At 69.1% G+C, this 56235-nt stretch carries 50 protein-coding genes and 1 tRNA gene (1 of these 51 cut by a window edge); 21 read left to right on the forward strand and 30 right to left on the reverse strand.

Going from position 1 to position 56235, the window contains the following annotated elements; translation table 11 throughout:
- Positions 1 to 253: 253 nt before the first annotated feature.
- From ACFXJL_RS08825 to ACFXJL_RS08840, 4 genes are read left to right on the forward strand one after another with little or no spacing between them, the layout of a single operon-like run.
- Positions 254 to 1144 carry a phosphatase PAP2 family protein gene (locus ACFXJL_RS08825; RefSeq protein WP_384690547.1) on the forward strand — a complete coding sequence of 297 codons (891 nt, stop codon included), beginning with the start codon at positions 254 to 256 and terminating at the stop codon, positions 1142 to 1144.
- Positions 1074 to 2195 carry a hypothetical protein gene (locus tag ACFXJL_RS08830; RefSeq protein WP_358877456.1) on the forward strand — a complete coding sequence of 374 codons (1122 nt, stop codon included), beginning with the start codon at positions 1074 to 1076 and terminating at the stop codon, positions 2193 to 2195. The genes ACFXJL_RS08825 and ACFXJL_RS08830 overlap by 71 nt, the downstream gene beginning before the upstream one ends.
- Positions 2186 to 3772 (forward strand): hypothetical protein, encoded by a 1587-nt coding sequence (locus ACFXJL_RS08835; protein ID WP_384690550.1) that lies wholly within the window; start codon positions 2186 to 2188, stop codon positions 3770 to 3772. Before ACFXJL_RS08830 ends, ACFXJL_RS08835 begins: the two co-directional genes overlap by 10 nt.
- The gene (locus ACFXJL_RS08840; RefSeq protein ID WP_384690553.1) at positions 3769 to 5094 is read left to right on the forward strand and encodes an AAA domain-containing protein; all 1326 of its coding nucleotides are present in this window, start codon (positions 3769 to 3771) and stop codon (positions 5092 to 5094) included. Before ACFXJL_RS08835 ends, ACFXJL_RS08840 begins: the two co-directional genes overlap by 4 nt.
- A 2244-nt stretch (positions 5095 to 7338) precedes the next feature.
- On the opposite strand, the gene ACFXJL_RS08845 is transcribed toward ACFXJL_RS08840, so the two are convergent.
- Positions 7339 to 8745 carry a tetratricopeptide repeat protein gene (locus ACFXJL_RS08845; RefSeq protein ID WP_384690556.1) on the reverse strand — a complete coding sequence of 469 codons (1407 nt, stop codon included), beginning with the start codon at positions 8743 to 8745 and terminating at the stop codon, positions 7339 to 7341.
- 228 nt (positions 8746 to 8973) lie between these two features.
- Here ACFXJL_RS08845 and ACFXJL_RS08850 point away from each other — a divergent pair, with 228 nt between their 5' ends.
- The gene (locus ACFXJL_RS08850) at positions 8974 to 9498 is read left to right on the forward strand and encodes a hypothetical protein (RefSeq protein WP_384632042.1); all 525 of its coding nucleotides are present in this window, start codon (positions 8974 to 8976) and stop codon (positions 9496 to 9498) included.
- A gap of 215 nt (positions 9499 to 9713) precedes the next feature.
- Positions 9714 to 10577 (forward strand): spermidine synthase, encoded by an 864-nt coding sequence (locus ACFXJL_RS08855; protein WP_384690559.1) that lies wholly within the window; start codon positions 9714 to 9716, stop codon positions 10575 to 10577.
- Between the two features lie 43 nt (positions 10578 to 10620).
- On the opposite strand, the gene ACFXJL_RS08860 is transcribed toward ACFXJL_RS08855, so the two are convergent.
- Entirely contained in the window at positions 10621 to 11211 is a 591-nt protein-coding gene (locus tag ACFXJL_RS08860) for a hypothetical protein (protein ID WP_384690562.1), read from the reverse strand.
- Positions 11212 to 11418: 207 nt separating this feature from the next.
- Between ACFXJL_RS08860 and ACFXJL_RS08865 the strand changes: the two genes are divergently transcribed.
- The 3 genes from ACFXJL_RS08865 to ACFXJL_RS08875 all read left to right on the forward strand — a co-directional run bounded on the left by ACFXJL_RS08865 (position 11419) and on the right by ACFXJL_RS08875 (position 15504).
- Positions 11419 to 12120, forward strand: a complete 702-nt coding sequence (locus ACFXJL_RS08865; protein WP_329019375.1) for a response regulator transcription factor — start codon at positions 11419 to 11421, stop codon at positions 12118 to 12120.
- A gap of 51 nt (positions 12121 to 12171) precedes the next feature.
- On the forward strand, positions 12172 to 13602 hold the full coding sequence (locus ACFXJL_RS08870; RefSeq protein ID WP_358877462.1) for a HAMP domain-containing sensor histidine kinase: 1431 nt from the start codon (positions 12172 to 12174) through the stop codon (positions 13600 to 13602).
- A 1089-nt stretch (positions 13603 to 14691) separates the two neighbouring features.
- Positions 14692 to 15504 carry an alpha/beta fold hydrolase gene (locus tag ACFXJL_RS08875; protein WP_358877463.1) on the forward strand — a complete coding sequence of 271 codons (813 nt, stop codon included), beginning with the start codon at positions 14692 to 14694 and terminating at the stop codon, positions 15502 to 15504.
- A gap of 162 nt (positions 15505 to 15666) precedes the next feature.
- Here the strand turns inward: ACFXJL_RS08875 and ACFXJL_RS08880 are convergent.
- From ACFXJL_RS08880 to ACFXJL_RS08895, 4 genes are all read right to left on the reverse strand, one after another.
- Positions 15667 to 15739: transfer RNA gene (locus ACFXJL_RS08880), tRNA-His, on the reverse strand.
- Between the two features lie 165 nt (positions 15740 to 15904).
- Entirely contained in the window at positions 15905 to 16507 is a 603-nt protein-coding gene (gene orn, locus ACFXJL_RS08885) for an oligoribonuclease (protein ID WP_358877464.1), read from the reverse strand.
- Between the two features lie 9 nt (positions 16508 to 16516).
- Positions 16517 to 17710, reverse strand: a complete 1194-nt coding sequence (locus tag ACFXJL_RS08890) for a helix-turn-helix domain-containing protein (RefSeq protein WP_329019363.1) — start codon at positions 17708 to 17710, stop codon at positions 16517 to 16519.
- Between the two features lie 444 nt (positions 17711 to 18154).
- Positions 18155 to 18505 carry a hypothetical protein gene (locus ACFXJL_RS08895; RefSeq protein ID WP_384690567.1) on the reverse strand — a complete coding sequence of 117 codons (351 nt, stop codon included), beginning with the start codon at positions 18503 to 18505 and terminating at the stop codon, positions 18155 to 18157.
- Between the two features lie 730 nt (positions 18506 to 19235).
- Between ACFXJL_RS08895 and ACFXJL_RS08900 the strand changes: the two genes are divergently transcribed.
- Positions 19236 to 19757, forward strand: coding sequence for a universal stress protein (locus ACFXJL_RS08900; protein ID WP_329019360.1), 522 nt, complete (start codon positions 19236 to 19238; stop codon positions 19755 to 19757).
- Between the two features lie 233 nt (positions 19758 to 19990).
- Positions 19991 to 20560 carry an acetate uptake transporter gene (locus ACFXJL_RS08905; protein ID WP_358877465.1) on the forward strand — a complete coding sequence of 190 codons (570 nt, stop codon included), beginning with the start codon at positions 19991 to 19993 and terminating at the stop codon, positions 20558 to 20560.
- A 224-nt stretch (positions 20561 to 20784) separates the two neighbouring features.
- Here ACFXJL_RS08905 and glmS read toward each other — a convergent pair whose 3' ends face one another.
- The 3 genes from glmS to ACFXJL_RS08920 form a co-directional block, all read right to left on the reverse strand.
- On the reverse strand, positions 20785 to 22602 hold the full coding sequence (gene glmS, locus ACFXJL_RS08910; protein WP_358877466.1) for a glutamine--fructose-6-phosphate transaminase (isomerizing): 1818 nt from the start codon (positions 22600 to 22602) through the stop codon (positions 20785 to 20787).
- 87 nt (positions 22603 to 22689) lie between these two features.
- Positions 22690 to 22980 (reverse strand): hypothetical protein, encoded by a 291-nt coding sequence (locus tag ACFXJL_RS08915; RefSeq protein WP_329019349.1) that lies wholly within the window; start codon positions 22978 to 22980, stop codon positions 22690 to 22692.
- 68 nt (positions 22981 to 23048) lie between these two features.
- Positions 23049 to 23936 (reverse strand): DUF4429 domain-containing protein, encoded by an 888-nt coding sequence (locus ACFXJL_RS08920; protein WP_358877467.1) that lies wholly within the window; start codon positions 23934 to 23936, stop codon positions 23049 to 23051.
- Between the two features lie 304 nt (positions 23937 to 24240).
- Here ACFXJL_RS08920 and ACFXJL_RS08925 point away from each other — a divergent pair, with 304 nt between their 5' ends.
- Positions 24241 to 25848 (forward strand): beta-N-acetylhexosaminidase, encoded by a 1608-nt coding sequence (locus tag ACFXJL_RS08925; protein ID WP_384632056.1) that lies wholly within the window; start codon positions 24241 to 24243, stop codon positions 25846 to 25848.
- 154 nt (positions 25849 to 26002) lie between these two features.
- Here the strand turns inward: ACFXJL_RS08925 and ACFXJL_RS08930 are convergent, their stop codons facing one another.
- The 4 genes from ACFXJL_RS08930 to ACFXJL_RS08945 form a co-directional block, all read right to left on the reverse strand.
- On the reverse strand, positions 26003 to 27169 hold the full coding sequence (locus tag ACFXJL_RS08930; RefSeq protein WP_329019341.1) for an acyl-CoA dehydrogenase family protein: 1167 nt from the start codon (positions 27167 to 27169) through the stop codon (positions 26003 to 26005).
- A 2-nt stretch (positions 27170 to 27171) separates the two neighbouring features.
- The gene (locus ACFXJL_RS08935) at positions 27172 to 28119 is read right to left on the reverse strand and encodes a hydroxymethylglutaryl-CoA lyase (protein WP_384690574.1); all 948 of its coding nucleotides are present in this window, start codon (positions 28117 to 28119) and stop codon (positions 27172 to 27174) included.
- Positions 28112 to 30082, reverse strand: coding sequence for an acetyl/propionyl/methylcrotonyl-CoA carboxylase subunit alpha (locus ACFXJL_RS08940; RefSeq protein ID WP_384691348.1), 1971 nt, complete (start codon positions 30080 to 30082; stop codon positions 28112 to 28114). Before ACFXJL_RS08940 ends, ACFXJL_RS08935 begins: the two co-directional genes overlap by 8 nt.
- A 63-nt stretch (positions 30083 to 30145) precedes the next feature.
- Positions 30146 to 31762: a carboxyl transferase domain-containing protein gene (locus ACFXJL_RS08945; RefSeq protein ID WP_384690577.1), complete on the reverse strand. Its 1617-nt coding sequence runs from the start codon at positions 31760 to 31762 to the stop codon at positions 30146 to 30148.
- 176 nt (positions 31763 to 31938) lie between these two features.
- Here ACFXJL_RS08945 and ACFXJL_RS08950 point away from each other — a divergent pair, with 176 nt between their 5' ends.
- The 3 genes from ACFXJL_RS08950 to ACFXJL_RS08960 all read left to right on the forward strand — a co-directional run bounded on the left by ACFXJL_RS08950 (position 31939) and on the right by ACFXJL_RS08960 (position 33785).
- On the forward strand, positions 31939 to 32532 hold the full coding sequence (locus ACFXJL_RS08950; RefSeq protein ID WP_358877471.1) for a TetR/AcrR family transcriptional regulator: 594 nt from the start codon (positions 31939 to 31941) through the stop codon (positions 32530 to 32532).
- A 122-nt stretch (positions 32533 to 32654) separates the two neighbouring features.
- Positions 32655 to 33434, forward strand: a complete 780-nt coding sequence (locus tag ACFXJL_RS08955; RefSeq protein WP_384632074.1) for a phosphatase — start codon at positions 32655 to 32657, stop codon at positions 33432 to 33434.
- 120 nt (positions 33435 to 33554) lie between these two features.
- Positions 33555 to 33785 (forward strand): hypothetical protein, encoded by a 231-nt coding sequence (locus ACFXJL_RS08960; RefSeq protein ID WP_358877473.1) that lies wholly within the window; start codon positions 33555 to 33557, stop codon positions 33783 to 33785.
- 40 nt (positions 33786 to 33825) lie between these two features.
- Here ACFXJL_RS08960 and ACFXJL_RS08965 read toward each other — a convergent pair whose 3' ends face one another.
- From ACFXJL_RS08965 to ACFXJL_RS08975, 3 genes are all read right to left on the reverse strand, one after another.
- Positions 33826 to 34284, reverse strand: a complete 459-nt coding sequence (locus ACFXJL_RS08965; RefSeq protein WP_384690582.1) for a hypothetical protein — start codon at positions 34282 to 34284, stop codon at positions 33826 to 33828.
- Positions 34285 to 34405: 121 nt separating this feature from the next.
- Positions 34406 to 34798, reverse strand: a complete 393-nt coding sequence (locus ACFXJL_RS08970) for a hypothetical protein (RefSeq protein WP_384690585.1) — start codon at positions 34796 to 34798, stop codon at positions 34406 to 34408.
- 72 nt (positions 34799 to 34870) lie between these two features.
- Positions 34871 to 35284, reverse strand: a complete 414-nt coding sequence (locus ACFXJL_RS08975; protein WP_358877476.1) for a helix-turn-helix domain-containing protein — start codon at positions 35282 to 35284, stop codon at positions 34871 to 34873.
- Between the two features lie 83 nt (positions 35285 to 35367).
- On the opposite strand from ACFXJL_RS08975, the gene ACFXJL_RS08980 reads away from it, so the two are divergent.
- Positions 35368 to 36183: an NAD(P)H-binding protein gene (locus tag ACFXJL_RS08980; RefSeq protein WP_384690588.1), complete on the forward strand. Its 816-nt coding sequence runs from the start codon at positions 35368 to 35370 to the stop codon at positions 36181 to 36183.
- A 7-nt stretch (positions 36184 to 36190) separates the two neighbouring features.
- On the opposite strand, the gene ACFXJL_RS08985 is transcribed toward ACFXJL_RS08980, so the two are convergent.
- The 4 genes from ACFXJL_RS08985 to ACFXJL_RS09000 form a co-directional block, all read right to left on the reverse strand.
- Positions 36191 to 36832, reverse strand: a complete 642-nt coding sequence (locus tag ACFXJL_RS08985; RefSeq protein WP_384690591.1) for an MFS transporter — start codon at positions 36830 to 36832, stop codon at positions 36191 to 36193.
- Between the two features lie 52 nt (positions 36833 to 36884).
- A complete protein-coding gene (locus ACFXJL_RS08990) occupies positions 36885 to 37733 on the reverse strand; it encodes a MerR family transcriptional regulator (RefSeq protein WP_384690594.1) in 849 nt (282 codons plus the stop codon).
- A 270-nt stretch (positions 37734 to 38003) separates the two neighbouring features.
- Positions 38004 to 40088, reverse strand: a complete 2085-nt coding sequence (locus ACFXJL_RS08995) for a restriction endonuclease (protein WP_384690597.1) — start codon at positions 40086 to 40088, stop codon at positions 38004 to 38006.
- 241 nt (positions 40089 to 40329) lie between these two features.
- The gene (locus ACFXJL_RS09000) at positions 40330 to 40836 is read right to left on the reverse strand and encodes a hypothetical protein (protein ID WP_384690600.1); all 507 of its coding nucleotides are present in this window, start codon (positions 40834 to 40836) and stop codon (positions 40330 to 40332) included.
- 317 nt (positions 40837 to 41153) lie between these two features.
- Here ACFXJL_RS09000 and ACFXJL_RS09005 point away from each other — a divergent pair, with 317 nt between their 5' ends.
- Positions 41154 to 42290, forward strand: a complete 1137-nt coding sequence (locus ACFXJL_RS09005) for a hypothetical protein (protein ID WP_384690603.1) — start codon at positions 41154 to 41156, stop codon at positions 42288 to 42290.
- Between the two features lie 23 nt (positions 42291 to 42313).
- Here the strand turns inward: ACFXJL_RS09005 and ACFXJL_RS09010 are convergent, their stop codons facing one another.
- Positions 42314 to 43843: an alpha/beta hydrolase gene (locus tag ACFXJL_RS09010; protein WP_384690606.1), complete on the reverse strand. Its 1530-nt coding sequence runs from the start codon at positions 43841 to 43843 to the stop codon at positions 42314 to 42316.
- Positions 43844 to 44191: 348 nt separating this feature from the next.
- On the opposite strand from ACFXJL_RS09010, the gene ACFXJL_RS09015 reads away from it, so the two are divergent.
- Positions 44192 to 44470 (forward strand): hypothetical protein, encoded by a 279-nt coding sequence (locus ACFXJL_RS09015; protein WP_358877484.1) that lies wholly within the window; start codon positions 44192 to 44194, stop codon positions 44468 to 44470.
- Positions 44471 to 44596: 126 nt separating this feature from the next.
- Here the strand turns inward: ACFXJL_RS09015 and ACFXJL_RS09020 are convergent, their stop codons facing one another.
- The 3 genes from ACFXJL_RS09020 to ACFXJL_RS09030 form a co-directional block, all read right to left on the reverse strand.
- Complete coding sequence (locus ACFXJL_RS09020) at positions 44597 to 46924, reverse strand: ATP-binding protein (protein ID WP_384690609.1); 2328 nt, start codon at positions 46922 to 46924, stop codon at positions 44597 to 44599.
- A gap of 373 nt (positions 46925 to 47297) precedes the next feature.
- Positions 47298 to 49757, reverse strand: coding sequence for a phosphatidylinositol-specific phospholipase C domain-containing protein (locus tag ACFXJL_RS09025; protein WP_384690612.1), 2460 nt, complete (start codon positions 49755 to 49757; stop codon positions 47298 to 47300).
- Between the two features lie 371 nt (positions 49758 to 50128).
- Positions 50129 to 50407, reverse strand: coding sequence for a DUF397 domain-containing protein (locus ACFXJL_RS09030; RefSeq protein ID WP_384632107.1), 279 nt, complete (start codon positions 50405 to 50407; stop codon positions 50129 to 50131).
- 98 nt (positions 50408 to 50505) lie between these two features.
- Between ACFXJL_RS09030 and ACFXJL_RS09035 the strand changes: the two genes are divergently transcribed.
- Positions 50506 to 50835, forward strand: a complete 330-nt coding sequence (locus tag ACFXJL_RS09035) for a hypothetical protein (protein WP_384690615.1) — start codon at positions 50506 to 50508, stop codon at positions 50833 to 50835.
- Between the two features lie 96 nt (positions 50836 to 50931).
- Here the strand turns inward: ACFXJL_RS09035 and ACFXJL_RS09040 are convergent, their stop codons facing one another.
- From ACFXJL_RS09040 to ACFXJL_RS09050, 3 genes are all read right to left on the reverse strand, one after another.
- A complete protein-coding gene (locus tag ACFXJL_RS09040) occupies positions 50932 to 51138 on the reverse strand; it encodes a DUF397 domain-containing protein (protein ID WP_384690618.1) in 207 nt (68 codons plus the stop codon).
- A gap of 93 nt (positions 51139 to 51231) precedes the next feature.
- Positions 51232 to 51438 carry a DUF397 domain-containing protein gene (locus tag ACFXJL_RS09045; protein ID WP_358877490.1) on the reverse strand — a complete coding sequence of 69 codons (207 nt, stop codon included), beginning with the start codon at positions 51436 to 51438 and terminating at the stop codon, positions 51232 to 51234.
- Positions 51439 to 51443: 5 nt separating this feature from the next.
- Complete coding sequence (locus ACFXJL_RS09050; protein WP_358877491.1) at positions 51444 to 52337, reverse strand: DUF5753 domain-containing protein; 894 nt, start codon at positions 52335 to 52337, stop codon at positions 51444 to 51446.
- Positions 52338 to 52617: 280 nt separating this feature from the next.
- Here ACFXJL_RS09050 and ACFXJL_RS09055 point away from each other — a divergent pair, with 280 nt between their 5' ends.
- Together ACFXJL_RS09055 and ACFXJL_RS09060 are read left to right on the forward strand one after the other, a co-directional pair.
- A complete protein-coding gene (locus ACFXJL_RS09055; protein WP_358877492.1) occupies positions 52618 to 53109 on the forward strand; it encodes an ATP-binding protein in 492 nt (163 codons plus the stop codon).
- Entirely contained in the window at positions 53109 to 54107 is a 999-nt protein-coding gene (locus ACFXJL_RS09060; protein WP_384690623.1) for an endonuclease/exonuclease/phosphatase family protein, read from the forward strand. The genes ACFXJL_RS09055 and ACFXJL_RS09060 overlap by 1 nt, the downstream gene beginning before the upstream one ends.
- On the opposite strand, the gene ACFXJL_RS09065 is transcribed toward ACFXJL_RS09060, so the two are convergent.
- The 3 genes from ACFXJL_RS09065 to ACFXJL_RS09075 form a co-directional block, all read right to left on the reverse strand.
- On the reverse strand, positions 54028 to 55008 hold the full coding sequence (locus tag ACFXJL_RS09065; RefSeq protein ID WP_358877494.1) for a cation diffusion facilitator family transporter: 981 nt from the start codon (positions 55006 to 55008) through the stop codon (positions 54028 to 54030). The genes ACFXJL_RS09060 and ACFXJL_RS09065 overlap by 80 nt on opposite strands.
- A 133-nt stretch (positions 55009 to 55141) precedes the next feature.
- Complete coding sequence (locus ACFXJL_RS09070; protein ID WP_384690626.1) at positions 55142 to 56020, reverse strand: acyl-CoA thioesterase; 879 nt, start codon at positions 56018 to 56020, stop codon at positions 55142 to 55144.
- 5 nt (positions 56021 to 56025) lie between these two features.
- Positions 56026 to 56235 carry the 3' end of an acyl-CoA dehydrogenase family protein gene (locus tag ACFXJL_RS09075; RefSeq protein WP_358877496.1) on the reverse strand. It continues 948 nt past the right edge of the window, so 210 of the gene's 1158 nt are visible here — the last part of the coding sequence; its start codon lies off the right edge, out of view — the gene reads right to left on this strand; its stop codon occupies positions 56026 to 56028.

A 56235-nucleotide genomic window follows, 5' to 3' on the forward strand; every position in this document is an offset into this window, starting at 1 on the left:
CGAGGCTCTCCCTGAGGTTCACGGAGGATGGCCCTCCATCATCACTCAGCCCGGTCCGGTCACTGCGCAGGGCACCCTCCACAGCGACTTCAAGCCAGCTCCGGCCTTCCCCCAAGGCGCAACCCCAAGGCGCGCCCGCGCGTCCTCCTAGGGTCGGGACCCAGGCGGGGCCCACTGACGGAACCCCACCCCTTACGCCGTACGGTTGACTGGTGGCCGTCGACCACTGCACACCATGGGGGGAAACGCTCGGATGCCGTACGCCGTGTCTCGACACCGGCCACGCTGGTGGACTGAATTGTTCCTGCTCGCCGTCATCTACGCGGCCTACTCTGCCGGACGGCTCCTGGCCCGCGGGGACGTGAACACCGCCGTCGACCACGGTCTGGCAATACTCCGGGCCGAGAAGGCACTCTTCCTCGACGCCGAGACCCCGCTGAACCGGCTCTTCACCGATGTCCCGGCCATCGGCATACCGTCCGACTTCATCTACGCGTCACTGCACTACCTCGTCACCCCCGCCATCCTGATCTGGCTCTTCCGCCGCCGCCCCGCCCGCTACCGGGCGGCCCGCACCTGGCTGATGCTCTCCACCCTCCTCGGACTCGTCGGCTTCACCCTGGTCCCCACCTGCCCGCCCCGGCTCCTCGACGCCAGCCACGGATTCGTCGACACGATGGCCCAGTACAGCTCGTACGGCTGGTGGGGCGCCGAAGCCAGCGCACCGCGCGGACTCGGTGGACTCACCAACCAGTACGCCGCCATGCCGAGCCTCCATGTCGGCTGGGCCCTGTGGTGCGGAGTGCTCCTGTGGCGCCACGGCAAGACCCCGCTGATGAAGACACTCGCCGTCGCCTACCCCCTGATCACCACCATCGTGGTGATGGGCACCGCCAACCACTACTTCCTCGACGCCGTCGCCGGCGCCGCCGTGATGGGGGTCGGCGCCCTGCTCACCCGGCCCGCGATCCGTCTCGCCGACCGGGTACGGCAGCGCTTCACCCGACAGCCGGTCACCGCCGTAACCACCGTGAACTCCCCCGTTGTCGGTGCCGGATGCCAGACTGCGCCGGGTGAGCGAATCCCTGGACAGCGGAACCCCTCCGCCGACGCCGACGACAGCACTGCGGCAGCGGCTCGCTGAGTTGCGCGGCCCCGCCGTGCGCCCCCGCCCGTTGGACGCCCGGGCCCTCGCCGCCCTCGCGGCCAACCCCGGGTGCAAGCGGCGGGCACTGCTGGACGGCGCCGGAGTGGACAAGGGCGCGCTCGCAACGGCACTGCACTCGCCCATGGCATCCGGACAGTCACAGTTCGCCTTCATGCGGGGCAACGCCTTCGAAGCCAGGGTGAAATCGGACGGCGGCGCCGAATTGATGCGGCTGCTGGGAGTGGCCGAGCCGACCGGATTCCAGGTCCCCGATCTGGCGGCGGCCGGCCCCGAAGGCAGAGCCGCCCGCACCGCGCTCGCCCTGCGGGCGGCCACCGCCGACGCCACCTGGACACTCCTGGACCACCCCCTGCTCGTCCTGGACGTCGCCGGATCACCCGTCTACCTGGAGCCCGACGCCGTCGTCGTCCACCCCGACGGCCGGTGGAGCGTCGTCGAGATCAAGTCCTTCCCGATGATCGACGCCTCCGCCGACGCGGCGAAGGTCGGCGCCGCCGCCCGCCAGGCCGCCGTCTACGTCCTCGCCCTGGAGAAGGTCGCAGCCCGCACCGAGGGCGCGCAGGTGGCACAGAACGTACTGCTCGTCTGCCCCAAGGACTTCTCCAACCTCCCGACCGCATCCGTCGTCGACGTGCGCAAGCAACTGTCGGTCACCCGCCGGCAACTCTCCCGACTGACCCGCATCGAAGAGATCACCGCCCTCCTCCCCGCAGGGGCCACCTTCGACCTGGAGCGCCCCACCGAGGAGCTGACGGCGACCGTGGCAGCGGTGCCCGCCGCCTACGCCCCGGACTGCCTCGCCGCCTGTGAACTCGCCTTCCACTGTCGAGGCTCCGCCCGCGCGGAAGGAGCCGTCACCGCCCTCGGTCGCTCGCTACGTGGTGAACTCGGCGGATTGGCCACCGGCAGCGCCGTACTGGCCGCCGCCCGCGGAGAGGCCGGAGACCCGGCCGACCCCGCCGTCGCCGCCCTGCGCCGTGCCGCCGCCCTCCGTGCGTCCGCACTGGAGGCCGCGGGATGTCGTTGATCACCACCCTGGCCCGACTGGAGGCCGCCGAATCGGGCCGGGCCAGCCCCCTGGCGACCGTCCGCCACCGGCATGTGTCCGCACACCCGCTGGTACTGGTACCCCTGACCACCGCGGGAGAGGCAGGGGCGCCCCTCGGCGCACTCATCGGCACCGATCGCCACGAACCCCGACTCCTGACCGTGGCACAACCCCGCGACCGAGAACTACGGTTCGCCTTCCTCGCCGAACTCGCCGACGCGGTACTGCCCTACCTGGAGACGTACGGCGACGATGTCGAACTCATCGAGCGCAACGCCACCGACGCCGAGACCGGCAAACGCGTCAAGGAACAGGCCGAGCTGTGCGCGGACGCACCCCAGCTGATCGTCCCAGGACGGGCCGGCATCGACTTCGTCCGTCTCCTCGGACGATCCATGCGCTTTCGCCGCACCGTGGAACAGGATCCCGACGCCGCCTACCCCGCACCGCCGCACGTTCCCCTGCTCGGCCGCTGGCTCACCCACTACGGCGAACGCGCCAGGGTGCCCGGCTCCTCGCTCCTCCTCGCGGCGACCGACCTCCTCAACCGGCACTGGGCCACCGGACAGTCCTCGCTGGAGGACCAGCACCTCGGTGCGCTCCTCGCCTGGATCGACCCGCCCGACGGCGATTCCGGGGCCGAAGCAGCACTACGGGCCGAATCAGGGCGGGACGAGCGCGGACAACTGCTGTGCCCACCCGCAGGACCGGCCACCGACCCCGCCTTCGACAACCGGCTGCTCGCGCCCGCCGTCGAGGCGTACGACCGGGTGCGCCAACGCTTCCACGCCGCCCAGGATGGCGACGAACAGGACTCCTGGATGGCACAACTGGCCCTCGCCGAGCGCCAGATTCGGCAACTCCTCCTCAGCCAGATGGAACCGACCTGGCAGTCCGTGTGGCGCGCCGTCGACCTGGCGCGCGAACTGCCGCCCGGAGCCCGGGTCGAGGACCGCTGGACCCGTGACCGCTGGTCGTTCACCGCTCACCGCGACCGGGTCAGGGCGGGGGAGCCACCCCAACCGCGCCGCGACGACGCGGTCACCGCCGCCCGTAAACTCGCCGCCCGGGAAAGCGCCCAAGCCCAACTCGACGCCCAGGAAGCCCTGGACGATCCGCTGGTGCTGGCAGGGCGCAGACTGACGGGCGAGGCGTTCGTCGGCGAAGTGTCCGAAGTGGTGATGGCCTGGTCCGAATCCAAGCGGCCCGCCCCCCGGCCCCTACTCACCCTGCGCACGGACGACCGGCCCCATCTGGCCGAACGCGCCAAGGTCTACCGGTCGCTGGAGGGAAAACCCCAGTCGGCCGAGTTCGTACGGTACGAACCGGACGGCTCCCTCGTGCTCCGGCTCACCGACCGCATGGGCCGCGCAAAGGACCCGGCTCCGGGCACCGTCCCCGAGAAGGGCGAATGGATCGCCTGGACCCTGTTCGAGCACGACCAGCGGGGCGGGCCCAAACTGCCCGACCCCGAGGAAACGCCCTGGACCCACGGCGGCCCGCCCGGCACCGATGCCGAAGCCCCCGACCCCATCACTCCGGAGGACCTGCTGTGACCGTCTTCGACCCGGCGGCCGAAGCGACCAAGGCAACCGACGCCATCCTGTACGACACGCTCAACGGCACCCACCGCGGAGTGGTCGTGGACTCCCCGCCCGGGGCCGGAAAGTCGACACTCGTCGTCCGGGCGGCCCGGGAACTCGCAGCCGCCGGGCGGCCGTTGATGGTCATCGCCCAAACCAACGCCCAGGTCGACGACCTGGTCCTCCGGCTGGCCGAGAAGGACCCGGATCTTCCCGTGGGCAGGCTCCACAGCAATGACCCCGACCCCTATGACAAGGCCCTGGACAGCCTGGAGAACGTCCGCAAGTCAGCCAAGGCCACCGACCTCGCCGGACTGGAGGTGGTGATCTCCACGGCGGCGAAGTGGGCCCACGTCCAAGGCGTCGAACCGTGGCGGCACGCCATCGTGGATGAGGCATACCAGATGCGCTCCGACGCCCTGCTCGCCGTCGCCGGCCTCTTCGAACGCGCCCTCTTCGTCGGCGACCCGGGCCAGCTTGACCCCTTCTCCATCGTGGGTGCCGACCAGTGGGCCGGGCTGTCGTACGACCCCTCAGCCAGTGCGGTGTCCACACTGCTCGCGCACAATCCGGAACTGCCCCAGCACCGACTGCCCGTGTCCTGGAGGCTCCCGGCTTCCGCCGCCCCGCTCGTGTCCCGCGCGTTCTACCCGTACACCCCCTTCCGCAGTGGTACGGGCCCGGCCGACCGACGGCTCCCCTTCGGAGTTGCCGGCGACGGCTCGGCACACGACCGAGTGATCGACGAAGCGGCCGAATCCGGATGGGGCCTGCTGGAACTACCGGCCCGGCACACCCCGCGCACCGACCCCGAAGCGGTACGCGCGGTGGCGCGGGTCGTTCGCAGACTGCTGGATCGAGGCGGCGCGGCCACCAGCACGGCGGGGGCGCCCACCACCCCGGTGACCGCTGACCGCGTCGCGGTGGGCACGGCTCACCGCGACCAGGCCGCGGCAGTGCGATCCGCCCTCGCCGAACTGGGAGTGACGGACGTGACCGTGGACACCGCGAACCGGCTCCAGGGCCGCGAGTTCGACGTGACGGTGATCCTCCACCCGCTCTCCGGCCGCCCCGACGCAACCGCCTTCCACCTGGAAACGGGCCGCCTCTGCGTCCTGACCTCACGACACCGGCACGCCTGCATCGTGGTCTGCCGCGCAGGAGTGGCGGACCTCCTGGACGAGCACCCCTCCACCGAGCCGGTGCAGTTGGGAGTGACGGTGAAGTTCCCAGACGGCTGGGAGGCGAACCACGCGGTGCTGTCGCGCTTGGCGGAGCACAGGGTGAGTGGGTAGGGAGGTGCTGGGTTGTGGTGAGGCCCGCCTCTGGGTTTCCGCCCTGGGGGGCGGGGGGGTCCGTCCTCGCCGGACAGGCTGAGCTGGGGCCAGAGCTGCGGGGCCTAGCTGTTTCCGGGTGGGCCCGCGCCTAGGTTTCCACCCTGGGGGGTGGAGGGTTCCGTCCTCAAGCGCCGGACGGGCTGAGGTGGGGCCGGAAGCTGCGGGGCCTAGCTGTTTCCGGGTGAGGCCCACGCGTGGGTTTCCGCCCTGGGGGGTGGAGGGTTCCGTCCTCGCCGGACGGGCTGAACTTGGTCCGGGGCTGCGGGGCCTAGCTTGTCCGGGTGAGGCCCACGCCTGGTTTCCGCCTTGGGGGGCGGGGGGTTCCGTCCTCAAGCGCCGGACGGGCTGGGGTGGGGCGGGTGGAGCCTGTGCTGTGGCTTGGCCTTGGGGTGCGGGGCTTTGGGTGGTCCGGGTGCGGGCTGGGGTTTGGTGCGGGTGGTGGGGGTGCTTTCGGGCGTGACTCCTCAGCGCCGGCGGCCAGCGGCTGATCCGTTGGTGACAGCCCTGAAGCCGCCGACGCTTCCGGGGACACCCCCTGCGCGCCCCCAATACCGCAACCAGCCACGCCTGCCCCCGGCCCGTCCACAAGTCGGCCTCAGAACGGGCGCCCAATGGCGCAACTGGCTCTCCTCGCCCCCGGCTCCATCCACGGGTTGAGCCATGGATGGGGAGTGTTCCCCGGGCGGTGGATCAAGCTCCGGCCCTCCGAGCGAGGAGTGCCCAAGAGGGTTCTACTTGCCCTGGGCACATCCATGGGTTGGGGCCCAGGGGGCAAGCAGAACCCCAACCAGGTACGCCTGCCCCCTGGCTCCATCCACAGGTGGGGCTCAGGACAGGGCGCCAGTTGGCCTTGGGGCCCAGTCCCGAGGGGATGAGACAGGGAGGTTCGTCCGCAGTGCATTGGTTGTGGTCCGGCGCTTTGATCTAGACGGGCTGATGATGGGCGCGAGCCCTCACTGCCGACGGACCTCGTCAATCCGATCCGTCTTCGTGGTGTCGATCCGAGGGATTCCTCAATAACGGTCCAGTAGTTCGGCGACCCCTACGAGACCGCCAGGGTCGCGGCCGTGTGCGGTGGAGGATGTGGTCCATGTGCGACTTGCTGAGGTGAGATGGGCGCCTTGCCTGGACAGCATTCCACTCGCCATTTCCCCTTCGAGCCCCTCGGAGACGGGCGATATGACATCGCCGATCCCTTTGGCGAACGGCGCCAGCCCGCGCGCTGCAATCTCTTCCCTTCCCGCCACTGCCACGGCATGGGTGTGGCCGGCCGACAGCCGGTGCCGCCCGCTCGCTTTCACGATCACCCGGCCAGGCGCACGACGGTCCGACTTTCCTTCATGGCAGGACATAACCGTCCTTGGCGAGCCAAGACTCAATCTGAGGCGCAACTGATGGACGAGCCAGGACAGGCAGACCTGGTTGCGACCTTGGGCGCGCACCCCGAGCCCCCACCTATGGCTGGAGCCAAGGGCAGGCGTACCCGGTCGGGGTTCTACTTGCCGCGGCAAGTAGAACCCTCCTTGGGCACTCCTCATCCGGGGCCGGAGCTTGATCCACCGCCGGGAAACACTCCCCATCCATGGCTCAACCCGTGGATAGAGCCAGGGGCGAGGAGAGCCAGTTGCGCTACTGGGCGTCCGTTCTGAGCCCGACTTACGGATGGGCTAGGGGCAGGCAGACCACCTGGTTGCGGTATTGGGGGCGCGCAGGGGGTGTCCCCGGAAGCGTCGGCGGCTTCAGAGCCGCCATATACGGATCAGCAGCTGGCCGCCGGCGCTGAGGAGTCACGCCCGAAAGCACCCCCACCACCCGCACCAACCCCACCCCGCACCCGGACCCCCCAAAGCCAACCCCACAACACAGGCTCCACCCGCCCCACCCCAGCCCGTCCGGCGTTTGAGGACGGAACCCTCCACCCCCCAAGGCGGAAACCCAGGCACAGGCTTCGCAGGGAAACAGCTAGGACCCGCAGCTTCGGCCCCAGCTCAGCCCGTCCGGCGCTTGAGGACGGAACCCCCCGCCCCCAAGGCGGAAACCCAGGCACGGGCCCCACCCGGAAACAGCTAGGACCCGCAGCCCCGGACCAAGTTCAGCCCGTCCGGCGCTTGAGGACGGAACCCTCCACCCCCCGGGGTGGAAACCCAGAGGCGGCCTCACCCGGAAACAGCCAGCCCCGCCCACCCCGCCCCCCAGGCGGCCTCACCCCCCAACCCTCCCCAAAAACACCCCCACCTCCCCATTCGACCGATAGGGCCTGAGTGCCGTCGCCGTGTCCGTCAGCTTCGAGGCGATGCGCGTCGACTGGACCCCGTCCAGCAGTTCCAGTGCGCGTAGGCCCGCCTGTGCCGCCTCCTCCGGTGCGCCGGCTCGCGATAGGTGGGCCGCCAACTCCGCGCGGTACAGGGCCAGGTTCCGGGTGAAGCGGCGGTCCTGGAGGGAGGATGCGCGTCGGGCGTGGTTGGCGGCTCGCGGCCAGTCGCCCAGTGCCGCCCAGCACTGGCCCTCCAGCGCTTCCATCTCCGGCTCGCCGAAGAACGACATCCATTCGGGGTCCTTCTCCGTGGCCTCCTGTCCGAAGTGCTCCCGGGCCTGCCCGAGGGCCCTGGTGCACTCGGAACGGTCCCCCAGCCCCGCCCAGCCGCCCGCTTCGCGCAGTGTCAGCAGGGCGAGTAGTCGCGGTGATCCCAGTCCGCGGGCGGCTCCTTGCCCGGCTTGGGCCGAGCGGACCGCCTCCCGGTAGCGCCCGGCGTCGCGGGCCAGGAAGGAGGTGTTGGAGAAGGCGTGCGCTTCGAGCCCGCGGTCGCTGGAGACGCGAGCGGTCGCCAGTGCCTCCGCGTAGTGGGATCGGGCGTCGTCGAAGCGGCCCGAGTCATGGGCGAGCCACCCCACGGAGAGGGCGAGTTCCCCGGCGCCCGAGTGCAGTCGGTCGGCGGTGGCGCGCCGGGTGGTGATGCCCGCGTCGAGCAGGGCGTACGCGGCCTTCAGCGGCTGGGCGGCGCGCTGGTAGAGCCCTTCCGCCCCGTATCGGTCGTCGAGCAGCCGAATGCGACGTACGGCCTCTTCGAGGGCTTCGGCTTCGGGCTCCCCGATCCTGCGCGGCGGTGGTGCCGATCCGGATGTGCCGTCGTGTGCGGATCTGAGTAGTGCGCCGAGCCCGAGCCCTGCGCCCAGCCCGAAGGACGCGGCTGCCACGGTGGCCGAACCGCCTGTCATGAATGCGCGACGCAACACGTCGCTCTCCTCGTCGCCGTCGCTGTCGGTTCCACTGTCGATCTCCTTGCCGAACGGGTGGGCTTGACACCCTTGTTCGACCGCGGGCTCCTTGCTCCGCCTGCCGCCGCGTACTCGCTCCCGTTCGGTGAACCCCAGGTCCTTCAGCGTGAGTCCGGGGTACATGTGGAGGAACACCCGCTCGTACGCATAGTTGGGGCAGCGGATCTCGCCCGCTTCGACGCGCCCGATGTAGCGCGCGTCGCAGGACACCCGTTCGTTGATCTCCCGGGCGGCCTTGCGCACGGTCGCCGCGAACTCCCCTGGTGAGAGCTGCCCCCGCAGCCGTCGGAAGACGGAGTTGGGAACTGCCCCCGAGGTCTGTGACGACGCCATGGCCGAGCCCTCTCTTGCGTGCGGCCGTGCTCTCGGCGAGCCAAGAACGTACCCGCTGTCTCCAGTGGTCCACGCTGAGTTTGGCTACAAAAGGGATAACTCATCCCTGATCTGCCATGAACTGCCATCGTTTGGGCGGTGTGGTGCCGTAGCCCTTGACGCGGAGGGGCGTTGGACTCCTTGGAGGCGCAGTCCGTGTCCTTCAGCTGAGCGAGGAGGGGAATCCCCATGTTGGAGGTCGGCATGGAGACCAACGCCGGTGACGGCGCCCGAATGCCCACGACGTCCACCACCCAGGCCGCGGTGGTGCCCTGCGTCACCGCCGTGGCGGCCACCGCCCCGCCGACACCTCGATCCACCGGAGCTCCTGTGGGCGGCTGCCCCTTGTCGTCGTCGGGGACGGCGGCCGTGCCGTGCGATCTGGTGACGGTGCCTGCCCGGCAGGGCTTCGAAGCCGTGGACATCCTGCGCCGGGCCGCGGTGCGGGCGGTCGGCCCGGTCCTCCACGACGGCACCTGTGACACCTTGGGGTTTCTGGTGCCCCCGGGTACGGCGGACGCCTGGAACCTGCCGGGCAGTGCCTGTACGCAGACCTTCGGTCAGGGGATGCGTGTCCCGGCCGAGCCCCCGGTCCGGGGCACCCGCTGGTTGCTGCCACCGGGCGAGGTGGACGAGGTCACCGATCCGGAGCTGTTGCGGAGGGCGCTGGGGGAGGCGGCCCGATTGATCGAAGCCGCTGACAGCCGTTACTAGCCCTTGTGACGAGCAGGCCCTGGGGAAGGGCCAGCGGAGACCGGGCGGCGGCCCTCGGCGGGGAAGGGCCGCCCAGCCCTACCGCCGCCCCAGCCCTTTGCACACCGCCCAGCCCTGGGCCGAACCCGAGCCCCTACCGCCCGCCCCACCCTTCTGCGCACCGCACGACCCCACCCCATGGGCGAAGGCCCTGCTCACCCGCCCATAATGGGTGAGTGAGCAAGAGCAAGCGGCGGCGCGGCGGTGGCGGTAAACCGGTCGTCGCACGGGTGGACGGCGGGATCGTCGAGCTCGTACCCGACCCCGAGCGGCCCCGGGCCTGGTCGCTGCTGATCGACGGTGCTCCTCAGTCGCACATCGATCTTGACGATCCGGAGTACCTCTCGTTCGAGTACCAGCGCCGTCTCGGCCATGTCGTGGATCTCATCGCTCCGCCGGGGCGCCCGCTCAAGGTCGTGCATCTCGGCGGCGGCGCCTTCACCTTGGCCCGCTATGTGGCGGCGACCCGTCCCCGGTCCACACAGCAGGTCATCGAAGTCGATGCACCGCTGGTGGAGTTCGTCCGCGAGCGGCTTCCCCTGGACCCTGGCGCCCGGATCCGGGTACGGGCGGGGGATGCCCGAGCCGGGCTCGCGCGGATTCAGGACGGATGGGCGGACCTGGTGATCGCCGATGTGTTCAACGGCGCCCGTACGCCCGCGCATCTCACCAGTACGGAATTCCTCGCCGAGGTCCGCCGAGTGCTTGACCCCGCCGGGCACTACGCGGCGAACCTCGCCGACGGACCGCCCCTCGCTCATCTGAGGGCGCAGATCTCGACTGCCGCGACCGTCTTTCCGAAGCTGGCGCTCGCCACCGATCCCGCGGTACTGCGGGGGCGCCGCTTCGGCAATGTCGTCCTACTGGCTTCGGCGGTTTCGCTACCGATCCCCGAGTTCACGCGTCGGGTGGCCGGTGATCCGCATCCCGGGCGGGTGGAGCACGGCCGGGGGCTCATCGACTTCGCGGGCGGTGCGGCGGCGGTGACCGACGCCGACGCCAAACCGTCCCCTGCGCCGCCGCCCGACATCTTCCGCTGACGGCGGGAATCGGCTACCCGCACGACCGATGGACGTGCGGCGCCTACTTGTCGTAGAACTCCACGCTCGGCGTGCCGGACTCCCATCGGCAGAAGACCGATGACTCCCGGTCGTCCTTGGTGAAGACCACCCTGATCCAGTGGGTCGTCTCGTGCACTTCCATCTTCCAGCCGGCCTTCGGCCTGGCCGATGCCAGCGTGGCGGAGGTGGGACCGATATCGAAGATGACCTTGCCGCCGTCGCGCGGGTACACCTCGGCACGCCGCGGAGGCTCCGAGGACGAGGGACTGGTCGGCGGCTCGAACGACTCGGACGGTTTCGTCGTCTCGGAGGGGGATGCGACACCCTCGGAGGTCTCCCGCGCATGCTCGTAGGGCGGTTCGGGATCGTCCTGCGTCGGCTCGTCAGGCCGATCGCGGGAACTCGGCTCCACCGTGTCCTCGGGCGGCTTGCCCGACGACGACACCTGGGGCTTCGAGCCCTGGGTGGTGGGGGTGTCCGCATTGATGGGCAGTGCCCGCGGGCGGTCGTACACGGTCCCGGACATGACCGTGTGGACGCCCCACCACGACAGCGTCACCGATGCCCCCGTGGCCAGTGACCACGCGATGGCATGTACAAGTCCTCTACGCATCGGGGCCATACTGCACCACGCACCAGCCATCTGTCCCCGGTGGGAGCCAGCTGCCCGGCATCACTCGGTGAATTACCTCATCAGCGGTGGTGCAAGCCCGCTTTGTGGAGTGCAGCACGGGCATCCCGGACCGAGCGCGTGCGGGTGTGGCTCATGTGCTGTGTGCGGTGGCGACCTGGGTACTTCGCATGGCGTACGGTGCCGGTCATGGCAAGTGTGCTCGTCGTCGAGGACGACCAGTTCGTGCGCTCCGCCCTCATCCGGCATCTCACTGAGGCTTCCCACACGGTGCGAAGCGTCGGTACGGCTCTTGAGGCGTTGCGCGAAGTGGCCCATTACCGGTTCGACGTGGTCATCCTGGACCTCGGGTTGCCGGATCTGGACGGGTCTGAGGCGTTGAAGATGCTACGGGGTATCACGGACGTGCCCGTCATCATTGCGACCGCTCGGGACGATGAGACGGAGATCGTCCGGTTGTTGAACGACGGCGCCGACGACTATCTCACCAAACCCTTCTCGGTTGAGCATCTGTCCGCCAGGATGGCGGCCGTACTGCGCCGTTCGCGTGCAGCGGTTGGGGAAGCCCCGCCCTCGCGCGTCATCCAGGTCGGCGGGCTGTCCATCGACCCCTTGCGTCGGCAGGCCGAACTGGACGGGCGAGCACTCGACTTGACACGACGCGAGTTCGATCTGCTTGCCTTTCTCGCCGGGCGCCCCGGAGTGGTCGTACCGCGCAAGGAGCTACTGGCCGAGGTCTGGCAGCAGAGTTACGGCGACGACCAGACCATCGACGTCCATCTGAGCTGGCTGCGCCGCAAACTCGGCGAGACCGCCGCACAACCGCGCTACCTGCACACGCTTCGCGGAGTCGGAGTGAAGCTGGAACCGCCGATCGGCCCCCGCCAGTGATGCCGGGCCGCCGTACGGCACCCAACCCGGACACCAACGAGGACATCAAAAATGAGATGGGCGCTGGTCAAGGTCTCCCTGGCCGTCACGACGATGGTCGTGGTTGCCTTCGCCGTACCACTGGGGCTCGTCATCAAGGAGATGGCTCGTGACCGGGCCTTCTCCAACGCGGAACGCCAGGCGGCAGCCATCGCTCCGGCCCTGTCCATCACCACCGACCCCCACTCCTTGAAGGTCGCCCTGCTGTCCACCCAGGCCGGTGAGGCGGGCCGGATGGCGATCCACCTCCCCGCGGATGCGCCGGGTGAGGAGATCGGAGACATCATCGAGGTGGGCATCGGGCGTGCCCGGCAGGCCGACCTGGAAACCGCAGCCGGTGGGCAGGGCTCGATCACCGAGGTTCCCGGAGGATCGTCGCTCCTGATGCCGACGGCTTCCCGTACCGACCCCATCGCGATCGTGGAGGTGTTCGTCCCGGCCGCCGATGTGACCCGGGGCGTCACCACGGCCTGGTTGGTGCTCGCGGGCGTCGGGTTCGCGCTCGTCGTCGGTTCTGTCGCCGTGGCCGATCGGCTCGGTGTCCGCATGGTCCAGCCCGCGCAGAGGCTCGCCGGCGCCGCACATGACCTCGGCGAGGGCGAACTGGGGGCACGGGTTCCCGAAGAGGGTCCGACCGAACTGCGCTCCGCCGCCATCGCCTTCAACGCGATGGCCGACCAGGTGGTGCAACTTCTGGCGAACGAAAGGGAGTTGGCCGCAGACCTCTCGCACCGACTCCGTACCCCGCTGACCGTGCTGCGGCTCAATGCCGCATCACTGGGTGAAGGGCCGGCCGCCGACCAGACCCGGGCGGCGGTCGAACAGTTGGAGCGCGAGGTCGACATCATCATCCGCACCGCCCGCGAGGCCAAGCCGCAGACCACGGCCCCGATCGGTCCCGGAGCCGGCTGTGACGCGTCCGAAGTCGTGCGGGAGCGCATGGACTTCTGGTCGGCGCTCGCCGAGGACGAGGGCCGCAAGGTCCGTGTGGCAGGCGTCGACCGTCCCGTACGCATCCCGGTTGCCCGGCCGGAGCTGGCCGCCGCACTGGACGCCCTGCTCGGCAATGTCTTCCGGCACACCGCAGAGGGCACCGCCTTCTCGGTGGACGTCCACAACGGGGAGGATGCGGTCATCGTGCTCGTCTCCGACGCGGGACCTGGCATCGCCGACCCGGCCGCGGCGATGGCCCGTGGCAACAGCGGCAACAGGGACGGCTCGACCGGTCTCGGACTGGACATCGTGCGCAGGGTCGCGGAGTCCACGGGCGGAGACGTCCGCATCGGCAGGTCGGTCCTGGGCGGCACGGAGGTACGGGTCTGGCTCGGGCTCGATGCACGTGGCCCGGGCGTGGAGGAGCGCCGCCGTGGGCACCGCGGCACCGAGAAGCGGCGCCAGCGGGTGCCCTCCCGCGCCAAGTCCCGGGTCGGCGGCAACTCCTGATCACCAGGCTCAACCGCGGGTTCGAGTAACCCGCTCGTACGTTCTCGTGCCCCGTACGACGCCCCTGACCGGCCGACATGGCGACGGTTCCAGGGGCGTTGCGCTGCCCGTCTCATCCCCGTAGCCCCCTGGCTAAGGGGATGTTGCGGCTTCGGGCCGGCCGTTGGACGCCCTGTTGAAACCGTCCCGACCCGTGCCGCAGCGGCCCGTCGGTGACTGCACCATGAAAGAAATATGTCGCGAGCATGACGAAGCCATGACGCCCCCCTGATGGGCCCGAGGGTTAATCGGTTCCAATGCTGTCCTTAAGAGCGTCCTAAGAAGTACGGCTCAGGCGTCGAATTGGTGTTTTGTCCGTGCACGGGTCGCTAGCGTGCTCCCGCACCCAACTTTCGTACGGACCCCACTCCGTACACCCATCGTTCATCCCCCATACGTACACCCCAGAGGCAGGCGCAATGGCCAGCAGGTGCGATCGGCGCAGGACGAGCGGCAGGGCAACTGTCCTCCGTGCGCCCTTCGTCGCTCACCCTGCGGGCACGGGCCCCACCCCGCAGCCCATCGGCCAGCCTGCCGCACAGCGCACACCCGCGACTCCTGCCCCTGAGCCGAAGACGACTCGCTCGTCCACGCACAGGGCCCCCACGCAGGAGACCCCCACGCAGGAACCCCCCGCGGGGTGCGCGCCGTCCGGCCCGGTGGTCGGGATGGGCTCCAGGCCCTCCCGTAAGGCTCGCACCGTCACCGGGCCGGACGGCATTGCCGTGACCGAGCACGCAGGCAGGGCACCGTTCCTGCCCGCATCTGACGCTCGGCGTTCCGGTGGCGGGAGGCCGGTCGCTCAGCCGGGCACTGCTGCCCTGCGGACCCCCGTCGCGATCGCCAAGGTGCACGCGTCAGGCCCGTAGTCCCCCCAGGCAACTCCTGCCCCCCACACGCGCGCCCCGGTCGGCTCCCCCCAATCCGACCGGGGCGCGCTCTTTCGTTTGGCAAAGGTTGCTCGCATTCCATGGTCACGGAGGCGGGCGAAGGGGTAAAAGAGCAGTCGGCCGCCCCCTCGCCACGTCACACCGAGTACGAGGAGTTGTGATGAACAGCCTGCCGACTGCCCCCGTCGACGATGACGGCCGCCTTGCCCACGACATTGCAGGCGAGGGGCCGGCCGTCGTCCTGCTGCACGGCGATCTGCTCGATCTGACCATGTGGGACGAGGAGTTCGAGACGCTCGCGGCCGACTACCAGGTGATCCGCTACGACGCCCGGGGACACGGCAGATCCTCGTCGGTGACCGGCGACTGGTCACACGCCGAAGACCTCTACGACCTGCTGTCCCACCTCTGCGTCGAACGCGCCCGGCTCGTCGGACTCTCCCTCGGCGCCCGTACCGCACTCGACTTCGCGCTGCTCCATCCGGAACTGACCGAGTCCCTGGTGCTCGCCGCGCCGGGGATCAGCGGCCGGCCCTTTCGGGACCCCTATGTCATCCAGCACACCGCGGCCCAGCTGAAGGCCGTGAACAGGGGGGACAGCGGGGAACTCTTCGTCGAGGAGTTCCTGCGCCTGTGGGTCGACGGTCCCTGTCGCAGCCCTGAGGACGTCGAGCCCGGTCTGCGGGGCAGGATGCAGGCCGCCGCCGCGGCGAACCTCCGGGCGCATCCCGGCGGGCTGTGCACGGGGCGACCGCGCGAGGTGGGGGCGGCCGAACGGCTCCATGAGATATCCGTGCCGGTACTGGCCCTGCTGGGTGATCTGGACAGTACCGACATCGAGGACAATGTGACGGCGCTGGCTGACGCCGCCCCTCAGACGAGGGTGGCGCGGGTGCCTGGAGCCGGCCACATGGTGAACCTGGAGGCCCCGGAGGCGTTCCTCAAGGAGGTGTCGGCCTTCCTGGCCGCCTGAGGCGCCCTCGGGGCCTCAGAAGCCTCCCCGCGGCCGGGCAGGTGCTTCCCGCCGCGGGGAAGCCGGCCGCCGGGGAGCCCGGACTGTTCCCACCGTGTTCCCCGGGACGTACACACGACGAAGGGCTGACCTGTCTGGACAGGTCAGCCCTTCGACTTTCAGGGTGAGTGACGGGACTCGAACCCGCGGCATCCTGGACCACAACCAGGTGCTCTACCAGCTGAGCTACACCCACCATGACCGGCTTTCCGACCGGCCGAGAAAAAGTGTACAGGGTCCGGGAGGGTGCTCGCGCCACGGTTTGTGAGCCGTTGTGACGGCGCGGTTCCCGGCCGGGGATCGACCTGACGGCAGGCCGTCTCCGGCCCACCCTCACGTCGGTCCGACCGTCGAGCGATCCTTACTCCGCGGGTACGACGTGCTTGGCGGCGATGGACTTCGCCGTCTCGGAGTCGGGGCCGGGCTGCGGGACGAAGACCGCCTCCCGGTAGTAGCGCAGCTCCGCGATGGATTCGCGGATGTCCGCCAGCGCCCGGTGGTTGCCACTCTTGTCCGGGCTGTTGAAGTACGCCCTCGGATACCAGCGGCGCGCCAACTCCTTCACGGAGGACACGTCGACGATCCGATAGTGGAGGTAATTCTCCAGGGCGGGCATGTCACGTGAGAGGAAGCCGCGGTCCGTGCCCACGGAGTTCCCGCAGAGCGGGGCCTTGCCCGGCTCCTTCACGTGCTCCCTCACATACGCGAGGACCTGGGCCTCGGCGTCGGCGAGGGTGGTGCCCGCGGCCAGCTCGTCGAGGAGGCCCGAGGCGGTGTGCATGGTGCGCACCACCTCGGGCATCGTTTCCAGCGAGCTCTCCGGGGGGCGGATCACGATGTCCACCCCGTCGCCGAGCACGTTCAATTCCGAGTCGGTGACCAAAGCGGCCACCTCGATCAGTGCATCGTCCGTCAACGAGAGCCCGGTCATCTCGCAGTCGATCCACACCATACGGTCGTTCATGCGCCTACCTTATGGCGCACTCCGCTGACCGGGCAGGCTCGGGCGACCGTGCCCCGCCGCATACGGCTGTGGTGCGGGTCGGCCCAGTTCCGGTGGACCGATCGAGGCGCCCGGTACGCCGGCCGTGGCGGCCCGCCGTGCCTGGATGGGCACCACCGAATCCACCACCGATGCCGGTGCTGCCTCGCTCTGGGGGCGTCGCACCCGGTAGGCGGCCCGGTACGCAGCCGGAGAGGAGCCCAGCTGCCTGCGGAAGTGACCCCGCAGCGCGACGGGGGAGCGGAAGCCGCAACGGCCCGCCACCTCGTCGACCGAGTAGTCCGAGGTCTCCAGGAGGCGCTGGGCCTGGAGGACCCGCTGGGTGATCAGCCACTGGAGCGGTGCGCTCCCGGTGAGTGAACGGAATCGCCGGTCGAACGTGCGTCGACTCATGTACGCCCGTGCCGCCAGCGTCTCCACGTCGAATTGCTCGTGAAGGTGCTCAAGCGCCCAGGACACCACTTCGGCCAAGGGGTCCGACCCGATTTCCTCAGGTAAAGACCTGTCCAGATAGCGCTCCTGCCCGCCGCTGCGACGCGGTGGCACGACCAGCCTGCGGGCGAGTGCCCCGGCGGCCTCCGTACCGTGGTCGGTGCGCACGATATGCAGACAGAGATCGATTCCAGCCGCTGTGCCCGCAGAGGTGAGCACATCGCCGTCATCGACGAAGAGCTCGCGCGGATCCACATGGACGGATGGGTAGCGCTTGGCCAGTGTCGGCGCGTACATCCAGTGGGTGGTCGCCGGACGGCCGTCCAGCAGACCCGCCGCTGCGAGTACGAATGCGCCGGTGCACAGACCGACTATCCGGGCTCCCTCCTCGTGCGCCCGGCGCAGTGCGTCGAGTGCCTCGGGTGGTGGCGGCGAGGTGATCGACCGCCAGGCCGGTACGACGACGGTTCCCGCTCTGCCGATGGCCTCAAGGCCGTACGGTGCGGTCAGTTCGAGCCCGCCGGTGGTCCGCAGCGGGCCTTCCTCGCCTGCGCAAACGAGCAGTCGATAGCGAGGAACTCCGGCGTCCTGACGGTCGATTCCGAACACCGAGAGCGGGATGGAACTCTCAAAGATGGGGCCGCCGCTGAACAGCAGTACCGCGACGACTTCCCGGCGCCGGCGCCCCGAGAGCTTTCGTGCTGCCTCCGGTGCGGCGGAGTCCTGATTCATGACGCTAAGCCCCCCTCGGTATTCGCGTCTCCCCGTTCGTTTCGGGCCTTTCGCTCCTGCACGTTTCCCCTCGGTTTTGCACGAGTCCCGAGCCTTCGATACTCATGATCGAATCTACTGCGTCCCGTGACGCCGCCGTGACAAGTTCGTCATGCCCCGCTATGTCTGCATGAGAACTTGGCGCGAAGCATTCGATCACGAAGGGTTCCACTCACGAGGCCCTCAGGGAAGTGCGTCTCACACGCATGGCCCGTCCCCGTAGGGTGCAAGCGCCGCGAATAGTCCTTTCTTGCCAGGTGACAAGGGGGTACACAGGCCATTTCCCCAAGGGAGGGGTGGTAGCGCGAAGTTGGCTGAAACTATACGGGTGCGCACGTGCGAACAGGTAAGCCCCCGGCTTGGATCGGGCGGTCCGAACGGCCTCCGGGCGTTGCCGCGGCTGCCCTAGTGGCGAACCCTCCCGGACGGCCGCTCGGTATGCGTCCGGTGCACCCGGTCGACGGCCCCACGGGCCCCTCGATCGCGCCCGGTTGGGTGTGCCCCCGCCGCCGCGGCGATGCGTTCCGAGCGCCGCAGGAGCACCCGGCAGACGGCGGTCACGGCGACCAGCCCGAGTGAAGCTGCTGCTGCCCCGCCCACGGAGGTTCCATACACGACGAGGACCACCGGTACGAGGAGGCAGCTGAACCCCGCCCAGCGGACCACGTCGGTCGCCGGGTCGACGGTGCGGTGGGCGGCGGACCGTCGGGTCCTGCGATTCGTCCGGGGCGCGGGGACGGGCGGGCGTGCGGACACGGAAACTCCCTGGGGCTGCGGGGTGACCGAGGTCCCAACGAGAGAACCGGTCCTGCGGTCACTGCCGGCCGGGCTCGGATCGGCCAACCCGAACCCGAACCCGAACCTGAACCCCAACGGTCGGGAGCATCGGGTTAAGGGGGCGGCCGGTGCGTCCGCCACTCGGTCCGGTCCGGGCGCCGGATCGTGGCCTCGCTCGATGGCCGGCGTTCGGAGCGGACCGGGCGGCATCCGGGGCACAGAGGAATCCTGCCGGGCGTCCGGGCCCACCACTTGCTTACGGGATGTGCGCACGGGCGGGGGGCGGGAGTGGCGCGGTCGGTCTGGCTCTGAGAGCAGTGAGTCGATGCGATCCGTATCGTCTCGATGAATCCGCGAATGCCCGGTGGCCCGGTGGCCCGGTGGCCCGGTGGCCCAGCGGTCGGGGGTGGGGGCGCTCATCGAGTCGGAGGGCCGCTTGTCCCGGTGCGGGGCTGGGTCTGGGGCTGGGGCGAGACGGTCACGGCAGGCGCACGCCCGCTCCCGGACTGCTGTAGATGCCATCCGGCATTGCCATATGGGGACGGCTCAGGCATCCTCCCTTGAGCGCCCGAGTGAGGTATCGGGCGCTGGGCAGAAGAGGAGTGTCGCCGTACCCTTACGGGTATGGGCCAGGGAAGATGATTCCCGGACACAGCATCCGTCGCCAAGTCATTCCCTCTCATTGAGGACTTCCTTCGCCGAGACACTCATGGCCGGTCACGAGATCCCCGAACCCGCGGACCGCAAGCAGGTAGCCGACCCGCTGTCGGACCCGCAAGCGGCGGAAGACGCACGCCCTTCGTGCGACCCTGCGTTCCGGCATGGTGTGGTCGTCGGCTTCGACGGCTCGACTTCCAGTGAGCGTGCGCTGGCGTACGCCATCGGGATGGCGCGCCGCTCCGGCTCCGGCTTGATCATCGTTCATGTCGCCAACAGGCTGCCGACCACCGTCTGGGCGGGCTGCGAGCCCCCCGTGTTCGTGGACGTCCCGGACCATCGCACCGAGGTGCTCGGTCTGGAGTTGGCCTGTGCGGACTACCTCGCCGAGGTGCCGTGGATCCTGGTGGAGCGTGGCGGCGACATCTGCCATGAGTTGGAAGAGGTCGGTCGGGAGTACTCGGCCGATGCGATCGTCGTCGGCTCGACTCAGGGGATCGTCGGCAGGATCTTCGGTTCGGTGGCCGGCCGCCTCGCGCGACGGGCGCAGCGCCCGGTCGTTGTGATCCCGTAGCCCGTAGCCCGTAGCCCGTAGCCCGTAGCCCGTAGCCCGTAGCCCGTAGCCCGTAGCCCGTAGCCGGGTCGGTGTGTGCCGAGGTCGGGTCTGCATCAACTCCCTTGAAATGCAAGGAAATCTACCGGCGCGTAGAGGTGAATTGTTACCTTGTGAAGGGTACATAAAGGCCGTTGGGGTTGTTCCACAACTGCCTTTCACACAACTGCACAGGAGACGAAGGGAGCCCCGCCGTGGACAAGGAAGTCTCTGCGGGAAGCGCTACTACTTCCACTCTCGGCCATCTCGCCCTCGGGCTGACTCTGCTGGCGTTCGGCATCGCCAACACCGATGTGATCGACGGTGTGACCGTCCTGGACGCCACCGGACTCGCCACCTGGGTCGGTGGCGTCGCCCTCTTCATCGCCGGACTACTCGAATTCCGCGCCGGCAACGGCGGATCGGGTACCGCCTTCGCCGGTCTCGGCGCGTTCTGGTTCACCTGGGGAACCGGCGCGGGGCCCGGAGTCTCATCGGAGGCGGCCGGACTGTTCCTGCTGCTGTGGGCCCTGCTGGCACTGACCTTGACGGTTGCTTCCGCAGGTAGCGGGATCTTCGCCCAAGGGGTGTACGGCCTGCTCACCGTCTCACTGCTGCTGTTGGGCATAGCCGCGCTCGCCGAGAGCAGCGGACTGACGAAGGCGGGCGGTTGGGTCGCCGTGGTGACCGGCCTGGCCGCCTGGTACGGGGCGACGGCCGCGCTGGCGAAGTGGCCGACCTTCTCCGGACGCGCTGCCGGCCGGGGAGTGACGGCCACCGGCTGAGGCCGCGCCGGTCGGTGTGCTCTGGGCCGCGCGCCGACCAATTGAAGTCCCCTCGCGCAAGGTGGCATCGCGCGAGGGGACTGCGCTGTTCACCGGGCTGTTGTGCGCAGGCCCTGTGACGCGCTCGTGCCGACGCATGAGCAACGAGCGCGAGCGAGAGCGGGAGCGGCAGCTGTCGGGGCGGTATGGGTCCGGTGGGCCCGTACCGCCCCGTGGGCCGCGAACTACTCCACGGTCACGGACTTCGCCAGGTTGCGCGGCTTGTCGATGTCCCGTCCCATAGCCAGCGCCGTGTGGTAGGCGAAGAGTTGGAGCGGGATGCCCATCAGGATCGGGTCCAACTCGTTCTCGTTCTTCGGCACGACGATGGTGTGGTCGGCCTTCTCCTGCTCCCGGTGGGCGACGGCGAGGATTCGACCGCTGCGGGCCTTGATCTCCTCCAGTGCCGCCCGGTTCTTCTCCAGCAGATCGTCGTCCGGCACGATCGCCACCGTCGGCAGCGCGGGCTCGATCAGGGCGAGCGGCCCGTGCTTCAGCTCGGACGCGGGATACGCCTCCGCGTGGATGTAGGAGATCTCCTTGAGCTTGAGGGACGCCTCCAGCGCCACCGGATAGCCGCGCACCCGCCCGATGAACATCATCGACTGTGCCCCGGCGTACTCCTCCGCGAGCTTCTTGATGTCCGCCTCGGACTCCAGGATCTCCGTGATCTGTGCGGGCAGCCGGCGCAGTCCGTCGATGATCCGCTTGCCTTCGGAGACCGAGAGGTCGCGGATGCGGCCCAGGTGGAGGGCGAGCAGGGCGAAGGCGACCACGGTGTTGGTGAAGCACTTGGTGGAGACGACACAGACTTCGGGTCCTGCGTGGACGTAGGTGCCGCCGTCGGCTTCCCGGGCGATGGCGGAACCCACCACGTTGACCACGCCGAGGACGCGGGCGCCCTTGCGCTTCAGCTCCTGGACGGCGGCCAGCACGTCGTAGGTCTCACCGGACTGGGAGACCGCGATGTAGAGGGTGTCCGGGTCGACGACCGGGTTGCGGTAGCGGAACTCGGAGGCCGGCTCGGCGTCGGCGGGAATGCGGGCCAGCGACTCGATGAGCCCGGCGCCGATGAGCCCGGCGTGGTAGGAGGTGCCGCAGCCGAGGATCTTGACCCGGCGGATGCCCCGGGCCTCGCGGGCGTCCAGGTTCAGTCCGCCGAGGTGCACGGTGGAGAACCGGTCGTCGATCCGGCCGCGCAGCACCCGGTCCACGGCGTCGGGCTGCTCGCTGATCTCCTTGTGCATGTACGTGTCGTGGCCGCCCATGTCGTACGACTCGGCCTCCCACTCCACCGTGGTCGGCGTCGCGGTCGTCGTCGAGCCCTCGGTGGTGTACGTACGGAAGTCGTCGGCCTTGAGGGTGGCCATCTCGCCGTCGTCGAGGGTGACGATCTGGCGGGTGTGGGCGACGAGCGCGGCGACGTCGGAAGCGACGAACATTTCCTTCTCGCCGATGCCGAGGACGACGGGGGAGCCGTTGCGGGCGACGACGATGCGATCGCTGAATCCGGCGTGCATGACGGCGATGCCGTAGGTGCCCTCGACCGCCTTCAGCGCCTGGCGGACCTTCTCCTCCAGGGTGTCGGCCTGGGAGCGGGCGATGAGGTGGGTGAGGACCTCGGTGTCGGTCTCGGAGGCGAAGACCACGCCTTCGGCCTCCAGCCGCACGCGCAGCTCGGACGCGTTGTCGATGATGCCGTTGTGGACCACCGCGACGAGTCCGTCCGGGCTCAGGTGCGGATGGGCGTTCTCGTCGCTGGGTGCGCCGTGCGTGGCCCAGCGGGTGTGGGCGATGCCCGTGGTGCCGGTGAACCGCTTGGGAACGCGTGCCTCCAGCTCGCGCACCCGGCCCTTGGCCTTGACCATCTTCAGTCCGGACGCCTTGGGGCTCGTGATCACGATGCCCGCGGAGTCGTACCCCCGGTACTCCAGCCGCTGGAGCCCTTCCAGCAGCAGCGGTGCCACGTCGCGACGGCCGATGTATCCAACAATTCCGCACATAGGGTTGTTGCCCCTCCATTGATCGGGTGTGTGCCCGAGCCACGGCCGGCCCTGATCAGCCGTGGACGGCGGTGGGTCGCACGACCCTCAGCCGTAGACGATGCGGCGCAGCTGCCGGAGCGAGAGCTCCGGAGGCGCCACTGCGCGGTGCGGCAGTTCGTCCGCGATCCGCTCGAAGATCTCCGTGTTCGCCAGGCCGCCCGACTGGAGCTCGCGATGGCGGCGGCGGACGTAGTCCTCGGTTCTCTCGTCGAAGTACGCCAGCACATCGAGCACCACCCGAGCCGCTTCGCCGCGCTGGAGGGCGCTGCTGCGGACCAGGTGGTCGATGAGGTCGTCGTATGAGGGTGGACGACCGGGCCGGCGTTGTTCGAGCACCAGTAGATATTGGGGGGCCGAACCGAGCTAATGCAAGAATTCTGCCCGAATCCGGGCAGGATCGGGAGTTAGAGGCGGCCGAGGATTGCCTTCTTGGCGGTGGTGAACTCCTCGTCGGTGAGGATTCCGGCCTGGTGGAGCTCGCCGAGTTCGCGCAGTCTGCGCAGCAGGGCGTCATGGTCGCCGTCGTGGTCGCGGGGGGCTTTCGTGAGGCTCGGGGCGGGTGGTGCCTCGACGGCGGCGGGCTCGACCGATGCGTAGGGATGGGGCATCCGTGCCACGACGGCCGCGGCCACCAGCGCCATCAGCGGATCCTTGCGGAAGCCCCACAGCTCCACGGCGTGCGGGTCGTACTTCGGTGGGGCGGTGGGTGCCGATCGGCCGACGTGGAATCGCAGATGGCCGTTGCCCAGCCCGGACGAGGGGAGCCATTCGACCTCCTGCACCTCGCTCAGGGCGATGGTGCGCGGTCCGCCGGACGACTTGGCCTCCTCCGCCGTCCAGCTCCAGGTCAGTTTGATCTGCTCCCCGTCGAACGCCGCGGTGCCGTCGCCCGCGCTGACGGTGATCGGAAGGCTCGGACCGGACAGCAGATAGCGGTCGACGGGGTCGGTGCCGATCTGCTCGATCAGCAGGGCGTTGCGCACTTCGTCGACGAAGTACTCGGCCACTCCCGCCCGGTCGGTGGAGACCGTCAACTGGTAGGGGTCCGAGCCCTCTTCCAGCTTGCCGCCCGTGGCCTGGAGCAGCGGATCGGCGCCGTCGCGCAGTCGGAGCCGCAGCCTTCCGCTCTTGCGCCCGGTGGCGAACGAGACGCCGGCGACGGCCCGGAGCGGTACGGCGAGTTCCCCCAGGGTCTTGCGCAGCAGACTCACCCCCTTGTCGGAGCCGGGCACGATCCGCACGGTGTCTCCGTCAAAGGTCCAGGTGCCGTCCTTCTGGATGATTTCTGCCATGGGGGCGATTGTTCCACTGTCGCTTGCGGTCCCCGGTGGGGTTGGTTCGTCGGGGGGCGTCGAGCGACGGTCCGGTTGGGCGACGGCCTCTGCGGGAGTGCGGGGGGCGTTCCGGCGCATACGGCGGCGACCTGGGGTTTTACAGGGCTTCGAGGGCCGGATGGGGGGAGGGGGCGCCGCGGGTGCGCGGTGTATGTGACCGTAAGCTCGGTTATTGGTCTATACCTTGACCCCCGTCTGAGGGCACGATACGCATGGTGGGCGTCCTCGTCGCGACGTCCTCGAAGGGAATCAGCCTGTGATAATGCCCGGAACGCTTCCCCGTCTGTTCGGTGCGCTGCTTCTCCTGGGAGGGGCGGGTGTCGGCTGCTCAAGCGGTGACGACGATGCCAGCCCTTCGCAGAACGAGGGCAAACCCGTGCACGCGCTCGGCCGGGTCATTCCCGCCCCCGCCTCGGTGGAGCCCGGCGGCAGCCCCTACACCCTGACCAACACCACAGCCATCCACATCGACGACACCCGCGAGGTGCGGGCGATCGGCGAGTACCTCGCCGGAGTGCTCCGTCCCTCCACCGGCTATCCACTGCCCATCACCGCCGAGTCGGGTACGGGCGGCATCGCACTGCGACTGAGCGCGAGCGACGAGTCCCTCGGCGATGAGGGCTATCGGCTGGAGTCGACGGGCGACGGTCTGACCCTGACCGCCCGGAAGCCCGCCGGCCTCTTCTACGGCGTCCAGACGCTGCGCCAACTGCTCCCGGCCGCGGTGGAGAAGAGCACCGAGCAGAGCGCCGTGTGGGAGGTCCCTGGCGGCACGATCACGGACTCGCCCCGGTACTCGTACCGGGGCGGGATGATCGATGTGGCCCGGCACTTCTTCACGGTCGACCAGGTCAAGCGCTATATCGACCAGCTCGCCCTATACAAGATCAACAAGTTGCACCTCCACCTCACCGACGACCAGGGATGGCGTCTGGCCATCGACTCCTGGCCCAAGCTCACCACCGTCGGCGGCTCCACCGAGACCGGAGGCGGCGAGGGCGGCTTCTACACCAAGGCGCAGTACACGGAGATCGTCGAGTACGCGGGCTCGCGCTTCCTTGAGGTGATCCCGGAGATCGACATGCCGGGGCACACCAATGCGATCCTCGCCTCGTACGCCGAGTTGAACTGCAAGGACACCGCCCCACCGCTGTACACGGGCATCGACGTGGGCTTCAGCTCCCTGTGCGTGGACAAGCCCGCGACCTACGACTTCGTGGACGACGTGATCCGCGAGGTGGCCGCGCTCACACCCGGCAAGTACATCCACATCGGCGGTGACGAGGCGGACAACACCAGCCACGACGACTACGTGAAGTTCATGGACCGGGCGCAGGCCGTGGTCCTCAAGTACGGCAAGACAGTGATGGGTTGGCACCAGTTGGCGGGCGCGGAGCCCGTCGCCGGTGCGGTCGTCCAGTACTGGGGCTACGACCGGACCGAGGCCGCCGAACGCGATCTGGTGGCCGGCGCGGCGAAGAAGGGCACGCTCCTGGTGCTCTCCCCTGCCGACCGCACGTATCTCGACCACAAGTACACGTCGGAGACCGGGCTCGGACTCCAGTGGGCCGGTCTGGTCGAGGTCGACCGGGCCTACGACTGGGATCCGGCGACCTATCTCAAGGACGTGGGCGTCGAGGAGGGCTCGGTCCTCGGTGTCGAGGCCCCGCTGTGGACCGAGACCCTGGCGACCAGCTCGGACCTGGAGGTCATGGCCTTCCCCCGGCTGCCCGGAGTGGCGGAGCGCGCCTGGTCGACGGGCGGCGAGTGGGACGAGTACAAACTGCGGCTCGCGGGGCACGCGGCCCGCTGGGAAGCCATGGGGATCAAGTTCTACAAGTCCCCGGTGGTTCCGTGGTCCAAGCCGTGACCCACGACTCGGGCCGATCGGTTCCGTAGGGCTGAGAACAGCGGGCCCCGGCGCACTCGCGCCGGGGCCCGCTGCTGCGCTGGGGCGAGGGCGGGCGCACTGATCGCTGCGCCTCGGGGTGTCGTCCCCGTGCCTCGGTCTTGGAGCGCTTCCGTCAGTTCGGCAGCCCCAGTTCGCGGGCGATCAGCATGCGCTGGACCTCGCTCGTGCCCTCGCCGATCTCCAGGATCTTGGAGTCGCGCCACATGCGGGCCACCGGGTACTCGTTCATGAAGCCGTAGCCGCCGTGGATCTGGGTGGCCTCGCGGGCGTTGTCGACGGCGACCGTCGACGAGTAGAGCTTGGCGATGGCCGCCTCCTTCTTGAACGGCTCGCCCTGCACCAGCCGCGACGCCGCGTCGCGCCAGCCGACCCTTGCCATATGGGCCCGCATCTCCATGTCGGCGATCTTGAACTGGATGGCCTGGTTGGCGCCGATCGGCCGACCGAAGGCGTGGCGCTCGCCCGCGTACTTCACGGACTCGTCCACACACCCTTGGGCCAGGCCCGTCGCGAGGGCCGAGATGGCGATGCGGCCCTCGTCGAGGATGCGGAGGAACTGGGCGTACCCGCGGCCCTCCTCTCCGAGCAGGTTCGCCAGCGGTACGCGGACGTCGTTGAAGGAGAGTTCACGGGTGTCCGATGCGTTCCAGCCGACCTTGGAGTAGGCGGGGGCGACCGTGAAGCCCGGGGTGCCGGACGGGACGATGATCGAGGAGATCAGTGGCTTGCCCTCGGGGGTGCGGCCGGTGACGGCGGTGACCGTGACCAGGCCCGTGATGTCCGTGCCCGCGTTGGTGATGAAGCACTTCGAACCGTTGATCACCCACTCGCCGGCCGCCTCGTCGCGCACTGCGGTGGTCTTGGTGCCGCCCGCGTCCGAGCCGCCCTCCGGTTCGGTCAGTCCGAACGCCCCCAGCACCTCGCCCGAGCAGAGCCGGGGCAGCCACTCCTGCTTCTGCTCCTCGGTGCCGAAGCGGTAGACGGGCATCGCGCCGAGTGAGACCCCCGCCTCCAGGGTGATCGCGACCGAGGAGTCGACCCGCGCCAGTTCCTCCAGGGCGATGCCCAGGGCGAGGTAGTCGCCGCCCATCCCGCCGTACTCCTCCGGGAACGGCAGTCCGAACAGCCCCATCCGGCCCATGTCGCGGACGATCTCGTACGGGAACTCATGGCGCTCATAGAGGTCGCCGATCTTGGGCGCGATCACCTCGTGGGCGAATTCCTCGACGGTACGGCGGAGCTCCTCGTGCTCGGATGTGAGCCGGTGGTCCAGGGACATGATCACTCCTTGTGGGAGAGCGCGCGAACGGTACGGGAGGGGCTGGGGCGGCCCAGCCGGTCGGCCATCCACACGCTGGTGGCGGTGAGACGGTCGAGGTCGACGCCGGTTTCGATACCGAGGCCGTGGAGCATCCACACGAGGTCTTCGGTGGCGAGGTTCCCGGTGGCGCTCTTGGCGTAGGGGCAGCCGCCGAGCCCGCCCGCCGAGGCGTCGACGGTGCTCACGCCGTGCTGGAGCGCGGCGAGGGTGTTGGAGAGCGCCTGGCCGTAGGTGTCGTGGAAGTGCACGCCGATCGCGGACACCGGCACCCCTTCAACCGTGAGAGCGCTGAGCAGCGCCCCCACATGGCCGGGGGTGGCCACGCCGATCGTGTCGCCGAGGGAGAGTTCGTCACAGCCCAACTCGATCAACTGCCGGGCCACGGTCACCACCTGGGCGACCGGGACCGGGCCCTCCCACGGGTCGCCGAAGCACATCGAGAGATAGCCGCGGACCCGTACGTGCTGCTCACGGGCCCGGGCGATGACCGGGGCGAACATGGCGAGCGACTCGGCGACCCCGCGGTTCAGGTTCTTGCGCGAGAAGGTCTCGGTCGCCGAGCCGAAGACGGCGATGCGGCGCGCACCGAGGGCCAGGGCCCGATCGAGTCCGCGCTCGTTGGGGACGAGGACGGGGAGCGCGAGGTCGTCGAGGTCGTCGAGGTCGTCGAGCAGGGGCAGCAGGGCTTCGGCGTCCGCCAGTTGCGGCACCCAGCGGGGGTGGACGAAGCTCGTGGCCTCGATGGTGGTGAGCCCCGCGGCTGCGAGCCGGTGGATGAACTCGGCCTTCACCTCGGTCGGAACGACGGCCTTCTCGTTCTGGAGGCCGTCGCGCGGTCCGACCTCATGGATGCGCACCCGGGCCGGCAGGGCGCTTGCGGCGATCTGCATGGGCAGTCCGTCAGCCATGGTCGGCCTCCTTCGCCGCGGGCTGCTCCTCGTCGGGTGGGTCGGGTGCCACCACGGCCAGGATCTGGTCCATGGCGACCGTCGACCCGGGGGTGACGTCCAGTTCGGTGACGGTGCCCGCGTGGGGTGCGGACAGCACGTGTTCCATCTTCATCGCCTCGACGACCAGCAGGCTCTGTCCGGCCTCGACCCGGTCGCCGACGGCGACCTTGACCACGGTGACGGTGCCGGGCATCGGCGCGGCCAGGGTGTCGGCGCCGCCGTGCGCGGTGCCGCTGAGGGAAGCGGCCACCGGGTCGAAGTCCGTGACCCGCCAGGAGTCGCCGTCACGGCCCAGCCAGTCGCCCGCGTGGCGGAAGGTGTGGACGAGCCCGTCCGCGGTGACCGTGACGGTGCCGTCGTGGACGGTGCAGCCCGCGGGGGCCTCCCGTTCGACGGGGTCGAGCCCTGCCACGCGCAGCGGGAAGACCAGGGGTGCCGGGGTGCCGCCGAGCCGCCAACCGCTGGGCACCGAGAAGGGGTCGCTCCAGCCTTCGCCCACGGCGGGGGAGAGCCGGTCCCGGCGTAGGGCCGCGGCAGCCGCGTACACCTCGTCGGGTACGCCGGCCGGGATCAGGTCGGCCGCATCGCGCTCCACCAGCCCGGTGTCCATCTCGCCCGAGACGACATCGGGGTGGGCCAGGAGCCGGCGCAGGAACCCGGCGTTGGTGGGCACACCCAGCGTGACGGTGTCGGCGAGCGCCGCGCGCAGTCTGCGCAGGGCGGTCGGCCGGTCCGGCCCGTACGCGATGACCTTGGACAGCATGGGGTCGTAGAGGCTGGACACCTCGGAGCCCTCGCTCAGCCCGGAGTCGGTGCGGATGCCGTGCCCCTGGGGTTCGTGCAGGGCGAGGATCGTGCCACCGGAGGGGAGGAAGCCCCGGGAGGGGTCCTCCGCACAGATGCGCGCCTCTATGGCGTGGCCGGTGAGGGTGATGTCGTCCTGTGCGTACGGCAGGCGCTCGCCGGCGGCGACCCTCAGTTGCCACTCCACTAGGTCGAGGCCCGTGATCAGTTCGGTGACCGGGTGTTCCACCTGGAGGCGGGTGTTCATCTCCATGAAGTAGTAGGCGCCGCGGTCTGTGCCGGGGACGATGAACTCGACCGTGCCCGCGCCCACATAGCCGCAGGAGCGGGCCGCTTCCACGGCCGCGGCGCCCATCGCCGCCCGGGTCTCGTCGTCGAGCAGCACCGAGGGGGCTTCTTCGATGACCTTCTGGTGGCGGCGCTGGAGGGAGCACTCCCGCTCGCCGAGGTGCACCACGTTGCCGTGTGCGTCGGCGAGCACCTGGATCTCGATGTGTCGGGGCCGGTCGATCCACCGCTCCACGAGCAGCGTGTCATCGCCGAAGGAGGAGCGCGCCTCGCGTCGGGCCGCGGCGATCTCCTCCAGCAGTTCCGACTCGGCTCGGGTGAGCCGCATGCCCTTGCCGCCGCCGCCCGCCGACGGTTTGAAGAGGACGGGCATGCCGATCTCGCGCGCCGCGGCGGCGAGTTGATCATCGGTGAGTCCCGAACCGGAGGAGCCGGGCACGACGGGAACACCGGCGGCGCGGACGGTCTCCTTGGCGCGGATCTTGTCGCCCATCAGCGCGATGGCCTCGGGCGGCGGGCCGATGAAGACCAGTCCCGCATCGGCGCAGGCACGGGCGAAGGGGGCGTTCTCGGCCAGGAAGCCGTAGCCGGGGTGGACGGCCTGGGCGCCGGTTCGCGCGGCGGCCTCCAGCAGTCGGGGGACGGACAGATAGCTCTCGGCCGCGGACGGCGGCCCGATGCGGACGGCGGTGTCGGCCTCGTGGACATGGCGGGCGTCCGCGTCCGCGTCGGAGAAGACGGCGACCGAGCGGACTCCCAGGGACCTGAGGGTCCGGATCACGCGGACCGCGATCTCACCCCGGTTGGCCACCAGGACCGTGTCGAACATGGCCGGTGCCGCGCCGGTGGGCCCGGCCGGGTTTCGTGGGTGCTGCATCGTCACGGTGTGTCCTCACATCCGGAAGACGCCGAAGCCGGGCTCACCCAGCGGCGCGTTGGCACAGGAGGTGAGGGCGAGGCCCAACACCTGACGGGTCTCCATGGGGTCGATCACGCCGTCGTCCCACAGCCGGGCCGTGGCGTAGTAGGCGCTGCCCTGCTGCTCGTACTGGGCGCGGATCGGGGCCTTGAAGGCTTCCTCGTCCTCGGTGGCCCAGCCCTCGCCGCGCGCCTCCAACTGGTCCCGCTTGACGGTGGCGAGGACGGACGCGGCCTGTTCCCCACCCATGACCGAGATCTTGGCGTTGGGCCACATCCACAGGAACCGGGGGGAGTAGGCCCGGCCGCACATCGAGTAGTTGCCCGCGCCGTAGGAGCCGCCGACGACGACGGTCAGTTTGGGTACGCGGGCGCAGGCGACGGCGGTGACCATCTTGGCGCCGTGCTTGGCGATGCCGCCCGCCTCGTAGTCCCGGCCGACCATGAATCCGGAGATGTTCTGGAGGAAGAGCAGCGGGATGCCGCGCTGGTCGCACAGTTCGATGAAGTGGGCGCCCTTCTGGGCGGACTCGGCGAACAGGATGCCGTTGTTGGCGACGATGCCGACGGGGTGGCCGTGGATGCGGGCGAACCCGGTGACCAGCGTCTGCCCGAACTCAGACTTGAACTCGGCGAACCGGGAGCCGTCGACGACGCGTGCGATCACCTCGCGCACGTCGTAGGGCGTACGGGAGTCGACGGGCACCGCGCCGTACAGACCGGCGGGGTCGACCTTGGGTTCGTCGGCGGCGGTGACCGTCCAGGGCAGGGGGCCGCGGGCGGGCAGGGTGGCGACGATGTTGCGGACGATGCGCAGGGCGTGGGCGTCGTCCTCGGCGAGGTGGTCGGTGACCCCGGAGACACGGGAGTGGACCTCACCGCCGCCGAGTTCCTCCGCCGTCACGACCTCGCCGGTGGCGGCCTTCACCAGGGGCGGGCCGCCGAGGAAGATCGTGCCCTGGTTGCGGACGATGACGGCCTCGTCGCTCATCGCGGGCACATAGGCGCCGCCCGCCGTGCAGGAGCCGAGGACGGCGGCGATCTGGGGGATGCGCGCACCGGACAGCCTGGCCTGGTTGTAGAAGATCCGGCCGAAGTGGTCCCGGTCGGGGAAGACCTCGTCCTGAAGGGGGAGGAAGGCCCCGCCGGAGTCCACGAGATAGACGCACGGCAACCGGTTCTCCAGGGCGATCTCCTGGGCGCGGAGGTGCTTCTTCACCGTCATGGGGTAGTAGGTGCCGCCCTTGACGGTCGCGTCGTTGGCGACGATCAGGGTCTCACGCCCGCTGACCCGCCCGATTCCGGCGATGACTCCGGCTGCCGGGGCCTGGTCGCCGTACATCCCGTGGGCGGCGAGGGGGGCCAGCTCAAGGAAGGGGGAGCCGGGGTCGAGCAGGGTGTCGACGCGCTCGCGCGGGAGCAGTTTGCCGCGGGCGGTGTGTCGGGCCCGGGCCTTCTCCCCGCCGCCGAGCCGCGCGGCGGCCAGCTTGTCACGCAGTGTGTCCACCAGCTGCCGGTGCGCCTCCTCGTTGGCCTGCCAGGCCGCGGAGGAGGGGTCTGCCGTGCTGGTCAGCACGGGTGCCTGCTGCATCGTGTCGAGCCCCCTTGCCCGGACGACGGTCTCGTACGCCTGGTACGCCGTCGTTCGACCTCAATCGAGTGGATCATGTCGAATCAGTTGGGTTGTGCCGCGGAAATCCAGTTAATGAGCGTTAACGTACTCCTTTAGGTTAACGAGCGCTAACAGCGTTGTCTAGAATCTGATGCATGAGCACCAGGACGGATGCCACGACCCGCCGAGAGCAGATCCTCAAGGAAGCCGCCCGCCTCTTCGCGGAGCGCGGCTTCCATGGCGTCGGCGTCGACGAGATAGGGGCGGCCGTCGGCATCAGCGGCCCTGGCCTCTACCGCCACTTCGCGGGCAAGGACGCCATGCTCGCCGAACTCCTCGTGGGCATCAGCGAGCGGCTCCTGAGCGGTGGGCGGCTGCGGGTCGAGGAGTCGGCCACCGACGCGGAGGCGCTCCTCGCATCGCTCATCGACGGCCACATCGACTTCGCCCTCGACGACCGCCCCCTGATCACCCTCCACGACCGGGAGCTCGATCGACTGCGGGAGCGCGACCGCAAGTTGGTGCGCCAGCTCCAGCGGCAGTACGTGGAGCTCTGGGTGGCGGCCGTACGGGAACTGCACCCGCAGATCGAGGAGGCCGAGGCCAGGGCCGCCGTCCACGCCGTGTTCGGCCTGCTGAACTCCACCCCGCACCTCGGGTCGTACGGTGACGGGCTCCTGGGGCGGGCCGCGACGGAATCGCTGCTGCGCCGCCTGGCGCACGGAGCCTTCGCCGCCCTCACGCCCTGAGGGGTGCCCTCCGGTGTCCTGGGCTTTCCGACCGACGGGCCGCGGGTCACCTGCACAGTGATCAATGCCCCAGCCGCAGCCATGGGGGCGTGTCATCCGGGGTCTGACGGCACAATGGGTCCATGTCGATACCGAGCCGTGCCGCCCTCGTCGAACACCTCGTCCGCACCCGTATCGCAGGGAACGTCGCGACCCCCCGCGACAACAACCTCTCCCACTACCGTCTCCTTGCCAACGGCGATCGCCACTACTGGCTCGGACTGGAACTCGGTGACCGCTGGACGGACGAGCAGGACGTCCTCGCGGTGATGGCCGAGCGGTGCGGGGTCAACGACGACCCCGAGCACCGCAGCGGACAGGACACCATCGACCCGCAGCTCACCGTCGACGCACTCGACCGCTTCGCCGCTCGGCTCCGCAAGGCCGCGGCCGGCCGGGAGCGGGTGCTCTTCGCCACCGGCCACCCCGGCGGTCTGCTCGATGTCCACCGGCAGACCGCGGACGCCCTGCGGGCCGCCGGCTGCGAGATCGTGCGCATCCCCGGGGGAGTGCGGGCGGACGAGGGCATGGTGTTCCAGTTCGCCGACGTGGCCATGTTCGAGAGCGGGGCGACGCTCTGGCACACCCACTCGCCCGCGCCGATGGCCGCCATCTTGGACGCGTTGGAGTACGAGGGCAGACCCCAGCCCGATCTGGTCGTGGCGGACCACGGCTGGGCTGGCTGCGCGGGTCAACGAGGGCTCGACGCGGTGGGGTACGCCGACTGCAACGACCCCGCCCTCTTCATCGGCGAGGCGGAGGGCACCCTTCAGGTGACGATCCCGCTCGACGACCATGTGATGGACCCGCGGTTCTACGACCCGATGGCCGACTACCTGCTGAACGCCGCCGGACTGTTGTAGGCGCACGGGGGTGCTGTGACGGGAGTGTGGCATCGGACGGTCTCGGTGCCCACGGCCCGGCCGCCCTCCCGTACGGTCGCGGTACGGAATCGCGGTACGGAACCCGTGGAAGGAGACCCGGTGCACCGAGGCCAGAGCGAGCCCGACGACCGCTTCCGACGTGCCAGGGCCCTGCGCAGGGTGCAACTCGGGCTGTTCGCGCTGGTCGTCGTGCTGGTGGCGTTCCGCATCATGAACGACGACCTCGCCAGCGCCGACGAGTCCGCCTTGTTCGGTCTGACGGCCGTGGCCGGTCTGCTCATCGGCGTGCTGGAGCGCTACCGGGCGGGCTTTGCGAAACGGCCCCGGTGAGCCCCCCGATGCCCCCCGATGAGCCCGCGCACCCGGTGGCTCAGCCCTCCTCGACCGTCCAACGCCGGGAGTCGATCGGCAGCCGAAGGTAGTTCATCGCCAATCGGCCGACCACGGTCGCGAGAATGGCCTTCTCGTCCTGTTCGTCGTCGTACTCGTTGGTGCCGGTGCCGGTGCCGTTGCCGTTGCCGTTGTTGTTCTCGTTCTCGTTCTCGTTCAAGGGCAATGGGCCGGTCGCCGGCGGCCCCCAGTCGATGGTCACGTACCCGTTCGGCTGCCAACTCTCCACGGACCACCACAGGCTCCCGAACACATCGAACGCCGAGAGCACTCCCTGGGGCTCATCGGCGTACGGGTAAGGGAGGTTGATCGAGTTCCCCCGCAGTTGCAGCCACCGGGACTCGTCCTCGCTGTCGCTCGCCGTGACCGTGAAGTCGAAGTTCTCCGCGGCGATCTGCTCGAACAGCCGGGTCACGAGGAGTGTGGGGTCCAGCGCCATGCATCCGTCCTCTCGTACTGCCCGGGACTCGTGTACCACCCGGGGCTCTCAGGTCTCCTGGGGCCCGTGCACCGCCAGGGCCCTCGTGTGGTGCCCGGCAGGGTGATCGCGGCCCCGGCGATCAGATGTCCTGATCCGCCCGTCGATGCTCACCGACCTGGTGCCGCCACGCTGCCCAGGGGATGAACGTACCGACGAAGGCCAGGGCCGCGCAGAGCAGGAGGAACCCCTGTGACGTGCCCTGGGCGAGGGCGGCCACGATGCCGACCGGTGCCCCGACCGTCAGCCCCAACATGCCTTTCCAGTCTCGGGCGTATCCCTTGCGGTGGAAGCTGGTGCACAGGACGAGGAAGGAGATCATCACGGCCGCGAAGTACCCGTGGCCCCCGTCCGGCACGGTGCACTCGTTGGGCAGGGAGGTTCCACAGCCCAACTCCACCGCACCGGCCGCCGCCCACCCGAGGACGGCCACGGCCACGGCGTTGATCGCCGCCCCCACCCATATCCGATGCATCCGCCGATCCTAGGCCGTGTCCACTGGCCGAGGACTGTCGCACTGCCACCGAATCCCTGGCCCGGGCACGGCCTATCGAATGGTGGATTCGGGGTGCTGTGCGTCCCACTCCCGGCGTGAGAGCGCGATGGCATCCTGGTGCTGCGCCGACCAGTCCGCGAGGGCCTTCACCAGATGGGTGAGGCTGTGGCCGGTCGCGGTGAGCGCGTACTCCACCTGCGCGGGGACCGTCGGATACACCGTGCGGGTCACCAATCCGTCCCGCTCCAACCGTCGCAGGGTGAGGGTCAGCATCCGTTGGGAGATGCCGGGTACGGCACGTTGGAGCTGTCGGAAGCGTCGTACGCCCTGGGCAAGCTCCACCACGGCGAGGACCGACCACTTGTCCCCGATGCGGTCGAGGACATCGCGGATTCCGCAGTCCTCGTGCTCGTCGCCGCAGCTGACCACCGGTTCGCCGGTTACCTCCGTGTGCCCCACTGACATCGAAGTGCCTCCTTATGTTCCCTCGAACATCCACGCAGGATGTTCCAGGTTACTGAAGAGAACCTCCAACCAACGGAGAAGCAATGATCTTGGTCACTGGTGCCAACGGAGCTCTGGGCGCCCTGGTGGCGGGGCAGTTGGCGGGCCGGTGTGACACGGTACTCGGCACCCGCGATCCCGCCCGGACCGCGACCGCCCTACCGGTCCGCCGCATCGACTTCGACGACGAGGACTCCCTGGCCCGGGGCTTCGCCGGGGTGGACGTCCTGCTGATGGTCTCGGCCGGCTTCGGCGAGGACGACACCGTCCTGGCCCGCCACGGCGCAGCGATCGACGCCGCCGAGAAGGCCGGCGTGGGACATGTGGTCTACACGAGTCTGACGGCCGCGGGCGACCACCTTCCGTACGCGCTGCCCCATCGCTGGACCGAACGCCGGCTGCGGGAGAGCGGCATGGACTGGACCATCCTGCGCAACGGTCTGTACGCCGAACTACTGGGCGCCCTCGCGACACCGTCCCCGGACGGACGGATCACCGCTCCGCTCGGTACGGGAGCACTGGCCGCCGTCGCCCGGGCCGACCTCGCCGAAGCGGCGGCCAAGGTGGTGGTGAACGCGTCGGCACACGTGGGAAGGACCCATGAACTCGTCGGTGAACGTGCTGTGAGCGGCGCCCAACTGGCCGCTGCCCACGGCCCGCACATCAGCTATGCGCCGACGACGCTCGCCGAGGCCCGCGCCGTCATCGCCGCATCCGCCGTCGAACCGTTCCAGGTGCCGATGCTCGTGGGCACCTACTCGGCCATCGCCGCCGGAATGCTCGCGGACACCGGCGGCGAGCTACGGGAGCTGCTGGGTCGGGCGCCGCTCTGCCCGCTGTCCGCCGCGGTCGCCGGGTAGCGCCCGATCAGTCCAGCAGATTGCTGAGGGTCACATAGAGGAGCACTCGGCCCCGGGGATCCTCTGAGTCGTCCACCCCGATGCAGAGGTCGCGCCGGTCCAGTAGCCAGCCGTTGGGGCGGCAGGTTTCCCGCGGCCGATCAAGGGTGCGGACGATCTCGTCCCGGGAGAGCCCGTTCGTACTGCCGATCTCCAACAGCCGATAGCAGTTCCCCGAGCCGCAGCTGCTCGTCTCGGACAGCACGGTGAGGCCCGCGGGGAGTGGGGGCACGGCCCGCGCCGATGGCATGGACGCCTCGGTCATCAGCAGGGCGTACAACAAGGAGCCCGCACCGGTGACGGCGAGCAGGGTTCCCAGCAGGCCGATCGCCCCGTTGCGGCGATGGGCCCAAGCCCTCGATCCGGGCCCCTCCTGATGGTGCTCCCAGGCGCATCCGCAGACGATGAGCGCGGTGCCGGCGACCGCGTAGACGAGATGGGCATCGGCGCGGAGGCCGATGACCCAGCCGTGTTGGACGGCGACCAGCACCGCGGCACCCATGAGCAGGGGTACGGCGACTGCCCATCCGATCAGCCGGGTACGCGCCAGCCGCCACCAGGCGATCGGTGGTACGGCGGCGAAGATCAGCCCCAGAACGGCCAACCACATCCGGAGCCCCTCCCGCGGTGGACGACGGCGCTACGCCTGGGGACGTGGTTGTTCAGGTGTTCGGTTCCTCGTCGGGTGCCCGCCCGGGCGGTGAGCCCGGGAACGGTCCCGCGAGTTCGACATAGGCGGAGAGTTCGGCCGCGGAGGTGAGCAGCGCCAGCCGACGCCGGGTGAGCCGCTCGTGCCAGTCGTGAAGGGCGGCCTCCAGGGCTTCCACACCACCGGCGTTGCGCACCTGCTCCAGCAGGGGTGCGATGTGCTCCAGCGGATAGCCTCCGCGGCGCAGTTGCCGTACGAGGTGGGCATCGCGCACATCGGACGCCGTGTAGGTGCGGTAGCCGGTGGCCCGGTCCCGGCTCGGGCGGACCAGCCCCACCCACTCCCAGGCCCGTAGGGTCGCCGGCCGGACGCTCAACTGCCGGGCGAGCGGACCGATGAAGCTGTCCGTGCCCTCGGGGCCGCGTTTGCGGCTGTGTCCGGGGCCGTGTCCTGGGCTGTGCTGTGGACCGTGTCCTGGGCCGTGTTGTGGGCCGTGCCCTGGGCCGTGTTGTGGGGCGGGATCGGTCGAGGTCAGGTCGACCAGGGCGGCTTCCACCGCGGCGAGCGTCGCACGGTCCTGGCGGAGTTGGCCGTGGGTGTCGTCGACCAGGGTGAGGGCCGCATCGAGGTCACCGTCGTTGAGTTCCCGCAGGATCTGGGCGGCCTGCTGATGGCCGTGGCCGGGGATGAGGGCGATGAAGGTACGCAGGGCCTGGGCATGCAGTCGGGTGTAGATCCGATAGCCGTGTGCGGTGCGTTCGGCCGGCGGCAGGATGCCTTCGTCCTCGTAGTTCCGGACCGCCTGGGTGGACAGTCCGTGTTCGCGCGCCAGATCAACCGGCCGTAGTCCCCGCTTGCCCATCCGTTTCCCTCTTGAAGGTTCTCGTTCATTTATGCAGCTGGACATCGGAAAAGCTTAATTTGGCAATCAAGGTTGGTGTTGATGGTATCGACAACGGGGGCGGGTGCTCGGGGAGCTATGGGCGTACTGTGCGCCCCGGGCCGACGGAGCTCGCCGCGGGATGCCGATCCGGATGTCGATCCGCACCTCACCGCCACGATCCCCACGACGGGGTGCCCGCCCGCTCCCCGCGGAGCGAACACCCCAACCTCCTCGCTGAGTAGCCCACAGCTAGGCCACGTCGATGCCATGGTCCTGTACGAGTGCCTCCAGGCCGCCCGGATAGCCCTTGCCGCCCACCACGAACTCCCAGTCGCCGCCCGCGCGCCGACGGAACGAACCGAGGACCAGCGCGGTCTCTCCCGGTCGTCCGTCCGACACCGTCAGCCGGTCCAACTCCTGGCCCGCCACATCCCGCAGTACGATCCCCGCCCGGGTGAATCCCGCAAGGTCGGCCCTGGGATTCACCTCGGGGTCCACGGCCGCCGCGATCACCAGCCGGTCGGCCTGCGCCGGCAGATCGTCGAACGCCACCCGCAGGGCCGCCTTGTCCCCGGTCGCGGTCGCCGCCACCGACCGAACGGATCCGTCCGGAGTCCGCTCGTTGTTGAAGAAGACGAAGTGGTCATCGCTCAACACCCGGCTACCGCGACACACCAGCGCACACACGTCCAGCGCCACCGAGCCCGCCCAGGTCATCCCCAGCAGATTGGCTTCCTCCTCCTGCGCCGCGGGCGGAGCCGTCCGCTGGGTCGGCACCGTTCCCGTACCGAGCCGTCCGCGCAGTCCGTGCCGGCCCAGGAGGTCCACCAACTCCTCCCCGGTCACCAGGGTCAACGGCTTGCCGTTGGCGAAGGTGTACGAGCCCGGCCCGAACCCGGACGTGGTCACCAGCACGCCCTTGTTGGCGCCCGAGCCCTGCACCGTCCCGTAGAGGTCCCGCACGGCACTCGGCGGCACGGTGTTGCGGTACCGCTTGACCTGCACGATGATCCGGCCGCCGCTGATCGGGTCCGGATCGTACGCCTCCACGTCGACACCGCCGTCGTTGGACCGCTGGGTGGTGACGGCCTGCATGCCGCGGGCCCGGAACAACTCGGCGACCAGCCCTTCAAAGCCCACCGGGTCCATCTCCAACAGATCCGGCTCCTCGTCGCCGCCGCCGTGGGACACGACCCCGCCGCCGACGTCCTCGGGCACCCGCCCCGGCCGTACCGCCACCCGCTGGTCGGGCTTGGCGGACAGTTGCCCCCGCATCCCCTCCAGACACTCGACCGCACCCACCTGCCCCAGGTTCAGCCGACCGAAGTCACCCCGCGACACCGACACCGTGCTCAGCACGATGTCCTTGCGCTGCCCGGTCGCCGGGTCCACGTCATCGACGAACCCGTTGAGCGCCACCGAATCCAACACCCCGAACTCGTCCGCCGCGAAGAGGTCCCGAAGGGCCAGCAGCACACACTGTGCGACCACGTCCCGGTAGAGCGCCCTGCGCTGTCCCAACGGTCGGGGGCTCTCCTTCTCCTGGTCCGAGGAGACCACATAGCGAACCGACTTGGCCTCGGGCACCACATCGAAGCCGGGCAGTTCCCAGTTCAGCACCAACTGCCGGGCCGCCCGGTCGAAGGCCGCCACCACCTGCCGCGGCAACCCCTCGGGCCAGGTCGTCGACGCGTACAGCGCGGCCGAGAAGTACTCCACCACCGTCTCCGGGTCCCCGGCGCGGAGCGCGTTCACCATTCCGGCGATACCGTCGTTGTGCTGCTGGATCTCCGTGCGGCGCGCCCGGGCCCAGGCGTCGTACTGGCTCCGGTACTCCGCCAACTGCCGCACCCGCTGGGACTCCGCGGCCTGGGCCAACCCCAGGTCGTGCCGGTAGCGCGTCTGCGCCTCCTGCTCGGCCGCGGCCCGCCGGGACGCCGTCCAGCCGCCCTGCGCACGGTAGTTGTTGGGATCCGGCATCGGCACAGGATGCACCAACTGGCCCGGTGAGAAGGGCTCGATCTCCTCCTGACGGGTCAGCATCGCGGTACGGAACGCCTCCCCCCGACATCCGGTGGCCAGCAGACCGGTCAGCTCCGCGACCCGCGCCTCCAACTCGGCCGTCCGCGCCCTCGCATCCGCCTCCCGGCGCTGCTTGTAGGCGGCCTGCTGCTCCCGGTGCATCCGGGCCATGTCCCGCTGGTAGAGGCGCTGTTGGCGCTCCTGCTCGCGCTGCGCTCGAATCGTGGCGCGGTAGTGGGCCTCCGCTTCCCGCTGCTGCCGCCTCTGCGCCTCTGCCCAGGCTCCGATCAACCCGCTAGAGCGACGACTCATCTCGCCCCTCGCCTCCCCACAGGGCCACTCAGCCCCCCAAGACATATGAAAACGTCAGTCTCTCGAACCTGACGGGCAATAGCGCTGTTTTCGCTGACCTCGCCGGGGGAAGCGCGCGTGTCGGACCTGGATTCCCGAGATCGCGGTGTCCGCCGCGTGCCGCGGACCAACTGCACGCGGCAGTGTGGGTGCGGGACGGATCGGTGGGCCCACCGCCCCACCACCCATGTGCTACGAGGCGCTACCCGCGCGTCCCGGACACAGAGACCGCCTGCTCCCACAGGTCCAGCCCCGCCCGCAGGAGTTCATTCACCGCCGCGGTCTCCTCGTCCGTCCAGGCTTCCTCGCTGTCGTCCGACGCCAGTGGATCGCCCTCGTAGAACTTCTCGTACGCACTGTCGTGCACCGGTCCCTGCGCGGGCAGCGACGAGCGGTCCTCCAGCGTGTGGGAGAGGTCTTCGAGGAAGTTCCACGCATCCAGCAACAGCCCGGGGGGCGCCGAGCTAAGCCGCGGTTGCCAGACCCACTCCCGTACGAGGGACAGATCGAGCGAGTCGTCCTCCTCGCTGATCAGCGTCCATCTGCTGCGCTCGCCCTGCTCTTCCAGGGACTGGAGGTCTTCGAACACCAGCAGCCGCCCGTGCTCGTCGACGGCGAACTCATTGGGGTCGTCGCCCGTTCCGGGCTGCCAGACGACGAAGAGGTCCCCACTCTTGGTGATGATCCGGTACGGATAGTGCTCAGCCATGCGGGGCCCCCAACAATTGCGTGGCGACACCCGCCACGGCACCATCCTGCCTGCGGCGATCACCGTACGGTGACGCAGGTCCGGGCCGCCCGGGGCGCAGGGTTCCGAAGACGACGGTCGGGGTGCGCGCCGGTTGCCACGACGGGCCCTCTACGCGAACGATCGCCGCCTGCTCCAGAAGAGGCACCTTGCCGCACTGCTTCGCGGTAACTTCCGTACGGCACTGGGTAGTTGTGTTGCAGAACGCCCTCCGGAGCAAGGGGGCATCACCGTACAATTGCCGCGTGTCGGTTACCTCACATCTCTATCATGGCGAATTGGGCGATTGGTGCGAGACCCGACTGACCGGGTCGGCGGAGGTGGCACGATATCTGGTCCAACAGGTCCGCGAGGGTGAGGTCACCCGCCCCGAAGGTCCTGTCTCCCAACTCCACTGGAGCCAGGCCGGACGCGCCTTCTCCCATCGCATGGCGCACCTGATCCAGTTCGCACCTCCCTACTCGGCGTTGCTCGGCCTGGTCAGAGCGGGACTCGTCCCCCGCTCATGGGCCGATGCCGAGGCGGCCCAGTACCCGACGCACGGGTCTCTGACGGGCGATCGACGTGAACGGGCCGTGGACCTGCGTCCCACACTGAGCGGCTGGGTCGACCTACGAGCGGCACGCGACGCGGGTGCGTCGGTGGGCGTGGTGGTGGCCGCCCAGGAACAGAGACACCGTGACCACTCGCGTCCGGGCCGACCGGACGAAGAGGTACTCAGCCAACTGTTCGACCGGATGCGCGCCTACTTCCACGAGCACTCCACCCTGGGGCAGCTCGGCGAACCGGGCCCCGAGCGCGGCTTGGCCAGGTTGTGCTGGATCCTCGGCTCGTTCCAGTACGCCTACCGCAACAACAGCATCGACAGCCCGCTGTTCAGGGTGTTCCGCGATGACGTGCCGAGCGTTGAGGACATACACCGGGGCGCCAGCGACGACGAGATCGCCGACCCACTGGCACTGACACAACGCCTACGGACCTCAGGCGCACTGGAGCAGATGCGCCGCCTCGCGGGCGACCCTCCTCCGGGCATGCCCTGGGGCATCACGGCCCCCGTCATCTTCGACCACTGGGACGACAACACCTTCCTGCTCGACGGCCCCGAAGGCTCGACCCTGATGGAGGTCGTCTCACTGGCTCACTTCACCGCCAACAGCCGGGTGCGACGCCGCATTTGGAACCTACTCGCGTACGCCTGGCTCGACACGGCCGACACCTACCGCATCCGCAACATCGCCCTGTACTTCGCCCGGTACGGAGTGCTCGTCACCATTCCGGTGACCCGCCTGGCGGAGGCATTGCTCGAAGGTCGCGACGCACAGGACGTCAGAAATGAGTTCGTCGGTCTGGCGACCCGCCTGCGTGATGTGGACCGCGCCCGCAGGCAAGAGTGGCGCCTGGCCTCCGAACAGTAGCGAAGGCCGTGGCGCGCCTGCCTTCAACGGGCGCAGACGATGTCCCGTCCGGGCAGTGTCCCGTGCAGCAGATAGGTGTTCACCGTCTCGTCGACGCAGTCGTTGGGGTAGTGGCCGTAGATCGTGTGCCCCCGGACGGGCACGGTCACCAGCCGGGAGCCGCGCATCGCCCGATGCATCCGCAGCCCCGACTCATAGGTGGTTCGGGAGTCCCCGGTCGCCTGGACCTGGAGCGCGGGAACCTCGTTGTCGATCCTGGTCAGTGACTCGCGCGGCTGCTCCGGCCAGAACGCGCAGGGGAGCGGCGCATGGGTCAGGGGCCCGAACACCGGTTGTGATGCACGGACGCGTTGGACTGCTCTCCAGTAGTGCTCTGGGTCGCTGGGCATGGCGGCGTCGGCGCAGACGATGCCCAACTGGCCCGCGTAGTCCGCTGCCCGGTCGGAACCCACGGACGCGAACAGCAGGTCCAGGATGCCCTGAAGCCAAGGCGGTACGGTGACCGGCTTCCCGTCCGCCGTGGCCGTGGCCGCGTCCGACAGGATCCGCAGCATCTGCGCAAATTGCGGATCCGCCGTGTCATCGGTCACGGAGACGTAGAACAGCAGCGGCAACTCATGGTCGCTGATCCGATGTCCACCGAGGTGGATCGGTGCCTTCCGCGCCCGAGCGACCATGGCCTCCACTCCGGCGCGCACCTCGGCGGGCGTACGCCCGAGCCCGTACTCACCGTGCCGCGGCGCGACCCAGCGTGCGAAGTCGTCGAGCGCCCGCTCATTGGCGAGGCCCGTGCGGCGCACCATCCGCAGCGGGTACTCGGCGGGGTCCGGTGCACTGTCCAGGACCAACCGATCGACCCGCTGCGGGAACATCTGGGCGTAGGTGGAGCCCAGGACCGTCCCGTACGAATGCCCGAACCACGAGGTCTTCGCCTCGCCCAGAGCACTGCGGACGATGTCCACGTCCCGGGCGACATTGCGAGTCGACAGATGCGGCAGCAGATCGGCTTGCTCGTCCCAGCAGGTGCGGGCGTCCTTCCGGGCGAGCCGTACGCTCTCGTCGAACCCCGCCCGGTCGGGCCCCGGCGCGTACAGGAGCCAGCTGCTGCGATCCAGCCCGCAGTCCGCGGGAGTGCTCTCGCCGAGCCCGCGGGTGTCCATGCCGATCACGTCGTACGCCGCCGCCACCCCCGGGCTCATCACCCTCCGCAGATCCCGCGGCATGGCCAAGCCCCGGACGCCGGGCCCGCCCGGGTTGGTCTGGAGGATGCCGCGGCGCTTCGCCGGATCGGACGAGGTGATCCGTGAGATCGCGATCTCGATGGTGCGGCCTCCCGGCCTGCCGTAGTCGAGCGGGACGGTGATCCGCGCGCACCGCGTACCGCTCGCGGCGAGCGAGACGTCCCTACAGGCTGTCCATGTGACGGGCTGCTTCCGAAACCGCTCCAGCGCGTGGTCCCCCGCGGTGGGGGATGCAGCGACGGGTGCCCCGGCGGTCATGGCGAGGGCTGCGATCGACAGGGCGACCGCGCCGAGAACTGCGGTTCTCTTCATGATCTCGAACGCTACTGGCGCCGCTGTGGGCCGTGTCCGATCGGCGGTGGCGTGTCGTCCCGCTGTCCCGCTGTCCCGCTGTCTCGCTGTCTCGCTGTCCCGTCGTCCCATCGTCCCGTCGTCCCGTCGTCCCATCGTCCAGTCGTCCAGTCGTCCAGTCGTCCAGTCGTCCCGTCGGACGTCGACGCGGCGCCTGCTTCGTGGCGCGCATCCGCCCGGACCGGGCCACCGCGCGACTCGCCGTGGTCAAGAGGGGTGCACACTGCCGGCCTCCGGCATTGTCGCTCTGCTGTGCGGCTGACAACATCACTGACTGGGGCCCGGTGGAGGCGCCGGAGATGGGGGAGTATGTCCACGGTCTTTCTGGTGATCAGATTTGCGCTGGCGTTGACGTTCGCCGCAGCAGGTGTGCTGGCCCTGGTGACCGGGCGCGTGGCCTTTCCCTGGCTCCGCCGGAGCGTGCACCGGCCGGGGATATGGGGTGCCGGTGCCCTCCTGCTGGGTGCGGCCCTCGGGCTGCAACCGGTGCTCCCCTTCGAGGTCCAGATTCCGCTGATGCTCGTCGGCCTGCTGTTGATCGGGCTGTCCCAGCTCTGGTGGCGCCGAAGGGTCTCCGGGACCGACTGAACGGACGGCCCCTGTTGCCGGCCCGCCTGTGCGCCATGGTGTGCCGGTGGCACCGGCTGTTGCGGTCCACCGAGAGTGCTCACCGCCCGTGGCGCACGGTCGGGGATCGGACGGTCGGCGCGGGTGTCAGCCGTGGGCACGGTCCAGGGCGTGGAGTTCGGCGGCGGCTTCGCTCTGGAGCGGGTGGTGGTGCTCGGTGAGCGTGTGCAGGGCGGAGGCCAGCGCCGTACGGGCTTCCCCGAGGCGGTCGAGCTGCCGCAGGACGCGTCCGAGTTCCAGTTGCGCGGGCCCGGACCACCCCGGCATGTCCATCTCCTCGAAGGTGTCCCATGCCCTTCGCAGGGGAGCTTCTGCCTCCTGCCATCGGTCGAGCGCCGCATAATCATTGCCGAGGTGTTGCAGGGTGACGGCGTGGAACAGGGCGAGGAGATGGGGTGCCTGCCCTGAGATTCCCTGGTCGCAGATCTCCAGGCCGTACAGATGGTGTTCGAGTGCCTGATCGGCGCGGCCGTGTTCGCGCAGGGTCTCGCCGAGCGCGTTGAGGGTGGTCAGTTCGGCGAGCCTGCCCGAGGTCGACGGGTTGTCGCGGTGGCAGGCAGCCGCCGCGTGGAGCCGGGCGATGGCTTCGTCCGTCCGGCCGAGACGGCGCAGCGCACCGGCGCCGTATCCCAGCGCCCAGCCCGTCTGGAGAGAGTCCCCGCAGGCACGGGCCACGGCGAGGGCGGCGTCGGCGGCTTCGAGTGCCGCATAAGGGTTGTGGGCGCACCTGTTCTGGGCCCAGGCGAGGTAGTTGAGTTGCGTCGCTTCTTCGTGCGGGCTGCCGAGGGCCCGGGCGGCGTCGGTGCCGTGTTGGAACACGGCCGTCCACTGCTGCCAGTGCTGGGTCAGGTCGGAGAACCAGTGCATCGCCTCGGCAGTGTCGAGGACCTGTCGGTACCGGCCGACGGTGTGGGCGTGGTGCAGGGCGGCGAGCCACTGGTCCCGCTCGGCTTCCAGCCAGGCGCGGGCCTGGTCGCGACCGGTGGGGGCGGTGGCCGGATCGGGGTCGCCGGCCGGTGTGCTGTGCCGCTCGGCGTCGAAGTGGAGCGCGGCCGTGGTCGCCCGGGCCAGCATCCAGCGGGTGGTGCGGTCCAGCGCCTCGTCCCGGGTGGGCGGGTCGTCCTCGGCGGTCGACTGTTCGGCCGCGAACAGCTTGAGGAGGTCATGGAGCCGGTAACGCTCCGCCGTTGCATCGACCTGGAGCAATCCGCGGTCGCAGAGTTCCTCCAGGCGCAGTCCGGCGTCGCGGAGCGGGATTCCGGCGAGGAGTGCGGCGGTCTCGGGGCTCACGTCCTGGCCTGCGGCGAGCGCACAGCGCCGCAGGAGGAGCCGCGATGGGGCGTCGAGTTGTTGGTACGAGAGCGCGAAGGCGGCCCGAACCCTCAGGTCGCCCGCCTGGAGGGTGTCCAGCCTTCTTTCCTCGCGGTCGAGTTGGGCGGCGAGCTTGCCGAGGCTCTCGTGCGGCCGGGCGGCGAGGCGCTGGCCGGCGATGCGCAGGGCCAGCGGCAGCCGCCCGCACAGATCGGCCAGATCGCGGGTGGCCTGCGCCTCGCGTGAGACGCGCTCGACGCCGACGATACGGGTGAGCAGTTCGACCGCTTCCTCACGGCGTAGCAGTGAGAGTTCCACCCGGTGCACTGCTTCCAGAGCGGTGAGGCTGCTGCGACTGGTGACGATGGTGAGACAGGCGCCGGTCCCCGGGAGCAGGGGGCGTAACTGGTTCTCGTCGACCGCGTTGTCGAGCACCAGCAACAGACGCCGGGTCGCGGCGAGGGAGCGGAACAGCCCCGCCCGGTCCTCCAGGTCGCGGGGCACCATCTGCTCGGCCACACCCAGGGCGGCCAGCAGTTTGGCCAGGGCCTCCTGCGGGGGTGTCGGCTGGGCCGCCATTCCCCGCAGATCGAGGTGTAACTGTCCGTCCGGGAAGTGCGGGGCGAGGACATGGGCGGCGTGAACGGCGAAGGAGGTCTTCCCCAGCCCTGGTTGTCCGCAGATCACCGCGATCGGAGGATGAGCGGGGTCGGCGTGCTCCACCAGCGCCAGCAGCCGGGCCAGAGCCGGGCCGCGAGCGGTGAAGTCATGGAGGTCGCGGGGGAGCGTCAGCGTGTGCCGCAGGGCGGGGCCGTCGGATGGTTCGGACGGTTCGGTGGCCGGCCCGCCGGAGGTTCGGGGGCGGCCGAGGCTGGCGGATCGTTCCAGCGCCATGGCAGTGGGGGCGTCCAGGCCCAGTGCGGCGGCCAGGGCCTGCACGGTACGGCGCTGCGGGCCCCGGGACCGTCCGCGTTCCAGGTTCGACAGAGCGCGCACGCTCACCCCGGCGGCGTGCGCCAGTTCCTCCTGCCTGATACCGGCGTCGACCCGCAGTGCGTGCAGGCGCCGGCCGAAGTCGCCGGTGTCCGACACAGCGCCGCCCATGTCTGGATTCCCCCGGTCAGCATGGCTCGGCCGGAACGCCGAACTCCTCCGACAGAAGTATGCAAGACACTCCTTCTAGCAGTGGAAAATGCCTGGTGCACGGCCTCTCGATCTGCGCGGTGCGGGCATCAACGAGTCTCTGGCGTAAGGACTTTCGCCGAAGGAAGCGACGCTTCCGTGCACCACCGGGAGCACCACCGGGAGCGCATTCACGCCGTCGCTGCCCAACTCACCGGCCCCACGAAAGACGCCCGGCCGGAGGAACCAGCCGAGCGTCTGTCGCAACTGCGCGCCCTCACACCTCAGTGATCAAGCGGTGTACGACTCGGGATCTCGCCCCGCGGAAGGACAAGCGTCCAGGGGGTTGCGCGTGTCAGATGCGGACGCGGTGTCCGGGCGCTCCGACGCCGGTGGCGACGATGCCCTGGTCGGTCCACCTGATGGCACCCGTCGTGGCGTCGGTCGTGTTGAGGAAGGAGCGGATGGCGCCGTTGTCGTCGAGGATCAGGAACTCGGGTCGGGCGTCACCGCTGATGTTGGCGAACCGCACCTGGCTTCCCAGCCAGTTGGCCGAGCCCGTGGCGATGACGCCCTTGTCGGTCCAGCCTCCGCGGCCATTGCCACCGGCGTTGACGAAGGCGCGGGTGGCGCCGTTGTCCTCCACCACGAGGTAGTCGGCACGGTCGTCGCCTCCGATGTCGGCGAAGCGCACCTGACTGCCGGTCCAGGCGGCCGAGCCGGAGGCGATGGTGCCCTGGTCGGTCCACTGGATCACGCCCGTGGTGGCGTTCGTGGAGTTCAGGAACGCCCGCGTGGCGCCGTTGTCGCCCACGACGAGGTAGTCGGCGTAGGCGTCGCCGCCGACGTTGGCGAACCGCACCTGGCTGCCCGTCCATGCCGAGGAGCCGGTGGCAATGGTGCCCTTGTCGGTCCAGCCCCCGCGGCCGTCGCCACCGAGATTGACGAACGCGCGCACGGCACCGCCTGGCTCGACGACGAGGTAGTCGGCCCGGCCGTCCCCAGCCACGTCGGCGAAGCGCACCTGGCTACCGGTCCAGGCCGTCGAGCCGGAGGCGATGTAACCCTGAGCGGTCCAGCCACCGGCCCCGTTGTTGAGCCAGGCCCGGGTGGCACCGTTGTCGTCGACGGCCAGGTAGTCGGCCAACCCGTCGCCGTTGATGTCGACGTTGTAGTCGCCGACGCTGGTGGCCCGCTTCGGCGGCGCGGGCTTGACCACGACCGTTTCCTTGATCCAGCCCTTGTCGGCGATTTCGCGGACGCCACCGAGGAACGCGTTGGCCATCTTCGTGTAGCCGGCGTTGTTGGGGTGCAGGTTGTCGTCCAGATCGGCGTTGGTCAGCCCGCCCATGCTGACCTGGGCGATCTTGTAGCCCTGCGCGGCCCGGGAAGAGACGATGCCGGGAATCGCCGCGTTGTACGTGTTGACGCGGGCCTGGACCGCCGGGTCGGTGGCCGGGACCAGGGAGGCGACCACGACTGCGGTGTCGGGCGACGCGGTGTGGATCTGGTCGATCAGCGCGCCCAGCCGCTGCGGTGCGCTGGCGACCTGGTAGTCGCGGTTCATGTCGTTGGTGCCGATGTGCAGCGTGATGATGTTCGGCTTGGCCTCGGCCAACCAGGTCTCGATCTCGGCCTGGAGCTGGTCGATGCGCCAGCCCGAGTGCCCCTCGTGACGGGTCACTCCGTCGGCGTCGACCTGCGAACCTACGAACTCCAGGGTGGTGGCTTCCTTGCCGAGTGCAGCCGCCAGGGCCGGCCGGTAGCCGGTCCGTGTGTTGCTGCCCACTCCCAGGGTGATCGAGTCACCGAGCGGCATGACCGCCAGGCGCACCACTTTGGCACGGGGAGGCGGCAGGGTCGCATTGGCGGCGAGGATCTGGTCGATCAGCGCGCCGCCCGGGAAGTCCATGATCACCACCCCGGTACGGTTCGCATGGCCTGCCTGGAGGTATTCCAGGGCGAAGTCGTTGACCCCTCGAATTCCTGGCGTACCACCGGCGACGGAGTACGGGTAGGCCCCCATGCTGCCGCCGCTGAGGTAGTTGAGGTAGAGCGAGTTCTTGTCGGCGTCGGCATTGGTCCTGACGAAGTGGTCCTGTGCCTTGCGCCATTTCGCGTCGATGTCGAAGATGGTCGGGACTTCGTACTCGTCCTGGATGTGATGGGCCCTGTCCTCAGGGGAGTAGAGCTTGGTCAGCCCCAGACCGCTGAAGGGGCCGCCGTGCGGTCCGCGGAACTGGGTGAGGACCGCTTTGCCGCGCACCTGACCCAGGGTGGGAACGTCAATGGTCCCCGTGCCGGAGACGGAGGGCTGGTAGAGGACGTCGCGATTGGGGTCGCTGTCCCGGTACTTCTCGAAGATTCGCAGTCGGTCCGCACCGGTGGTGGTGTCCGGATCGTCCGTACAGGATTTGGGCCAACTGCCGGCGCACTCGGCCTTGAGGTTCAGCAGGACTGTCTCAGTCGGGCGCTCGGCGAGGAACGTCTTCAGCACGGCGAGCACATCGGAGAAGTTGGCTTCTTGATAGAAGATGCCGTGGTGGATCGTGAAGTTGTCGCCGATGACACGGACACGAATGTCGATGGAGCGCACACCGGCCAGGAGCTGAGCACGCAGGGTGGCACCACTGATGCCGTGGTCCTCCTGGGTGACAGCGGCGTCGCCACCCCGAATGGCGAGCGTGTCATGTGTTCCGGGAATCGAGAGCCGACCCAGCGACACATCGTCGTTGATCTTCGACATCCAGTCGGGATGGTGGGCAGTCGTCAGGGACTTGTAGTACGACGCCCGATCCGCCGCCTCTGCTTCCATGGGGGAAAGCGCTTCTGTCGTCAGGCCGATGGCCAGGGTGAATGCCAGAACCGCTGCGCCTCTTTGCCAGATCCACCGTCCAGCAGCTCTTGTACGTCCAGACGTTCTTCGCTGTTGTCTCATAGGACTTCCTTCCATCCCGGACCGGACCAGCCCTGATCCAACAGCACCCCCTTTCGCCCGACCAGGAACTCTCACCGGCAGAAGTAGCGGGCGGTATTTGTGCCGGGGACGGCGGAGGCATGGCCGTCTCTGGGGGAGGTTCGCCTTCGAACTTGGCTTCTGGATGCGCCGATGCGGAGTGCTTGGCGCCCTGGTGGTCCAGGCGAGCACTCCGCATCGGGTTGTGCGGTTTTAGGGTGTGGTCGTTGCTAGCGGGCGATGAAGGCTACGAAGGTGTTCCACGTGGTGGCAGGGACGAGGAGCGCTGGTCCCTGCTGGTCTTTGGAGTCTCGGATGCCGACCTGGCCGGTCAGATGCGCGATTTCCACACAGCAGTTGCCGGTTCCATCGCTGTAGGAGGACTTGCGCCAAGCGCTCTCGGGGGCCAGTTCATGAGTCGCGGTGTGAGTGTTGATGGCTCTGCCACCTCTCCGCTCGTTGTTCAGGAACTTGACGGTCTTCGTAGAGCTGGTGAGTGTGCCAGCCATCCCGAACGGTGGACCGGATTCGGGAGCCCGACTTCTCCGATGGGGTGAAGAAGTTCGTTGCCACGCTCTGCTTCCACCAGCGGGTGTACCACTGAGCCATGGGACTCGGAAACCAGCATCAGAAGACGAACGTGCGTAGCTGGCACTTCATCTTGCACACCGACGAGCCGTTGACCCCAGAGCAGGATGACACCCTGGCTGGTCTCGACTCCTTAAACGACGGACGCATCGGTCTCGAAGAGGTTCGCGGGGTGGAGTCAAACTTCGTCTGCTACTTCGAAGCCAATCAGCTCACGGATGCCGTTGCGGATGCTCTGGCCCTGTTTGACGATCTTCCAGGCGTGCGCATCAGGAGTGTTGAGTTGAGCCCTCATTCCCTGGATCACAACGGGATGGCGACGGCTTCTGTTGTGCCGGCACCCTTTTAGGGGCTGGTCGTTGGATGCGCGGATGCGGAGTGCTCCCCCTGGTAGTACGGGTGAGCACTCCGCATCGGTTTGTGCAGCTTCAGGACGAGGTTGTTGCTAGCGGGTGATGAAGGCTACGAAGGTGTTCCACGTGGTGGTTGGGACGAGGAGCGCTGGCCCCTGCTTGTTCTTGGAGTCGCGGATGCCGACCTGATTCGTCAGGCTGGCGATCTCAACACAGGCTCCGCCCTGGCTGTCGCTACGGGAGGACTTCTTCCAAGTGTGCTTGGGTGCCAACTCTGGCGCCCTCATCTCATTGGACACGGGGAACATCTCCTGCGCTAGTTCGTGTATCTCCAGTTGTTCCAGGAGTCCAGAAGACTTTCGTGCAAGCACAATGTGTCGCAAGTGCACCTGCTAGTGGACTACGAATGCTACGAAGGTGTTCCACGTGGTGGTAGGGACGACGATTGCGAAGCCGTTTCGATCCTTGGAGTCGCGGATGCCGACCTGGTCAGCCAGGCTTGCAACTTCCACACAACTGTTGCCGGTTCCGCCGCTGTAGGAGGACTTGAACCATGCGCATTCGGACGCCAGATCGGTAGCTCGGGTAGGTGAATTCATGGTCTCTACTGCCTTCCGGCTAGTTTCGCTAGGAATTCGATGGTCTCTTCGACCTCAAGGGCCACACCCAGCATTGCGTTGAAGCGGCGGGTGAACCGGTCTACCTCGCGGGGTTTGTCCGAGGTAGAGATCGCTCCCCATGCGTTGTCGGACTGGACACGGGGCGGCAGGTCGCCAAGGGTCAGGATTGCGAAGTCACTGATCGAGCGGTACCCGCGACGGAAGGGCATGACCTGTATCGATACGTGGTCCTCGCGTGCCAGATCGATGAGTGCCTGATACTGCTCGCGCATCACGGCGTCATCGCCAACGGGGATTCGCAAGGCGGCTTCGCCGAGGATGATGCGCAAACGAAGAGGTTCCTCGCGGGTTAGTACTCTTCGCTTCCGCTCCATCCGAAGTTCCACATTGCGCTTGACGAACTCGGCAGTGGTGTCTTCGACCGGCCTCTCCATTTCGAAGATCGCTTTCGCGTAGCCTTCGGTCTGGACAAGGCCATGGACAACCGTTGGGTGGTAGGCCGAGATGGCGCTGGCCTCCGCCTCCAGACCGACGTAGTGCGGCATCCCCGTCGGCATAAAACTGCGGTACTGGGTTAGCCAGTCCTCGTTCGGGGCTTCCCTGTTCAGCTCTACGAGCTGTTGGACCAACTCCGGATCAGTGACCCCGTACCGCTTCAGCAAGGTGCGCAGGTTGCCCACGTTGCGACGGAAGTTCAGTTCTCCTAACTCGATCCGTGCGAGCGTCGCCTCAGAGATGTCCCGCAGGCCCCGGATGGCCTCCTTGCGGGTCATTCCCGTGAGTCGGCCCTCCTCGACCCCAGGGCAGTTCTCGCGAAGCTGCCTGAGCTGGATACCTAGTTCGAGACGCCTTCCGGTCGCCCCGCGCTTTGCTGCCACCTGTGCACCCTCCAAGTGCCACTGTGCTCGTTCAGTATCGCCCTGCGCAGCGATCTGCGTCCCCTGCGCAGGCACCCCAACCTCTTGCGCACCTGTGTGCATAGTCCACTTTGAGGCTTCGCTGAATTTTCATCGGCGATCTGGTTGCGATGCATTTCCTCTACGCGTCACCGTAGTTGAGAGAACGAGCGCGACGGTGGTCTTGTTGGACCTCTCAGCCCTTTTGAGGGATCGAGCGCTGTGTTCGCGCCATCGACCCCCTGGACGCGGAGGCTGATTCATGACGATCAGAACCACACCCCCACCCACCCCCACCGTGCGCCACACCGGCACCTTCACCCCGTACCTCCCACCTCCCACCCCCGGTTTTGAGATCCGGTTCGGTCGGACCACTGCGCCCGGGGAGCAGCTCAGTGCGTTGGATCGGGCGCGGCCCGGGCAGGTGCGGGGGCTGGGGCGGGTGCAGCTTCAGCACTGGGGGATGGAGGGGCTGGCCGAAGACGCCGAGTTGGTGATCTCCGAGTTGGTGACCAACGCCTTTCAGCACGGCAGTGGGGACAGCGTTCGCGTATGGCTGGGGCGTACCACCACCCATGTGCGGATCGAAGTCGGTGGTGGTGGCAGCGGCCCGCAGCCTCGGCCGCGGCAGGCAGAGCCCTGGGAGGAAGGCGGTCGCGGGCTGTATCTGGTCGATGCGCTCGCCGAGTCCTGGGGAGTGGCCCCTTCCGACGGGCGCGTGTGGTGTGCACTCGCCCTGCCCCGGGAGTCCTGATGCCGACGGCGAGTCCCGACATGGTCGACCTCGCCCGCTGGGTGCGGGCGCTGAAGGGTCTGGACGACTTACGGGACCGGTGCGGCGTCGGCGTCGGGAACATCCGGGCCGTGAGCTGGAATCTCGACCTCGGCGGGGTGGACGGTGTCCTGGAGCGCAGACTGAGGGGACAGTCCGAAGTGCTGGCCGCCTTGCGACCTGATGTGCTCGCCCTTCAGGAGTGCACCTTCTGGGACGCGGACGAGGAACGTCGGCTGCTCTGGATGGCGGACGTGCTCGGCATGGTCCCGGTGCGGATGGAGCCCTCCCGGTTAGGAGACGGCCGCAATCACACGGCCCTGCTCTACCGACCCAGCGCGCTCCGGCTGATCGGCCGGCGCACCCTCGGCGCGGGCGTGTACCACCATGCGTTGATCAGGGCCCGGCTGCGACCCGTCCACACCCGGGACGATCGCCATGACGTGCTCGTCTTCGGCACTCACCTCACTCATCTCGACGGAGATCGCCGGCTCGCCGAGGCGCGTTGTCTGACCGACTATGCCGGTCCCCTCCCCGGGATGCCGGATCGAGCCCTCCTCCTGGGCGATCTCCACTGCCCGGACCCGGACGACGCCGAACCGGTGGACTGGGAGCGCCTACCCCGGAATCTGCACGCACGGCATCGGCTGATCGCTCCCGATGGGAACTTCGGGCCGATGGACCGGCGTGCCCTGGCCGTTCTGGTCAACGCCGGGTGGATCGATCCGCAGTCACTCACCGGGCGGGCCAGGGCCGCGACGGTCGGACACGGCGAGGGCATCCCCCTGCGGCTGGACCACATCCTCGTACGGGGGCTGCCGGTGGAGTCGTACCGCACCCATGACACCCCAGAGGCGCGGGCGGTCTCCGATCATCTGCCGGTGGTGTTGGACACGAGCCTCATGGAGCCCCGCCTCCCAGGCCGGGAGTCGGAGCCTCGTCTCCCAGGCCCGGTGTCGGGTCGAGGTACACACGTCTGATCGCGGGGAAGCGCTCGCGGAGTTGTTCCTCCGCCTCCTCGCAGGCCCATTCGACCTGGCGGGCGCTGGAGGCGTCCCGGAAGTCGACCTTCGCCGCGATCAGGATCTCCTTCGGGCCCTGGATCAGGGTGGTCAGCTCCAGTACGGCCACGATGTGCGGAACGGTGAGGATCTCGTCCACCACCGCTTCCCGCATTCGACGGGGGAGTGCACGGCCGATGAGGAACTGGGCGTTGCTGCGGCCCAGTTCCCACGCCACGTACACCAGCAGTACCCCGATGAGGATCGACGCGACACCGTCGAAGATCCCCGAACCGCTGAGCTGTGCGCCCAGCAGGCCGCCCGCCGCCAGCAGCAGTCCGGCGAGGGCGGCCGTGTCCTCCATGACGACCGCCTTGACCGCCGTGTCCGGGGTCACCTTGAGGTAGTGGCCGGCAGGCGTGCCGAGGAGGGCTGCCTCCGCGCGGATCTGGCGCACCCCGGTCCGTAGCGAGAAGCCTTCGAGGACGAATGCGATGGCGAGCACGATGTAAGAGATGAGCGGGTCGCCCAACTCCTCGCCGTGGGTGAGGGTGTGGATGCCGTCGTAGATCGCGAACACCGCGCCGCCGACGAAGGTGGCGACGGAGGCGAGCAGTGCCCAGACATAGCGCTCGGGCCCGTACCCGAGGGGGTGATCCTCGTCCGCCGGCCGTTCGCTGCGCTTCAGCGCGGTCAGCAGGAGTAGTTCGGTGACGGTGTCCGCCACCGAGTGCGCCGCCTCGGAGAGCATGGCGCTGGAGCCGCTGATGATCCCCGCGATCGCTTTTGCCACGGCGATGCCGAGATTGGCGACCGCCGCCACGATGACGGTGAAGGTGCTCTCGGTGGGAACGGCCGCCCCGCTGTCCGGTTCGCTCATGTACGCGACCGTATGCACTGTTCCGTATGGGGCGAGGGATGCTCGCGCGGAAGTCCGCTCACCTGTGCTGCATACGGTCGAAAGGGCGGGTGGTGCTCCGAACCGGGGCCGGTGACGGGCAGCGGGCAGGACCTCAGCGCGGGACCCGTACCACTCCCTCCTGGATCACCGACACCGCCAGCTGGCCGTCCTCGGTGTAGATGCGTGCCTGGCCCAGGCCCCTGCCGCCGGAGGAGGACGCCGACTCCTGGTCGTACAGCAGCCATTCGTCCGCGCGGAACGGGCGGTGGAACCACATGGCGTGGTCCAGGGAAGCGCCCACCACATCGCCGACGGCCCAGCCGCCCCGGCCGTGCGCGAGCAGCACCGAGTCGAGCAGGGTCATGTCGGACACGTACGTCACCAGGCAGATGTGCAACAGCGGGTCGTCGGCGAGCTTGCCGTTGGCGCGGAACCAGACCTGGGAGCGCGGTTTGCGCACCTCGCCGACGCTGGCGAAGGGTGGGGCGTCCACATAGCGCAGGTCGACGGCGGCCCGGGCCTCCAACAGCCGTTCCGCGACGCGCGGATCGATGACGTCGGAGTGGGCCGGGAGGATCTCCTCCGCCGTGGGGAGCGACTCTGGCGGTGGCGCCGAGGGCATCGGCGCCTGGTGCTCCAACCCTTCCTCGTACGTCTGGAAGGAGGCCGAGAGGTGGAAGATCGGCTGGCCGTGCTGGACGGCGACGACCCGGCGCGTGGTGAAGGAGCGCCCGTCGCGGATGCGGTCGACCGTGTAGACGATCGGGGCGCCCGCGTCGCCCGTGCGCAGGAAGTAGGCGTGGAGCGAGTGGGCCGTGCGGTCCGCGGGGACGGTGCGGCCCGCGGCCACCAGGGCCTGGGCCGCGACCTGTCCGCCGAAGACCCGTGGGATGACCGAGGGGCGTGACTGCCCACGGAAGACGTCCTGCTCGATCCGCTCCAGATCGAGGAGGTCGAGCAGGTCGTCTAGTGCGGTGCTACTGCTGTTCACGGTGGCTACAGACCCATGGACTTGGCGATGATCGACTTCATGACTTCGCTGGTGCCGCCGTAGATGCGGTTGACGCGGTTGTCGGCGTAGAGACGCGCGATGGGGTACTCGTTCATATAGCCGTAGCCGCCGTGCAGTTGGAGGCACTTGTCGATCACCCGATGGGCGACCTCGGTGCAGAACAGCTTCGCCGATGCGGCCTCGGCGGCGGTCAG

Origin of the sequence: Streptomyces sp. NPDC059256 (assembly GCF_042753785.1) — a bacterium.
Lineage (GTDB): Bacteria > Actinomycetota > Actinomycetes > Streptomycetales > Streptomycetaceae > Streptomyces.

What these genes read in the sequence shown, in the direction of transcription:
- ACFXJL_RS08825 (WP_384690547.1), top strand. Translation starts at nt 254, where the DNA reads ATGCCGTACGCCGTGTCTCGACACCGGCCACGCTGGTGGACTGAATTG.
- ACFXJL_RS08835 (WP_384690550.1), top strand. Translation starts at nt 2,186, where the DNA reads ATGTCGTTGATCACCACCCTGGCCCGACTGGAGGCCGCCGAATCGGGC.
- ACFXJL_RS08845 (WP_384690556.1), bottom strand. Translation starts at nt 8,745, where the DNA reads ATGGCGTCGTCACAGACCTCGGGGGCAGTTCCCAACTCCGTCTTCCGA.
- ACFXJL_RS08850 (WP_384632042.1), top strand. Translation starts at nt 8,974, where the DNA reads ATGTTGGAGGTCGGCATGGAGACCAACGCCGGTGACGGCGCCCGAATG.
- ACFXJL_RS08860 (WP_384690562.1), bottom strand. Translation starts at nt 11,211, where the DNA reads ATGCGTAGAGGACTTGTACATGCCATCGCGTGGTCACTGGCCACGGGG.
- ACFXJL_RS08865 (WP_329019375.1), top strand. Translation starts at nt 11,419, where the DNA reads ATGGCAAGTGTGCTCGTCGTCGAGGACGACCAGTTCGTGCGCTCCGCC.
- ACFXJL_RS08870 (WP_358877462.1), top strand. Translation starts at nt 12,172, where the DNA reads ATGAGATGGGCGCTGGTCAAGGTCTCCCTGGCCGTCACGACGATGGTC.
- ACFXJL_RS08875 (WP_358877463.1), top strand. Translation starts at nt 14,692, where the DNA reads ATGAACAGCCTGCCGACTGCCCCCGTCGACGATGACGGCCGCCTTGCC.
- orn (WP_358877464.1), bottom strand. Translation starts at nt 16,507, where the DNA reads ATGAACGACCGTATGGTGTGGATCGACTGCGAGATGACCGGGCTCTCG.
- ACFXJL_RS08890 (WP_329019363.1), bottom strand. Translation starts at nt 17,710, where the DNA reads ATGAATCAGGACTCCGCCGCACCGGAGGCAGCACGAAAGCTCTCGGGG.
- ACFXJL_RS08900 (WP_329019360.1), top strand. Translation starts at nt 19,236, where the DNA reads ATGGCCGGTCACGAGATCCCCGAACCCGCGGACCGCAAGCAGGTAGCC.
- glmS (WP_358877466.1), bottom strand. Translation starts at nt 22,602, where the DNA reads ATGTGCGGAATTGTTGGATACATCGGCCGTCGCGACGTGGCACCGCTG.
- ACFXJL_RS08920 (WP_358877467.1), bottom strand. Translation starts at nt 23,936, where the DNA reads ATGGCAGAAATCATCCAGAAGGACGGCACCTGGACCTTTGACGGAGAC.
- ACFXJL_RS08925 (WP_384632056.1), top strand. Translation starts at nt 24,241, where the DNA reads ATGCCCGGAACGCTTCCCCGTCTGTTCGGTGCGCTGCTTCTCCTGGGA.
- ACFXJL_RS08930 (WP_329019341.1), bottom strand. Translation starts at nt 27,169, where the DNA reads ATGTCCCTGGACCACCGGCTCACATCCGAGCACGAGGAGCTCCGCCGT.
- ACFXJL_RS08935 (WP_384690574.1), bottom strand. Translation starts at nt 28,119, where the DNA reads ATGGCTGACGGACTGCCCATGCAGATCGCCGCAAGCGCCCTGCCGGCC.
- ACFXJL_RS08940 (WP_384691348.1), bottom strand. Translation starts at nt 30,082, where the DNA reads ATGTTCGACACGGTCCTGGTGGCCAACCGGGGTGAGATCGCGGTCCGC.
- ACFXJL_RS08945 (WP_384690577.1), bottom strand. Translation starts at nt 31,762, where the DNA reads ATGCAGCAGGCACCCGTGCTGACCAGCACGGCAGACCCCTCCTCCGCG.
- ACFXJL_RS08950 (WP_358877471.1), top strand. Translation starts at nt 31,939, where the DNA reads ATGAGCACCAGGACGGATGCCACGACCCGCCGAGAGCAGATCCTCAAG.
- ACFXJL_RS08955 (WP_384632074.1), top strand. Translation starts at nt 32,655, where the DNA reads ATGTCGATACCGAGCCGTGCCGCCCTCGTCGAACACCTCGTCCGCACC.
- ACFXJL_RS08965 (WP_384690582.1), bottom strand. Translation starts at nt 34,284, where the DNA reads ATGGCGCTGGACCCCACACTCCTCGTGACCCGGCTGTTCGAGCAGATC.
- ACFXJL_RS08970 (WP_384690585.1), bottom strand. Translation starts at nt 34,798, where the DNA reads ATGCATCGGATATGGGTGGGGGCGGCGATCAACGCCGTGGCCGTGGCC.
- ACFXJL_RS08975 (WP_358877476.1), bottom strand. Translation starts at nt 35,284, where the DNA reads ATGTCAGTGGGGCACACGGAGGTAACCGGCGAACCGGTGGTCAGCTGC.
- ACFXJL_RS08980 (WP_384690588.1), top strand. Translation starts at nt 35,368, where the DNA reads ATGATCTTGGTCACTGGTGCCAACGGAGCTCTGGGCGCCCTGGTGGCG.
- ACFXJL_RS08985 (WP_384690591.1), bottom strand. Translation starts at nt 36,832, where the DNA reads ATGTGGTTGGCCGTTCTGGGGCTGATCTTCGCCGCCGTACCACCGATC.
- ACFXJL_RS08990 (WP_384690594.1), bottom strand. Translation starts at nt 37,733, where the DNA reads ATGGGCAAGCGGGGACTACGGCCGGTTGATCTGGCGCGCGAACACGGA.
- ACFXJL_RS08995 (WP_384690597.1), bottom strand. Translation starts at nt 40,088, where the DNA reads ATGAGTCGTCGCTCTAGCGGGTTGATCGGAGCCTGGGCAGAGGCGCAG.
- ACFXJL_RS09000 (WP_384690600.1), bottom strand. Translation starts at nt 40,836, where the DNA reads ATGGCTGAGCACTATCCGTACCGGATCATCACCAAGAGTGGGGACCTC.
- ACFXJL_RS09010 (WP_384690606.1), bottom strand. Translation starts at nt 43,843, where the DNA reads ATGAAGAGAACCGCAGTTCTCGGCGCGGTCGCCCTGTCGATCGCAGCC.
- ACFXJL_RS09015 (WP_358877484.1), top strand. Translation starts at nt 44,192, where the DNA reads ATGTCCACGGTCTTTCTGGTGATCAGATTTGCGCTGGCGTTGACGTTC.
- ACFXJL_RS09020 (WP_384690609.1), bottom strand. Translation starts at nt 46,924, where the DNA reads ATGGGCGGCGCTGTGTCGGACACCGGCGACTTCGGCCGGCGCCTGCAC.
- ACFXJL_RS09025 (WP_384690612.1), bottom strand. Translation starts at nt 49,757, where the DNA reads ATGGAAGCAGAGGCGGCGGATCGGGCGTCGTACTACAAGTCCCTGACG.
- ACFXJL_RS09030 (WP_384632107.1), bottom strand. Translation starts at nt 50,407, where the DNA reads ATGGCTGGCACACTCACCAGCTCTACGAAGACCGTCAAGTTCCTGAAC.
- ACFXJL_RS09035 (WP_384690615.1), top strand. Translation starts at nt 50,506, where the DNA reads ATGGGACTCGGAAACCAGCATCAGAAGACGAACGTGCGTAGCTGGCAC.
- ACFXJL_RS09045 (WP_358877490.1), bottom strand. Translation starts at nt 51,438, where the DNA reads ATGAATTCACCTACCCGAGCTACCGATCTGGCGTCCGAATGCGCATGG.
- ACFXJL_RS09055 (WP_358877492.1), top strand. Translation starts at nt 52,618, where the DNA reads ATGACGATCAGAACCACACCCCCACCCACCCCCACCGTGCGCCACACC.
- ACFXJL_RS09060 (WP_384690623.1), top strand. Translation starts at nt 53,109, where the DNA reads ATGCCGACGGCGAGTCCCGACATGGTCGACCTCGCCCGCTGGGTGCGG.
- ACFXJL_RS09065 (WP_358877494.1), bottom strand. Translation starts at nt 55,008, where the DNA reads ATGAGCGAACCGGACAGCGGGGCGGCCGTTCCCACCGAGAGCACCTTC.